The sequence below is a fragment of the Cognatundibacterium aquatile genome, assembly GCF_014699135.1.
Classification (GTDB): Bacteria; Pseudomonadota; Gammaproteobacteria; order Burkholderiales; family Burkholderiaceae_D; genus Undibacterium; species Undibacterium aquatile.
The window spans coordinates 864,254-921,924 of record NZ_JACOFT010000002.1; the positions used below are offsets into that span (position 1 = coordinate 864,254).

Here is a 57,671-nt window from a genome sequence, read left to right on the forward strand (position 1 = left end):
ATAGGCCACCACGCCGAAGCCCAGCCTTTCCAGATCGTCCATCAAACCAGCTTCTTCCAGATACAACGTAACCGCTTTGGAGCCTGGCGCCAGTGATGATTTCACCCACGGTTTGCGGGTCAGCCCGAGTCGGTTAGCGTTACGTGCCAGCAGTGCTGCGGCAATCACATTACGCGGATTGCTGGTGTTGGTGCAGCTGGTAATGGCGGCAATAATCACAGCGCCATCCGGCATTTGTCCTGGCACATCATCCCATTGCGCAGCGATACCTTTGGCAGCCAGATCGGCTGTTGCAACACGTGCATGTGGATTCGAAGGACCAGCCATATTGCGCACCACGCTGGACAAATCGAATGTCAATACACGTTCGTACTCAGCGTTGATCAGACTGTTTGCCCACAGACCGGCGGCTTTCGCATAAGTCTCGACCAGTTTCACCTGCTCATCGCTACGGCCTGTCAGTTTCAGATAATCGATGGTTTGCTGATCGATCGCGAACATCGCTGCTGTCGCACCGTATTCTGGAGCCATATTCGAAATCGTCGCGCGATCACCGAGCGTCAGCGCAGCAGCGCCAGCGCCGTAAAATTCTAGGTAGGCGCCCACCACTTTTTGCTTGCGCAGGAATTCAGTCATTGCCAGCACTACGTCTGTTGCGGTGATGCCTGGCTGTGGACGGCCAGAGAGTTCAACGCCAATGATATCCGGCAAACGCATCCACGATGCGCGGCCCAGCATGACGTTTTCTGCTTCCAGACCGCCAACACCGATCGCGATCACGCCCAGCGCATCGACGTGTGGCGTGTGGCTGTCGGTACCGACCAGCGTATCAGGAAATGCCACGCCATCTTTCGCATGAATCACTGGCGACATCCGTTCCAGATTGATCTGGTGCATGATGCCATTACCCGGTGGGATCACATCGACATTTTTGAAGGCTTTTTTTGTCCAGTTAATGAAGTCAAACCGGTCTTCATTACGACGATCTTCAATCGCACGGTTTTTGGCGAACGCGTCAGGATCAAAACCACCGCATTCCACTGCCAACGAGTGATCGACGATCAGTTGCACAGGTACGACCGGATTGACTTGCGCCGGATCACCGCCCTGCTCTGCAATCGCATCACGCAAACCCGCCAGATCAACCAGCGCAGTCTGACCCAGAATATCGTGACAGACCACACGCGCCGGAAACCACGGAAAATCGAGTTCGCGTTTGCGTTCGATGAACTGTTTCAGAGAGTCAGTCAGGGTTGCCGGGTCGCAACGACGCACCAGATTTTCAGCCAGTACGCGTGAGGTGTAGGGCAGTTTGTCGTAGGCGCCGGGTTGAATCGCTTCGACTGCCGCACGGGCGTCGAAAAAATCCAGTTGGGTGCCGGGGAGTGGTTTGCGGTTTGCAGTGTTCATGGCTTATTCAGGAAGAATGGATGTTCCGGGAGCGAAACGCGTGGCAATCTCTTGCTGCGTCTTTGCCCTCTTTTATGCGCTGATGCTGTTACACATGAGTAAGCAGCATCAGCACCTCAGACAAATGACAGATTATTTACGGCTCTTGATCGGCACAAATTTCAAGTCCTCAGGACCGACATAATTTGCGCTAGGACGAATGATCTTGTTATCGATACGCTGTTCTATGATGTGTGCCGCCCAGCCGGATGTGCGGGCGATCACGAACAATGGTGTGAACATCGCTGTTGGCACGCCCATCATGTGATACGACACAGCAGAGAACCAGTCCAGATTCGGGAACATTTTTTTGATGTCCCACATCACTGTTTCCAGACGTTCAGCAATGTCGTACATCTTCATAGCACCCGCATCTTTCGACAGATTGCGCGCGACTTCTTTGATCACTTTGTTACGTGGATCAGAGATCGTGTAGACAGGGTGACCAAAGCCGATCACGACTTCTTTATTTTCAACGCGTTTTTTGATATCGGCTTCTGCTTCATCCGGATTGTCGTAGCGTTTCTGAATTTCAAACGCGACTTCATTCGCGCCGCCATGCTTAGGACCACGCAATGCGCCGATTGCGCCAGTGATCGCAGAATACATATCGGAACCGGTACCGGCGATGACACGACCGGTAAATGTTGATGCATTGAATTCATGCTCCGCATACAGAATCAGTGAGGTATGCATCGCTTTTTCCCACAGCTTGCTGGGCTTCTGGCCGTGCAGCAGATGCAGGAAATGGCCACCGATCGATTCGTCGTCAGTTTCGGTTTCTATGCGTTTGCCGTTGTGGCTGTAGTGATACCAGTACAGCAGCATGGAGCCCAGCGACGCCATCAGGCGATCAGCGATATCGCGTGCGCCCGGTGTGTTGTGGTCATCTTTTTCCGGCAAAACGCAACCCAGTGCGGAAACACCGGTACGCATCACGTCCATAGGATGCGACGATGCTGGCAGCCATTCGAGCGCTGCTTTCACATTCGCAGGCAAGCCGCGCAATGCTTTCAGTTTCGCTTTGTAGGCGTGCAGTTCGGCGACTGTCGGCAACTTACCGTGCACCAGCAAATGGGCGATTTCTTCAAACTCGCAGGCATCGGCCACGTCGAGAATATCGTAACCACGGTAATGCAGGTCGTTACCGGTTTTACCCACGGTACACAAAGCGGTATTACCCGCAGTCACGCCGGACAAGGCAACGGATTTCTTTGGTTTGAAAGGAACTGCTTCGGTCATGGTGCTCTCCTGAGATAATTAGATACTCCCCCCAGTATTTTTTAACGCCCAATGAGTCTGCTGAGGATAAGGCAATTATTTAAAAAAACAGGGGGGGTATGTGTTTTTATACGGTTTTAAAATGAATGGAATCCGGTAGAAAATAAGGAATTATTTGTTCTTTTGCTGCGCAAACAAGGCATCCAGTTTTTGCTCGAAATCGTGATAGTTGATGCGTTCGTACAATTCCATCCGGGTTTGCATGGTATCGACCACGTTCTTTTGCGAACCGTCGCGGCGAATCGCGGTGTACACGTTTTCTGCCGCTTTGTTCATCGCGCGGAATGCGGACAATGGATACAACACCAGACCGACATCCACTGCGGCCAGTTCTTCGACGGTATATAACGGTGTCGCACCAAATTCTGTGATGTTGGCCAGGATAGGTACTTTGACCGCATTAGCGAATTGTTTGTACATCGCCAGTTCGGTAATCGCTTCCGGGAAAATCATGTCGGCACCGGCTTCAACACAAGCCTGAGCGCGATCAATCGCGGCTTCCAGACCTTCGACGGCGAGCGCATCGGTACGCGCCATAATCACGAAATTTTCATCGGTACGCGCATCGACTGCCGCTTTGATGCGATCAACCATTTCCTGCTTGGTGACAATTTCTTTGTTCGGACGATGGCCGCAACGCTTGGCGCCGACCTGATCTTCAATATGCATCGCCGCAGCGCCGAATTTGATCATCGATTTCACGGTCCGTGCCACGTTGAACGCAGATGAACCGAAACCGGTATCCACATCGACCAACAACGGCAGATCGCACACGTCAGTAATACGGCGCACATCGGTCAGCACGTCATCCAGATTCGAAATACCCAGATCAGGCAAACCCAGAGAACCGGCAGCGACGCCGCCACCGGACAGATAAATAGCCTTGAAGCCAGCGCGCTTGGCCAGCAAAGCGTGGTTCGCGTTGATCGCGCCGACCACTTGTAACGGGGATTCTTCTTGCATCGCCTTACGGAAGGCGGCACCTGCGGAGTAGTTGCTCATATCGTTGATGTCTTTCAGGTTAATGAAGTTGCCAGCGTCTATTGCAATCAACATGCCAGCACCAGCCGGCATCGCAACAGCTTAGACCGGGAATGTTAAAAATCAAGGACTTAAACAGCGCAGATTAAGAATAATCAATTGCACATTCAGTATGAAATGTTTCATAATGATGTTTCATAAAACGAAAAATGAAACACGTTTTTCAGGATTGAAACAAATATGAAACAACCACCATTGCCGTCGCGCGAAACACAAGACAAACCCGTGATCTGGACGGTATCGATTTCCCGCCTATTCGATATGTTCCGCGACATCATGGTGGAATACGATGCGAATGCCGATATCGTTCCGCTCAATATGGGTTTTGAGGAAGCGGTACAACACATCCGCGAACGCCTGCAAATCGAGCGCTGCGATGCGGTCGTTGCCGCCGGTTCGAATGCCGCGTATCTGAAAAGCCGCCTGCCGATTCCTGTTGTCACCGCTAAGGCCAGCGGCTTTGACGTCATGCAGGCGCTGGCGCGGGCCCGCAAGGTATCCAAGGAAATTGGTCTGATCACCTATCAGGAAACCATGCCCGAACTGGCTGATTTTAAAAATACGTTTGGCTTCAAAATAGAACAACGCACCTACGTCACCGAAGAAGATGCCAGAGCGCAAATCAGCGAACTCAAGGCCAGCGGCATTCAGGCGATCGTCGGTGCCGGGCTGATTACCGATCTGGCCGTCGAGGCGGGTCTGACCGGTATTTTTATGTACTCGGCCACCTCAATTCGTCAGGCATTTGACGATGCACTCGAAATCGCCCGGCTGACACGCCTGGAATCACAACGCGGTCGCCATCATCCGGCCGCAGACGCCTTACGCACCAAACACGGGATCAATGACCTGCGCGGTGAGTCGGCAATCATGGAAAATACCCGCCGCGCGATCAGCTTATTTGCACGTTCGCCCGCTACGGTGTTACTGCAGGGCGAAACCGGCACCGGTAAAGAACTGGCCGCACAAGCCATTCATAGTGAAAGCCCACGGGCGCGGCAGCCTTTTGTTGCTGTCAATTGCGGTGCGATTGCGGAATCGCTGCTGGAATCGGAATTATTCGGTTATGACGAAGGCGCATTTACCGGTGCGCGTCGTGGCGGTCATGCGGGCTTATTCGAAGCCGCCAATCGCGGCACCTTATTTCTGGATGAAATCGGCGAAATGCCGCTGAACCTGCAAACCCGTCTGCTGCGCGTTCTGGAAGAGCGCGAAATCGTCAGGGTCGGCGGCGTGCGGCCGGTCGCGGTTGATGTGCGCATCATCAGCGCCACGCATTGCGATCTGGAAGCCAGAATCAGAGAAGGAAAATTCCGCTCAGACCTGTTTTACCGGCTTGCGGTGTTGCGTCTGCAATTGCCACCGCTGCGCGAGCGACACGCCGACATCATGCCTCTGGCCGAATGGAGTCTGAAACATGCACTGGCGGCGATGGGCGCCCGCCCTCATCCGAATCTGCATGCGGAAATCAGCAGTTGCACCAGCTTATTTGAAACTTACCGATGGCCCGGCAACGTCAGAGAAATGCGCAACATGATGGAAAGACTGGCACTATTTCTCGCCGCAGAGCCCTTGCAGGCGCTGAGTCCGGCGTTTGTCAGCAAAATCTTGCCGGAATTATCAGACAGAATCACGACGAACGAAACGACAAAAGTCATCCATCAGATCCCTCAGGTAGAAGAGCAGTTAGCGGGTATGCAGGCTGCCTACCAGGAAACGCTGGAAGAAATCATGCAGCGTTTCGGTTATCAGCGGGACGCCGTTGCCGCCCATCTTGGCATCAGCAGGACAACGCTTTGGCGAAAATTAAAGCAACTACAAATTAACGACAAATCAGGCGATGAAAATCATCAGTCTGTAAGGTAAAATGAGCCCCAATTTCCGATATCCCCCTCACTGCCGAATTGCAACGGTGAAATATGAAAAAATTACTTATTGTTGATGATAGTAAAGTCTCGCGCATGGTTATCCGCGCCCACGTGAAAGCAGTTCAGCCTGACTGGGAATTTATCGAAGCAGCCTCAGGCGAGGAAGCAATCAAAATGGTAGAGCAACACGCGCCGGATTTCTGTACCATGGACATCAATATGCCAGGCATGCTGGGAACCGATGCAGCAGAACAGATATTGCAAGCCCATCCCCACATGCGTATCGCCATTTTCTCGGCGAACGTGCAAGACACTATGCAAACACGGGCGCATGCACTCGGCGCTATTTTTGTAGCAAAACCAGTCACAGAAAAATCCATTGCGATCGTTGTCCATCACTTCATGAGCGAATAATGAACACTCTGAGCGAACTTCATCTCGACGCACTAAGCGAAGTCTTCAATGTCGGCGCCGGCAGAGCAGCGGCCAGCCTGTCTGAAATCGTTGGCGACGAAGTTCTGCTGTCTGTTCCTTCGGTAGAAATCCGCAAATCTTCTGATCTGGATTTATCTGCCATCTCGCTTGAGAGCAATCGCTTTGGCACTGTGCACCAGACCTTCAGCGGTTCGTTTCAGGCTGAAGCCTTGTTGTTATTCACAGAAGAACATGCGCTCGAAATCGTGCGCGATATGATGGGCTCGCAGATCAGTCTGGAAGACCTCGCCGAATTTGAGCAGGAAGCAATGTGCGAACTCGGCAACATCATCCTGAATGCCTGCCTGTCTGCCATGGCGGATATGCTCAACATCCCGCTCGACTGCTCACTGCCTGACTACACCGTCGCCACCACCGAAGAAATATTCCGGCGTGTCAGTGATGACGAAAAACAGCCTTACGTCTTACTGTTGCACATTGATCTGGCGATCGAAAAACGCCGTTCCGAGGGCCACTTGATCTTTTTGTTAAGTTCAACTTCCCTTGAAAGTCTGATCATTCAGATAGAACGATATCTGGGAGAAATTTGATGTCGGATGTATTACCGCTGTCGCCCTCAGCAACAGTGGAAATTTTAAAGACCATCAATTTGGGTTTGATCGTCGTTAATGCAAAACAACACGTTGTTCTCTGGAATGGCTGGGTTGAAAAACACAGCGGCATCAGTGCCGACGAAGCGCAAGGGCTGCATATCAATGCGGCGTTTGAAGACGCGCCGACACGTGCTTTTTTAACTGCACTCGGCAACACGCTGAATTACGGCTTACCGGTCGTGTTATCAAACGCCCTGCACCGTTTCCCGCTAGCCTTGTTCGAGCAAGCCGACGAAGCCGGAGAGAAAAAGCGTCTGCACCAGTCCATCACCCTGACACCGCTCAGCGTCGAAGGTGAGCGCTGGTGTCTGATACAGATTTCTGATTCCAGTGCCTCGATCAAACGCGAAAAAATTCTGCGTACCCATTCTGAGATACTCAAAAAAGAAGCCACTACCGACAGCCTGACCGGCATCTACAACCGTCGTTTTTTTGACGAACATTACAAAATCGCGCTGGCAAATGCGATTCGTCAGAACAACCCGCTGGCCGTCTTCATGATCGATATTGATTTCTTTAAAGATTACAACGATCACTATGGTCATGTCGCAGGTGATAAAGCCTTGGTACAGGTCGCAACCGGACTCAAAAGCCAGTTGGTCAGAGCCAGTGATGCGATTGCGCGCTTTGGCGGTGAAGAATTTATCGTCATCATGCCGGACATGAGCAAAGAAGGCGCCATACAGTTTGCCGAAAAAATCAGAGCCGCCGTGGCCAATCTGGCGATCCGGCATGAGAAATCGCCGATCAGCGAGCACGTCAGTATCAGTATCGGTTACAGCTGCTATTGCAATGCAGATGGCAGCGATCCCGCGCTGTTACTGAAGACAGCCGATGCTGCTCTGTATGCCGCCAAAAACAATGGCCGGAACAAAGCAATTTTTCTGAAACTGCCGCAGTTACCCCAAACGGCTGACAATACGAAACAAGCGCAGAGCAAAAACAGTGCGGCATAAGATTCTTTAGTCCGGCAGTAAGCATCGTCAAGTCATCAAAAAGCTAAACAAGCACTAAATAAGCAACCAGCGGCAAGCGCAATGACAGCCTGGCTATCATCCTTACCATCCTCAAATCAACCGACACAGAGAGAATCATGTTGCCAACTCATTCCTTACATATTTCCCGCCCTTCGCGCCGTCGCAGTACAGCTTTGCTCGCAGCCGGTTTACTGGGACTGCTCGGTTTCAGCGGGGTCAGCATCGCGCAGTCGCAAGCTCAGCAAGTATTGCGTGTGTCGGCGATTCCGGATGAAGCACCAACCGAATTGCAACGTAAATTCAAACCTCTGGGCGCGTATCTGGAAAAGAAAACCGGCATGAAAGTGGAATTCATTCCAGTGACCGATTACGCGGCATCAGTTGAAGGCCTGATCAATAAAAAACTGGATATGGTCTGGTTTGGCGGCTTCACTTTCGTGCAAGCCAAAGTACGCAGTAAAGATCAGGTGATCCCGCTGGTGCAACGTGAAGAGGATGAAAAATTCAAGTCCGTTTTCATCACCACCAACAAAGACATACACAAGCTGGAAGACCTGAAAGGAAAGACTTTCACTTTCGGTTCCGAATCGTCGACTTCCGGTCATCTGATGCCGCGTTCTTATTTGCTGGCGGCAAAAATCAATCCAGATACCGATCTGAAGCGCATTGCGTTTTCGGGTGCGCACGATGCGACTGTCGCCGCGGTTTCCGGCGGCAAGGTTGATGCTGGTGCATTAAATATCTCGGTCTGGGACAAACTGGTAGCGCAGAACAAAGTCGATACCAAACAGGTACGCGTGTTTTACACAACGCCCGGCTACTTCGATTACAACTGGACAGTCCGCGCCGATATGCCAGCCGAACTGCGCAAGAAAATCACGGATGCATTCCTGTCTCTGGATGCCAGCAAAGCTGAAGATAAAGAAATCCTGGAACTGCAACGCGCCAGCCGTTTTATTCCAACCAAAGCAGAAAACTACAAGGCAATTGAAGCAGCCGCTCACAATGCCGGTTTATTGAAATAATGGAGCGTTCTCCGCAACCGCAAGTGCTCGTGCGGAGTTTGTTCGTCAGGCATCCGCAAACTGCTGCGTCCGGTGGCAGGCAGTTATTTCGTCAACAGCCAGCAGCATCGTTTGCTCTGCAGGATATTAACCTGCAGATACAGCAAGGCGAGCAGATTGCCATCATCGGCCCGTCCGGCGCTGGCAAAACCACTTTGCTGCACACCCTTGCCTGCGCCAGTCAGCCAACGCAAGGCGAATTGATTTTTAATGGACGGCCCGTCTGGCAACTGTCGCACTCAGCACGCCATCAACTGCGCAGCCAGTTATTTCTGGCGCCGCAAACACCGCCTCTGCCTGCCCGTCAGCGTGTCGTCACTTCGGTACTGGCGGGGCGTTTGCCGCACTGGTCTTTGCTAAAAGCCATACGTAGCCTGATCAGACCTGCAGATCCCCGCGCGGCATTTGATGCTCTGGCGCGTTTTCATCTGCAACATAAGCTGTATGCGCGTGTCGATCAACTGTCCGGTGGCGAACGCCAACGCTGTGGCCTTGCCCGTTTGCTGCTGTCCGATGCGCAGCTGTTACTGGTGGATGAGCCGCTGTCGGCACTGGACCCGACGCTGGCACAGCAAACGCTGGCAAGCTTGCAGCAAGAGGCGCGTCAACGCAATGCAAGCCTGATCTGTAGCCTGCATCAGGTCGAGCTGGCGCGCAGTCATTTCAGCCGCATTATCGGCTTACGTGATGGCAAAATTCTGTTCGACAGCAAGCATGTCAGCGACCAGATGATCGCGGATTTATACAAGAACGTACAGTCGCTTGCTGATTCTGATGACAAGAATACGGCTACAGATGCAAATGCCCGGAGCACCTCCGTTTCCGGCGAAGTCCATACCGGTCAGGCCCGTTGTTTCTGAACTCATCTGCGGCAATGCACACTAATCCTGCTTCACCTTCCCTCTCTTCTGCAATCACCGCAGAGATGCCGCGTGACCCCGCGTGGCGCAGCCGCATCACGCTGACCGTACTGGCGCTGATCGTGCTCTGGCCGACTTTGCTGCTGACCGAATTCCGCCCCTGGGCGCTGATCGATGCGCAAAGCCTGAGTGCCACCGGACGTTTCCTCGGCAATTTTTTCCCGCCGGCGCATGACAAAGAATTTTTACTGATCGTGCTGGAAGCGACCTGGCAAACCGTCGCGATGGCAACGGCCGGCGTCACTCTGGCAATCGCCGCCGCGATCCCGATGACACTGCTGGTGAATGAACAGTTATCGATTTCCCGTCTCGGCACTGGCCGCATGCATTTCGTTGCGCGCTTGCTGCGACAAAGTGTGCGCTGGCTACTGGTGTTATTGCGCAGTGTTCCCGAGCTGGTCTGGGCTTTGCTGTTCGTACGCATCGTCGGGCTCGGCCCCACCGCTGGCGTACTGGCAATCGCTCTCACCTACTGCGGCATGCTGGGGAAAGTTTATGCTGAAATCATCGAAGCCAGCGAACCACAGGCCACCCGCGTGTTACTCGAAAATGGCAGCTCGCGGTTGGCGGCATTTTTATACGGCACGCTGCCGAATGCGGCCTCAGAATTAGTGTCGTACACCGTCTATCGCTGGGAATGCGCGATTCGCGGCTCGGTCGTGATGGGCTTCGTCGGCGCAGGTGGATTGGGTCAGCGTATGGATGAATCGATGAAAATGCTGGCGGGTGCCGAAGTATCGACGATGCTGATCGTGTTCGTCTTGCTGGTTGCGGCGGCGGATGCGCTCAGTCAGTTTTTCCGCAAAGGTCTGGAATGATGAAACCGTCGTCTATCAACCAGGCAGATCCGCTTGCATTACCGCCAGCACCGGCGCTTATCAGTCGCAATACGGCACTGGTGTTGCTGACGCTATTGCTGCTGGTGGTCGCCAGTTTTTACAGTCTGCAAATCGACTGGCGCGCGCTGCTGAGCGAAGAGGCGATTCGTACTTCGGCAGAATTCTTGCGTGGTTTCACACCGCCGGATACCGGCAGCGGATTGTTGCATAAGGTATTTTTCGCGGCACTGGAAACACTGGCAATGTCCGCCCTCGGCACCTTAATTGCCGCCTTGCTGGGCTTATTGATGGCCTTACCTGCCAGCGGTCGTTTTGGCGGTGTCGCCATGCGAATTGCGCGACTGCTGTTGAATATCCTGCGGGCGATTCCCGAATTGGTGTGGGCGTCTATCATGCTGATCGCCGCCGGGCTGGGGCCCTTTGCCGGTACGGTTGCGCTGGCAGCGCATACCACCGGTGTACTGGGTCGCTTGTTTGCCGAAACTCTGGAAAACCTGCCGCCACATGCTGAAACGAGTCTGCGTACAAACGGCGTCAGCACTGGCAATGCGTTTCTGTATGCGACCTTGCCGCAAGGTTTGCCGCAAATGCTGTCATACACCTTGTATCGTTGGGAAAACAATATCCGCGCCGCCGCCATTCTTGGTGTTGTCGGTGCAGGCGGGCTCGGGCAAATGCTGAAATATCATCTGTCGCTGTTTCAGATGCCGACAGCGGCAACTGTCATTATCGCGATGCTGATACTGGTCGCGCTGGTGGATGCGCTGAGCTTTGCGATACGGCGCTGGCTGATGCGCTGATACTGCCTGAATGATTATCCGCCCGTGCGGACAACCCTGATTTTCTAAAAAATGGGGAGTATGTGCTGAAAACTGCTTATTCTCCTTGTAAATAAAGGGGCTTTAAAAATACTCCCCCCAGTATATTTTAGGGTAAAGAAGCCGGAATCCAGCCGGAATCAGCTCAAATACGCTAAGGACAATAGAAAAGGCTGCACAAGGCAGCCTTTTTGCAGAGGCTAGACAGATCAGGATTTACCCGCCGTAAAACCGCCATCGACCAGTAAATTGGCACCGGTCACAAAACTGGCTTCGTCACTCAGCAAAAACACGACCGCATTCGCCACCTCCTCAGGCCGCCCGAGGCGACCGACAGGATGCAGACTGATTAAAGCTTTGCGCATATTATCGTCAAGCAGCGACAGCAAAGGCGTGTCGATATAACCTGGCGCAACAGCATTTACCCGCACGCCTTTTGCCGCCGATTCCAGCGCCAGCGTGCGGGTCAGGTTAACCACGCCACCTTTCGCCGCAGAATAGGCCGCCGTCATGCTCTGACCGAACACACCGAGTATCGATGCGCAATTAACGATGCTGCCGCTGCCCTGCTGATACATCTGATGCAAGGCAGCGCGGGCAATCCGGAACACGCCCATCAGGTTGATATCGATCACGCGCAGAAACTCTTCATCGGTGTAGATATCCGCCGGGCTCAGGCCACCGATGCCGGCATTATTGAACACACCATCAACACTTCCGAGTGCCGCAACCGCCGCCGCAATCAATGCGTCGGCTTGCGCGGTCGAGCTGACATCCGCCGCGATAAACAGGCAGCGCGCCGTGAAGCGCGCGTCGAGATCACGCGCCAGTTGTTCATGGGCCGCACCCGGAAAATCAGAAATCACCACATTCGCGCCCTCTTGCAGACAACGCTCAGCCGTTGCCAGACCGATGCCGCTGGCACCACCAGTGATGATGATGTTTTTATCTTTCAAACGCATAATAGTTCTCCTGAAAATGCAAGATCACATCCTTGCTGAAGTCGCTGAATGGGCACGGCTGCATCATGTCAGATCGCATGCAACTGACCGCAATCCGATAATAAAACACACGATACCACCATCGCTGCGGTCTGTTTTGACGGGCGATAAATCAGCTGCGTCTGCATGCCTAGTTTTTCGGCTTTTTATTTCTGCTGCATTCGCTCTGCGGTAAAGGTTTGCGCTCCTGTTCAGGATCAAATTGCAGCAACGCAGATTTGGCCAACGCCACATCCTTGCTGAATTCGGTGATGTAGCGGCTGCGCTCTTCGCTGCTCCATTCGGCATCCGAAAACGTCTTCAGCGGATAGGTTTTGCTGACATAGGCGCTGCCTTCCAGACGCGGCATCAGCGCGCGGTCAGGATCGGTATTTTCTTTCAGCAAATACGCGTCAACATCACGCAAAGTCAGCGGCATTGCCGGTTGCTGGTCGCGCAGCAGATTACCAACGACTGTCAGCGAAATATCATTACTGCCCTGCGGCAGCAGGTCGTTAAAAGTCACCAGAGCAAAGGGCTTCCCTTTCGCATCATCGACACGGCCATTGACGATGTAACGCCCCGGCGTGTTAACGTTGGCTTTCAGGATAAATCTGAGTGAGCCACCTTCGGTCGATTCACGGATATTGCCGCTCCAGACAGCTGGTGTTTCCGACGAATAAATCACATCGAAAAACACGAAACCGGTCTGACCATTCACGACATAATTTAATTCTGTACGTATCGTGCCGTTGAAACTGGCGAACCCGGTCTGGGCTGGTGCCAGCATACCGCTGTAAATACCATCACCAGCAATCGCATCGCCCTCGCGGCCACTGTCAGACATAGGCACGGGCACCGGCGACGTCTCGCGACCACCGGCATACACCAGGCCACGGGCGATCGCTTTATCGACACTGAGTGCGAGCGGCTTGCCGCTGGTGTCGGTCGCTTTGATGGTGAATATGGCGGCTTCGCCAGCCGCCAGATAAACACGTGATTGCGTCGTCTGGATTTGAATTTCTTTGTCCGTACCGCCACCTTTTTTTCGCATGGGATGCGATTCTGCGACCGGTTGGTTAGGGTAAACCTGATCCGGATGTTCGCTCAGCGGGCGGGAGCTATTCGGGTAACGGGTTGATTCAACATAATTGCAAAGTACCTGATCGGCCTGTTCCAGTTGCGCGACCAACAGCTGGCGTTGTGCGTCTTTCGGTAAGACCGCTGCTGCTGGTTGTGCGCCAGCAGCAGCGGGCATCGCCAGAAAACGTTCATTCTTTGTTGTCGCTGCGGCGACCTGGCTGGCGGGTGCTTCAGGAAACCAGTTCCAGCCAGCAGCCATCACCACCACTACCAGCAGAGCAATGATGGCGATGAATTTATAGCGACTGAACCCACCAGCACCGGAAGATGAACCACCATCGACTGGTGGCTTACCTCGCCGGTGCTGAGGGCGTTCGGAGGATGCTGGCTTACGTAGCATTATTACGTCGCATTACTTACCATCGCCGCCCGCACGACAGAAATAATGCCTTGCCAGTTACTATTGGCGTAGTGATTGTAGGCTTCCGCATCATCCCTGAAACTGACCGAGTGATAACTCCATTTGACGGAACCGCCCTCATTCGCCGCCGTTCCCAGCGTCAGGTCATTGCATAGCCAGTCACTCGGATTGCATAAGGATTGTCCGGCGGAACCTGCCACACCACCTGTACTGTGATAAGCCACGGCCTCGTCATCCTGTCCGGGCAGAATTCCGGAATACACTGTGCCTTTGGCTCCGGCATACATATAAAACCAGACGTTACGGGTTTCATTATGGTTGTACATCGCTCTGGCGGTCGTCGTTTTCAGATCTTTCACCAATGGTTCTGATACCGCCCAGGAGCCGACATCAGATAGTTCCGAGCCGCCACCGGCGCCAGACGCCGTTCTGACCCACTTGATGTTCCAACCCACCTGTGTCGTGCCATCGCTGTTACCACACTGACCGGAGGAATTGGCCACGGCATTTTTCTTGGTACGTGTCGAGCCGCCATAGTTTGCCAGCGTATAGCCCAGCATCAGATCGCCAGCGCTGTGCGTCGCCACATAACACCAGTTACTGCCGGTACAGAAACAATCCAGCGCGTCGCGTATCTTGCTGTTTTGCGATGAAATACTGTTGTAGCCATCCCAGTTGACCGCTTTTTTATTCACGCCGGCCGCGGTGGAGGAAGGTCCCCAGTAGGTAAAACTGTTGTAGTCGCCAGCCACACCGCCACCGCCGCGACCATTAATCCACAAGGTGTAATTCGTGGCACTGGCGATGCTGGATAGCGCTGCCAGCGACAACAGCATCAGGGTAATCATTATCCGCATTAACTTCATCATTCAACTCCTTGTTGAGTGCTGCCTGGATGAAAAACCATGGAATACAGAGATCAGTAAACAAAAACAATCCAGCCGTCCGCCTCGCATAAATGCATAAGCTAAAGACCAATGATGCAGACAGGAAGATCGCAGCGCAGTATCGAAATCAACGTCGATGATGTCAACTTGCAATGCAACAAAATAACTTCATCTGATCGTACAGATCAAGGCCAGGGACAGCGACAAAACAGATAAAAGCACTATGAGGAAAGGAATTCATTCCGGACATTAGAGACCGGACTCTAAACAACACTTCGCAAAGCAGAAAGCTAAACGGTCAGCGCGAAAAACGTCGGTTACGTACAATAGTAAAATACCGCCGCCTCGCAGCAGATGCCAGTCAGATTCCAGACATTTTCTTTTACCGATCACCAGACCATCACCATGCACAAACCATTAAAACCAGCGAAATCTGCGAAACCATTAAGCGCGTTGATGAAGTACCTGCTTGTCATCACATCGGTCATGGAACTGGCGGCATGTACCAGCGCCTCATATCCACCGCTGCCCGTTGTCAGTGAAGTGAAGCTGCAACGCTATCAGGGAACCTGGTATCAGATCGCCCTGATCCCCAATCGCTTTCAATCCATGTGCGTCAGCGATACCACGGCGGAATATGTTCCACAGGGTGACAGCATTCGCGTGATCAATCGTTGTCGTAAAGCAGACCGCAGTATGGAAGAGGCTATCGGTGTTGCCGAGCCGGTCGCTGGCAGCAATAACGCAAAATTGCGTGTCAGCTTTTTCCGGCCTTTTTACGGCGATTACTGGATACTTGATCTGGACCCCGGATACCAATGGGTACTGGTTGGAGAACCATCCAGAAAATATGGCTGGATACTTGCCCGCACACCGACACTGAATCAGGAAACACTACAGCAGTTATGGAAAAAAGCCGAATCACTTGGCTACCGCCGACAAGATTTTCAGGTCAGCCCGCAGCAATCTGAAAAGTAAATACAACATTTCCTTCATGCTTTTTTTGGAGATCAGTACGCCTGATCAGAACACGACTGCGGCGGCGATACCAATAGACAAAAGTAAGCCATGTAAAGCTGCCGCGGCGATGGTCTGCTGTATTGCCGGTGTCAGCGACGACGGCGTCGCGGAATGTTGAATCAGGGTTCTGGCCGCCTGTAACGATAACGCTGTGGAAGCCAACGCCAGCAACGCAAGTCGCGGTAAAGCACCGACCCACACCGCTGCCGCGAGCCAGAGATATGCAGCCGCCGCGATGACAGCATATAGCCAGCGAGCCTTGTGATGCCCCAAACGTACAACCCAGTGACGTTTACCGGCAATGCCATCGGCCTTTTCATCCGGAAACTGATTGATGAACAAAAGATCTGTGACCAACAATGCGTAACTGGCAACCGCAATCAACGGCTTGACGGAGAATGTACCGCGCTGGACAACATCGCTCCCGATCGCAATCAGTGCAAACCCAGCCCAGACGCCGATTTCCCCCAGCCCTCGGCTATTCAGTTTGAACGGCGGTGCTGAATATGCCCAGCCTATGAATAAACCGGCAGCCCCTATCCATAGTAGCGCAGCGTCAGAAACCAACATCAGCCAGAGTCCGGCAACGACAACAAGCAACATCAGTATGCCGCCGAAGATTGCGGTTTCACGACGAGATAAGACGCCGTTCTGAATAAAGCGACTACCGCCGGTAAACGGGAAAATACGCTCATTGTTCGCGTCATCAGTGCCGTTCAGGGCATCGTAATAATCATTGAGGACGTTAATACCGGCATGAGCCACCAGACCAAACAACAAGCTCATTCCCGCCGTCAGCAAATCGATCGGCACGCGATCGGCATAAGCGCTGGCGAGGCCAATGAAACCTGCAAACAAGGTGACTGTCAGAAATGCTGGCCGCGTTGCCATCAGATAGCGCAGCACAGGATTGGCCATATTATTCAGATTGGGTTCAACAGCGGGCATAAGTCCTCAGAATAAACACGGTGCAGCCTGCGTTTTCCTACAAGCGCCAGGCTGAAACGAAAGCAGTAAAAACAATCAACGCGAAACAATGATTTTGCACTGCATCCGAGGCAAACAACGACAACAATGATTGTTATACATCAGCACTAAGCGCCTTAAAGAGTCGCCGTCGCCAACTTCAGGCCAAAACCGATAAACATCGCACCGACCCCGCACGACATGAGCGCAGAAAGCCGCCGGCGCTGACGGAAAGACTCCGCGAGTCTGGCACCGGCAAAAATAATCAACGTCAGATACGTAAAACTGGTCAACTGACAAATCAGCCCCAGAAGGCAATATGACAACAGTGGCGCATGAAATTCAGGATCAACAAACTGTATGAAAAAAGAGATGAAAAATAGTATCGCCTTAGGATTCATCAGGCTGATGATCAAAGCTTTTGCAAACGGGTCACCAGCCTGAATGGGAAGCACCTTTGCTGCGACCACCACCTGCCTCGTTTTCAGCATTTTCAGGCATTGCAGCAACATCTGAATACCTATCCAGCCGAGGTAAGCCGCGCCAACATATTTCACGGCATAAAACAAACCCGCATTACTTTTCAGCAGCGCCGCCATCCCTCCGGCAGACAGCACCATCAACACCAGATCACCGACAAATATTCCACAAGCACCGCGATACCCTGCACGCACGCCACGTTGCGCTGCGACGCTCAGTACATAAAGGGAATTGGGCCCCGGAAGCAAAACAATGAAGATTGTCCCTAACAGAAAAGTCCAGAAATCAGAAACGCCAAAGCTGGCGTGAATCAATGCATTCATTTGAAATGTCAAAGTGAAGAACGGTGAACGGTCGTCATCATAGCAGCGCCGGATCAAAGTACGTCGCCAGACAAGAAAAAATGAAAATAATCAGCGCGAACAAATCAGGGAGAAATAAAACACCTGTATCCGGATCAAATTTGCAGGACATAGCAAGCGACAACGTGCATTTAAGCAACACATTTTTATATAAAAGACTCACTTTTCCACGATCTGAACAGATAAAAACCAGCCCCACATTCAGGCTGCGCTTCATTGTTACGCGTTTCTACCAGACATTTAAAAATATCAACAAAAATGTTTTTCTTTTCACTATTGAAATTAACAATAAAAATATAGATAATCACGCAACGTTTACTAAAAAACAATTCAAACTAAGTCGAATAAGAATAATAAAAAGTTAGCAGTGTCCGCGTGAACTCAGAGAAAAAACACAATCATGTTACGAATTTTGTTCCGTTTAACATTTGTTTATTTCTCTGTTATCTGCTGCGGAGTCGCAGATGATTAACGCCGCATTAAGTCACCTCGCTGGACAACTGAATCAACAGTTCAAAAATAATTTTCAACTGATAGAAGATATTGCTGTTGTATCAAATCTCTTTGAAACAGATGGAACCGCAGCAGCGCAAGCCAATAATAAACTGGTACTGACACTGGTTAATATTGAAAAAGACACCCTGCCTTATCGCGCGAACCAGATAACGCGCACGCAAGATGAACGCCAGGTAGTACAAAGCAGCCCTTTATATCTGAACTTATATGTGATGATGGCGGCAAATTTCGGCGCAGGCAATTACGCTGAAGCACTTAAATCTATTTCTCAGGCAATCAGCTTTTTCCAGCAACAAGCCTCATTCGATCATAAAAACAGCCCGGGTCTCGATCCGCGTATCGAAAAGCTGATACTGGATATAGAAAATTTAAAAATTCCTGATTTGAATAATTTGTGGAGTCTGCTAGGCGGGCGCTACCTGCCGTCGGTTTTTTACAAAGTCCGCATGATTACCGTCGAGAGCGAGGCCATCATCGGTCAGGTACCGGTCATTACAAAAACGCAGCACTCATTTGAAGTGGGCATGCAATCGTGAGCGAATATCAACGCTTATTTACGATTTACGTACAGCATGATTTTTTCGATCAGGGAGCTGGTACACATATCCGTTTTGAGCCAACGAAGGAATGCGCCCTTTTCATGCAACGGGAAAATATCTTGCTGCGGAAAAGCCCTGATAGCGTAGAGATCTGGCTCGAAACCAGCGACATTGAAAATCAAGTCACAAGCTCTGAAAAATGGAACTTCTGCTTTGCCGTCTTTTCTGACGACCCATTAATGAATTTCTACACGCGCTGGCCAATGCCGCTACCGCTCTGCTTCAAAAATTCCGCAGCAACGGCTGACAGTGTGAACGAACTGCTGCATGCAGAAGAAATGGTCAACGAAAATGCCGCAAAAAAGAGCGCTTATGTCAGCACGAAAGAACCTCTGTTTCTAGCTTCGATAACGGATGACTTTCCGGTAAATACGAAAAAAATTGCTGCAAGAGAGTTCGGGATTCAGCTGGAAGCGCGCCCCATATATTGGAAATATTTTTTTTCCGGCGCTCTGGCATCGCGCAAATTAAAAATCATTGATTTAAACAGTAGCAATGAAGACGAAGGTATACGCTTCATCCCTTCGTCTCAGGTAGTTAGCAAGACCAGTGTTGCCTTCGTTTCTGAAGCGGCACTGCCGATGAGAAGCATTCCGTCACAACGTTTTCAACTGTGTGAAGAGGGTGTCACAGGAAAAGTATTAATGAAGCGATTACCAAATGCCAACGTGCAGCATATTGGCAAAGAAAGACGTCCCGACGGGCATTCATTCGTCGTTGCGGAAATTTATATTCATCAATAATTTTCAAAGGAATACATATGGCTGGCGCGTATAAAACCCCTGGTGTCTATATCGTAGAAAAAAATGCTTTTCCTAACTCAGTTGTCGAAGTTGCGACTGCAGTTCCTGCATTTATCGGATACACCGAAATAGCAAGTAACAAAGGAGCGTCGCTTAAAAATAAGCCCTGGCGCATTTCCTCCATGTCTGAATTCGTCAATTTCTTTGGTGGCGCTCCGAACGATAAGTTCGCCATCGATACATTCCCGAGTGAAGACGCCAATGTAAAAAATGCGCCTAACAGCGATTTCAGAATTGGCGACGACGAATATCAGTTACTTAACACCAAAAGTCGCAACTATCTCTACTACGGTATGAAGTTGTTTTTTCAGAACGGTGGTGGCGCATGTTACGTCGTTTCTGTTGGTGACTATCAGGCAAAAATCGAAAAAGCCGCTCTTGAAAGTGCATTTGACGAACTGCTCAAGGAACAGGAACCGACAATGATCGTCATTCCTGATGCGATGTCCCTCAGCATGGATGACTGCATTTCACTGCAACAGGCAAGTCTGATGCACTGCGGCGGAAAAATGAAGAATCGCTTCTCCATTCTTGATATTTATGACGGCTACAAAGATCGTCGTGACGATGGTGACTGCATCGCAAAATTCCGCAATGCTTTAGGCACCAGCTTTCTCGACTTTGGTTCTGCTTACTATCCCTGGGCAAACACATCCATCGTACAACTCTCTGATTTAGGTTTTTCCAATATCGCTGATCTCAAAAAATTGAGCGAATGCCTTAAAGCAGAAGTGAATATCAGCACCCTGCATCAGGATAAGAAGGATGCTTATAACGAGCAAATCGACAGCATAGAGTCAGTGCTGGCAGCAGCTGAAAAGCTGAAAGCCGATAAAAAAGCAACAGCAGAATCCGACTCGAAAAAAACCGCCGAAGACAGAGCGAAAGAAAGAGCCGCGTTAGAAGCAATGTCGGACGAAGATAAGAAAAAAGCGAAAGAAGACGCTGATAAAAAGACGAAAGCGGAGGCAGAAATCAGTTCAGCGCCTGCTGAATTGCACAAGACATTATTCACGATCAGCCCTTTGTACGTGAAAATTTTAAGTGCCATTCAGGTCAAGCTGAATCTGTTGCCACCATCAGCTGCCATGGCAGGCGTTTACACACTGGTCGATAATTCACGCGGTGTATGGAAAGCTCCAGCCAATGTCAGCCTGGCCTCGGTTGTTTCTCCTTCAGTCAATATCACCCACGACGAACAAGAAGATCTGAATGTCACTACCGCAGGTAAATCGATCAATGCGATCCGTAGCTTCATCGGCGAAGGAACGCTGGTCTGGGGTGCCAGAACCTTGGATGGCAATAGTCTTGACTGGCGCTATATCAACGTGCGTCGGACGATGATCATGCTGGAAGAATCCCTGCGTCTGGCAACGAAAGCTTATGTTTTCGAACCGAACGTCAGCGGCACCTGGGTGACGATCAAAAGCATGGCAAGCAATTTCCTGACAGGCATCTGGAAGCGCGGCGGCCTGGCCGGAGCAAGCCCGGAAGATGCATTCAGCGTGCATGTCGGCCTGGGAGAGACGATGACTGCTGAAGATATTCTGGAAGGCATTTTGCGCGTCACTATTCTGGTTGCACTGAGCCGCCCGGCCGAGTTCATTGAAATTACGTTCCAACAGCAGATGCAGAAATCTTAAAAATGCTTTTATAACGCAATACCGCGTCATTAATCAGCGTATTTTTTAAAGTTACTTTCTTAAAGAGGTTTGTTATGGCAGATGATGGATCTAAACAATCAGCGAATGTATGGCCTTTGCCAAAATTCTATTTCCGCGTGAAATGGGACTCCAATGAAATGTCATTCCAGGAGGTATCTGGCCTAGATGTTCAGTCAGAAGAAATTAAATACCGTCACGGAAACAGCCCTGTTTTCTCAGTGATTAAAATGCCCGGAATGAAAAAATACGGCAACATCACGATGAAAAAAGGCGTGTTTAAAGGTGATAACAAGTTCTGGGACTGGCTCAACAAAATTAAGATGAACACCATCAAACGTGTTCCGGTCACGATCAGTCTGCTTGATGAAGAAGGTAATGACACGATGGTATGGACTTTGACTAATGCGTGGCCAACGAAGATTTCAAGTACCGACTTGAAATCAGAAGGCAATGAAGTGGCGATCGAATCTATCGAGATTGTCCACGAAGGTCTGACTATCGCTAATAAATAAGCATTGATATGACTGGTGAATATTTCGAGGAAGGCTACCCTCCTGCCGCGTTTTATTTCACGGTTACCTTTGGTAACGGCGTACAGGTTCCTGATGCTTCCTTCAGCGAAGTATCAGGAATCAGTCTGGAGATGGAAACGGAAGCTGTTGTGGAAGGTGGAGAAAACCGCTTTGTGCATCAGCTTCCAAAGAGTATCAAACATCCTAACCTTGAATTGAAGCGCGGCATTTCCATGCTCAACTCGCCGTTGGTCAAATGGTGCAAAGATACATTGGAAGGTGCCTTTATCAAGTTGATCGTTCCTCAAACGATTATCGTTAAACTCAATGGCGCAGATGGACAAGTACTACGGGCATGGGCTTTCATTGATGCTTATCCCGTTAAGTGGGATGTCGAAGGATTTAACGCGACAAAAAATGAAGTGGCAATCGAGAAGATGACTTTTGCCTATACCTATTCGAAACGTAGTAAATGATCTGGCGAAATCATGTCGATAGAAATTAAAGAGCTGATTATCAAAACGACGATACTGAATCATCCTCAGAATAAGGAGGATGAAGTTATTGTGGATAAACAACTCATCAAAGACGAAATTCTGACGGAGCTCCGGCAGATGGTACAAAGTCTTCTACGTGAACCGAGGGAGCGCTGATCGTGTCCGGGCAAAAAACACTGCTCAAAATTTCAGGTTGCACCGTCGCTGAAAACGGATCTATCAGCGTTGATAGCAGCCGCCCATTTTTTGAGGCTCTGATTAACCCCTCAGGATACGGACATGATTTTTCTATCAAATATGCAAAAAACCAGACCTTGGGTCAAGCTGGAAATGAGGCAAAATTTCATGCCAGCCAGCCACAAAAACTCAATCTCAAAGAACTGATTTTGGATGGGACGGGTGTCATTCCCGGCACAAAAAAAACGGTAAAAGAACAAGTTCAGACTTTACGAAACACGATCTACAGCTATGTAGGAGTAAAGCATGAAACCCCTATTGTACAAATCGTGTGGGGCAGTCTGATTTTCTACGGGCGTGCAGAAGGAATGAAATTTGATTACACACTTTTCAAACCGAACGGTGAACCTCTGCGCGCAAAAATCACACTCAACTTTGTGGAGTACATCAGCCCAGGGGAAATGGGGAAAAAGAAGGCTGCAAGTTCGCCAGACCTGACTCATCTGATCACGGTCAAAGCTGGCGACACGCTGCCGCTTTTATGCGACAGGATTTACCGCGACAGTAGCTACTATATGGAAGTCGCTCGCATCAATGGTCTTAGTTCTTTTCGCAATTTAACACCCGGAACAACGCTTAAGTTTCCGCCATTGGCGAACTAAAGATATCCGACGATGCTGTTACTAATTTGAAATAAACAACCATGGCTAATTCTCCATTGAACGACAGTACAGGGGTTCTGAGTTTTCTGATTACCTGCGACGGTCAGAGCATGCCAGACCTGGTCAAAGTGGTCGCTATAGAAACCCGGCATAGTTTTAACCGGATTCCCTCTGCGACAATCACCATTCTGGATGGCGATATGCCAAACGGACACTTTCCTGTTGCCGATGCGGGGAATTTCAAACCCGGAACAAAAATCGTTATCAGTGCAGGCTATGACTCGAAAACTCAGGTGATCTTTGAAGGCATCGTTATTAAGCATGCCGTAAAAATTAATGGCGAAAATTATTCTCGACTCATTATCGAGTGTCGTGATAAGGCGTTAGCCATGACGGTTGGCCGCAAAAATGCCAGCTACGTCAACAAAACGGACAATCAAATCATTTCAACGCTGATCAGTAATCATGCGGATTTAAGCGCCACAGTCGATAGCACCAGTGTCACCTATAAAGAACTTGTTCAGTATTACGTGACGGATTGGGATTACATGATGGCGCGCGCTGAAGTGAATGGCTTGCTTGTCAATGTTGACGCAGGAAAAGTGAGTGTCGCAGCGCCTGCAACCAGCGGAAGCCCTGTTCTCACTCTGACTTACGGTGTCGATCTGCAGGAATTCCAGGCGGAACTCGACTCCTGCTGGCAATTGAGTAGCGTCACCAGCACCAGCTGGGATCTGGCAAAGCTAGCCATCGTGCAGCAAACCGCACAACCGGAAAAACTAACTGGTCAGGGGGATCTTGATTCAAAGACGCTTGCAACAGTACTGAATGCCGGTGATTTTGGTTTGCAAACCGCGGCACCGTTGGAAAGCGACGCCTTAACAGCCTGGAGTAAAGCGCAGCAAACCAAAGCAGCACTCTCACGGATCCGTGGCCGGATGCAGTTTCAGGGAAGCGCGCTGGCAAAACCGGGCGTGTTACTGGAACTGAAAAGCGTAGGAAAACATTTCAATGGAAATGTCATCGCGAGCAATGTCATTCACAGTATCAGTGACGGCAACTGGGTCACCGAAGTTGAATTCGGTATGCCGACATATTGGTTTACCGAAGAACATCAGATACAAGCGCCAGAGGCGGCGGCATGGACCGCTGGCATTAGCGGATTACACATAGGTATCGTGCTGAAACTCGATGCCGACCCTGAAGGTCAATACAAAATACAAGTTTCGATCCCATTAATGAATGCGGCTACCGTTGGTGTCTGGGCGCGGTTTTCGAGCTTTTACGGCTCATCGGGTTTTGGCGCATTCATTATTCCGGAAATTGGTGATGAAGTCATTCTGGGGTTCTTTAATAATGATCCATCCTGCCCCGTTATTCTCGGTAGTCTGTACAGCAGCAAACATGTACCACCATATGAGCTGGCAGCAGAAAATAATTTTAAAGCGATCGTCACACGCAGCAAACTGAAACTCGAGTTTGACGAGGAAAAGAAAATTATTACCTTGATTACACCGGGTAAAAATAAAGTCGTCATCAGTGACGAAGATAAATCCATCCTGCTTCAGGATCAGAACAATAACAAGGTCGAGCTGAGCCCGAGCGGCATTTTGTTGGATAGTCCCAAAGACATCACCATCAATGCCAAAGGAAAAGTAGCAATTTCAGCTGTACAAAATGTCGAAATTACCGCGCAAATGGATGTCAAAACCACAGGTCTCAATATCAATAGCACAGCCAACGTCAGCTTAGTCGCCAAAGGAACCGCCAGCGCAGAGCTGTCTGCTGCTGGTCAGACTACGGTAAAAGGCGCCATGGTCATGATTAACTAAACTGAAGAAAGTCACAACCATGCCTCCTGCCGCAAGAATAACCGACATGCATGTTTGTCCCATGGTGACTCCGGGTCTGCCACCGATCCCGCATGTCGGAGGACCAATTTCCGGACCTTGTGTACCGAATGTGCTTATAGGCGGCTTACCGGCAGCCGTGGTCGGAGACCTATGCGTCTGCGTTGGTCCTCCAGACAGCATAGTTAAAGGTAGCGCAACAGTCATGATCAGCAGCCGCCCGGCAGCGAGAATCGGCGATACGACCGCGCACGGTGGAAATATCGCGCTTGGTTTTCCGACAGTCATGATCGGTGGCTGATTTTATTCGGGAGATAAAATGAATCAAAACATATCATTTCTTGGCACAGGCTGGAATTTCCCTCCCGAATTCTCAAAGCGTGGCAACGTGATCATGGTCAGTGCAGAAGAAGATATCAGGCAAAGCTTGTTCATATTGCTGTCAACCTCACCTGGCGAACGTGTAATGCAACCCAATTTTGGTTGCGGACTGAAAAATCAGGTCTATGAAAATATCAATGAAAGCACTGTAACGATCCTGAAAGACATGATCGGGCGCGCGATACTGTTTTATGAACCGCGTGTGATTCTTGAAAATATTGTGACCGATGCGGCTGAGACTTACGAAGGTAAGTTGAACTTCACGATTTTCTATACGATCATCAGCACCAACACCCGTCACAATATTGTCTACCCCTTCTACTTGCGTGAAGGCACCGATGTGCAACTCTAAGCCCGCATCAGGATCGGTATGAAGTCACATTTAATGATCAGCGATGGCCGCAGTCAGTCGCAGCGCCAGTTACCGGCATTAAGTGGAGATTACTTCCATATCAACGAGATGCGCTTTGAACAACTCCTCGCTATCGCAAGTGAATATGCACGCCTGATGCATTTTTATCAGCCTGATCTCAATACCGATGGCGACTGGTACCAGTTCTTCGCTGCGGATGAAACGGTGTTGATAGCGACTATATTGGCTGTTGACACACAATTTCTCTCAAAGCAGTTTGAACATCGATTGCAAAGCGAACCGGATTATAGCGACTGGTTCCGTACCGACATCGCAACAAAGTTGGACGCATCGTATCGGGATCTGATTAACTCGCCATTACTGGTTCTCCGTTTACTGAATCAGTGGCTGACCGCATTCAGCCTTTTACCAAATAATCTCACCAGCCAAGCCAAAACCTTATTGGAAGGGATATTGCGTGGTCTGAAATGGGAAATTCAAAGCCTGATCAACAGTACTCCCGCAGAACTGAAAGTCTATGTGAATGCTTTGTTCAGCAAACAATTTAAAGAACTCGTTGAATGGCCAGCAAACTCAGTAACCGTAAATTCACCGGTAGAAAAACTAACTGTTTCAACGACGCAGATTCGTCATAATTTCCATACGCTGAATCTGGCAATCAACATGTTGCAAAACGGGGTAAAGAAACTATTACCAACGTCCATTACTAGCGGTAATCACGATCCGGCTATCAGCTTATTAATCAGTTTCATACGTCTTTTTGAAAAACTAAAAAAGCGGATTAATCGGTTCAGCGATAAGCATATCGATTTTTATTATGGCCAGGTTCTCGGTATGGAGCCGCAACGGCAACAACCAGACAGCGCGCATATCGTCGTCAAAACCAATACAGCCGTACGCCAGATTTTCATCGAAAAAGGAACAGAGTTCATCGCCGGAAACGATACTGCGCAACGCGACATTGTTTACAAAGCGGATAGCAGCGCTCAGCTCAGCGATGCAAAAATTGCGGCGATACACACACTTTTTTTCGATAAGCATGCGTCGGCATCTCAATTACTGAGCACGCAATCAGCCTATTTGCGCACGATAGCGCCGCCACCGCCGGATGGAGAACAATCCCTGCATGAAAGTCTGCCGCCCCTTCCTCTGATGGGTGCGCCGAAACCCGGGGAACACGTATCAGGAGGAGGCGCAGCTCGTTTTGGTTTTGCGATTGCAAGCCATACGTTGCTGATGCACGAGGGCGAGCGTACCGTATGCCTCACATTCCAGTTCCGTAATAACAGCAAATATACCCTTGAGTCCAGTCTGAAAGAAATTGCCAATCAGATTTTGAAACAGGAAAAACATACACAACATGGGCAGACGTCACGGCTAAGGAATGTCGACGTGTTTGTGAAGCTCGTCCGCAGTATGTTTCGTCTCTCACTGACCAGCGCCACTGGCTGGCACCAGATCACTGAATATCGTCCTGAATACCAGGGATTAAATGCTGAATTAAGCGCCAACTGCCTGACCATTACATTCACCCTGCCCGCCAGCGCTCCGGCGATCACAGAATACCAGGAGAGTATTCACGGAGCTGGGTTCCAGACAGCCCTTCCTGTTCTGTGGGGAGAAATGACACAGAATGAATATGCCTATCCCTACGATATTTTAAGTCAGTGGTTTCTTGACGAGATTCATATCGACGTGCACGTCAATGGATGCCGTCAGCTTGTATTGCATAATCACATAGGACAGGTCAGTACACTCGCACCTTTTTTACCATTTGGCCCCCTTCCCGATATCGGCTCTTACTTAGTTCTGGGTTGCGAAGAAATATTGAGTAAACAACTACGTGATCTTTCAGTTGAAGTTGAGTGGGCCGGATTACCAAGCTCTCCCGGGGGATTCGTCAGCTATTACAGTGCTTATGATTCACCGCTCCAATCCGGCGCAGTGCAGATAAAAATGTCGGTATTGGTCGATGGCAAGTGGATCAGCGCAAGCGTCAATGACAATCTGTTCCAGCATCAAACGAATGACGATGGAACGCATAGCAATCAAGTGCGTACTGAAAACCGTCTCAGTTTTCGTTCAGTTATTCCATTCTATAAACAGAGCTTACCAACACCTCAGGCAACAGCAAGTACGGCGTTCAGCTATACGTCAGCAACCATGAACGGTATGTTCAAAATCAGTCTGAATGCTCCCGATGGTGCTTTTGGCCATCAGGAATATCCACATTTGCTATCGCAAACGCTGACAAGTAATGCGCAAACCAAAAAAATAAATCTGAGAAAAGCCTTACCTAATCCACCCTACACGCCACAAATCAGCCGTATTGTTTTGAACTACGAGGCCTGTTCGAAAATAAGCTTCGAACACAATAAATCAGAAATACATTCTTTTTTTTCTGAACAATTTATTCATCTCCACCCCATCGGTTACGAGGCGATTCAGATTCACGATAACAAAGATGTTGCCTTGATTCCTGACTACGATGCAACAGGAAATTTATTGATTGGTTTAACTGCACAACGTCTTTCCGGTCCGTTGAGTCTCTATTTCTATTTACGTGAAGACTCGCTGCCAATGACAAAGATTGCAGATGCCAATCTGACCTGGTCGTATTTATCATCCAATCGCTGGAAAAAATTACAGCAGGCACAAATTCTGGATGACTCCACGCAAGGATTCATGACCAGTGGCATCGTGCAATTGCAGTTACCCGATGATATCGACAGCGATCATACGGTGATGCCAAATGATATGTTCTGGCTGAAAGTCACGGCGCAGCGCGGGCTGGAACGGTTTTGCAGCCTGTACGGTATCTATACTCAGGCAATCAAAGTCACGTGGGATGCAGATCAGGGGCAAAAACTGACCTCCGTATTACCAGCATTCAGCATCAACAAAAGCCGCAAGAATATTGCCGGTATCGACCAGATACTACAAATCAGATGCAGTTTTGATGGGAAATCAGAAGAAAGCGTTTCACAATTCAGAACACGGGCGAGCGAACGTCTGCGCCATAAAAATCGCAGCCTGACTGCATCGGATTATGAATCGCTGATTCTGGAAAAATTCCCTCAGGTCTATAAGGTAAAGTGTTTTTCCAACCTGTGTACAGATCATGGCTCACGCAGACAGATACGGCCAGGGCATATTCTCATCGTCCCTATTCCCCACTTAAATCAGGGCGGGCATAGCAATCAGAAACCTAATCTGAGCGGACATCTGATACATGAAATTCAGAGCTTCATCAAAACTTACGCCCCGGCTGACGCGACCATCAGTGTAGAAAATCCGGTGTACGAAGAAATACAAGTGCGTTGCACTATCAAACTGAAAACAGAGTTCAATAACAGCCGTTTTGGCGGACGTTATATCGAGCAGATTAATCAGGCTATTTGCGACTACCTCTCACCATGGAATGTACACGGCCAGCATCGGCATTTCGGGTGGTCGATACAGCAGCATAACGTCGTTTCATTTCTGCATGATCTTGAATATGTCGATGAAGTCAGCGGCGTATCCATGTTGCAAATTTGCCCGGTCGGCAGCTCTGCAGAACTATTGTACGCATTAAAAGATAACGCCAATTTTTTACATCAGGAGAAAGACCTGCAGCCAAGTTATCCATGGAGTATCGCGGTACCAATTAACGATCACTGGATAGTCATTGCCGACAAACCCGGACAACACTCCGCGAAAGCCATTGGCATCAATGAGCTCAAAGTAGGTTCCACATTCATTATTCCAGCGAGAACAGAGACATGACCCGAAGAACGCGTCAAATGCTACAAGAGCAGTTTAAATATGGAAAAATGCCGACTGAGGAAGATTTTTCCGACTTAATCGAATCCATGCTGAACATGCTGGATGAAGGTTTCGATAAAACACCAGAAGCAGGATTCAAAGTCGCGCAACTACGCGATGGAAAACTGGTCAGTTTTTACAAGGACATTAATATCGGGAATGCGCTCTGGTCTCTTGGGCTGGAAAAATCCAGCGATAATCTGAGTATTCAGGATGCCCGCAATCAGGCACTTCTGACCTTATCCAGCACAACCGGCGCCGATGGCGTACATCGCACGGCAGTAGGCATTCGTAAAACCCAACCGCAGCACGAGCTGGATGTTGCTGGCTGTATTGCATCTCACGGCCGCATCGGGCGCGAGGGAGAATTAGCTGTGCCAGCCGATGGTCGCTGGTATGACATTACGGAAATGATGACAGGCTGCCAGGCATGGGAAGTGATCGCAGGAGCAGGAGCAAAAGACAGCGATGGCCGTTATGCGCTGACCCATGCATTTGCATTAAATGCGTTTAATGCAAACGGCAGCATCACTTATCATCAGACACATTTCGGCAACAAATGCAGCCGGATCGAACTTCGATGGATCAATGACAATCCAGAGAAACCATTTGAATTTAAATTACAGATGCGTGTTGGTTGCAGCTACGGTGATGATGTATGGATTAAATATCATCTGACCCAACTCTGGCTGGATACCTTGATGTTAGAAAGCGATCAGAAGCCATTACGTCAGCCGGTTCCTCAGTACGATGACAAAGGTAAGGTTAAAAATTAATCTATGAAAGATTTAATTTCATTCTCTTTGAGTCTTGCACAGGGCAATCTGATACTGGAAGCACTGGTTGAACGGCCATTTAAAGAAGTTTTTGAAACGATAGGACATCTGAACCAGCAGGCGGCAGCAAGCTTTCCCGAAGGATCGGATGAAGACGATATCGGTACCATCAACGTCAGCGCCAGTCAGTTGCGTCTGATTCTGAGTGTGCTGGGGGAAATGCCCTACAAGCGTGTCAGTGCCCTGTTACACAGCATGCACCAGCAAATGCAGGAGGCAAAGGAAAGTGATCAGTAAAGATCACATTAATCGTCTGCAAGCAGATCCTGACGGCCTCGACTTCGATGGTCTCAGGATGCAGGGTCTCGAGCTTTTGCAAAGTTTGTCCAAAGAAAAATGGACAGATTACAATTTGCACGACCCTGGCGTCACTCTGCTGGAATTACTTTGTTATGGCCTGACCGATCTGGTCTACCGCACCGATTTTGACGTCAGCGACTTTTTATGCGGACAGGACGGCGGTATCGATTACAAAACCTTAGCGCTCTATGCACCGCAAGAGATTTTCGTCAATCAAGCGCTGACTGATCTTGATTTTTGTAAATTAATTTACGACAGCTTGCCAGAAGTAGAGGACGTGTGGATATTGTCAGCAAATGATGATCACCCGATACCGGGTATGTTTTCCGTCTTCATCAAACCCCACGAATCCTTATTCCTTCCAAGTAAAAAAGATACTCGTCAGGTGCAGCAAACCTTACGCAATGATGTCATCCGCTTGTTATCAGAACATCGCAACCTCTGCCGCGACATTGATGAGATCCACGTCGTCACTCCGCAAGCCTATACATTAGCTGGTGAAATCGAAATTGATGATAGCCGTCCGCGTGCTGAAATTTACGCCGATATTTACTTCCGCTGCGCAAAACTGATAACCGCAGGCAGCCAGATTTTACGTTTTGAAGACGCCATACATCAGGGGCTGCGATGGGAGGAAATTCTGTGCGGGCCTTTGACAACCCATGGATATATCAACGAAAGAGATTTTTCCCAGGAAAATTATGACATTGATGTCATGAAGCTGATTACTTTAGTGCGTCATATTCCAGGCGTAAAAAATGTCAAATCGCTGTTTCTGGTCGATGAAAACGGGACTAACCTGGAACTGGTGCATATCGGCCACAAAGATATCAACTGTCCGGCATTGCACTTCGTTGAACAAAGCGAAAAAATACATGCCCTGCGTCTGGTGCATGGAAGAACCACGTCGCTGGACGCGAGTCATGATGATGAAAAAACCGTTCAGAAAAGCACTCTGCAAAACAAATATGAAACCCGGGAGTTCGGCGAACAAATCGCTTTGTATTTAAAAAAATATGAATTTGAGCACAATGCATTTCGCCGCAACAAAGGAAAAATCGATCACATCATACAACTGCCTCAAGGGCAGCACCGCGACTTCGCACAATACAGTTCGCTTGGTGAAAATACTCCTGCAATCTATGGTATCAATCACTACGGCGTACCAAAGTCAGAGCCACCAGAGGTTCATGCCAGAGCACGACAATTAAAGGCCTACCTTTATCCGTTCGAACAAATGATGGCGAATTACTTTGCCTCATTAGAAAACATACGTAGTCTTTATTCCATCGATAAAATGCTGGATCGCAGTTATTTTTCGCAGTTTCTTACGAATGCAGAAATTCCTGACATCAAGCATTTATATACATTAAAAGCAAACGAGTCAGAAGTCGCAAAAATTATTGCTGGACAAGATAACATCTATGACAGACGCAGCCGTGTACTGGACTCATTGCTCGCCATCTACGGCGAAGAATTTCCCACGGAAGACCTGCGACGCTATAACTACTATCAAAACGAAAAGCTGGAACAGGATCTGATTAACAACAAAATACATTTTTTAAAACACCTGTGTGAACTCAGCAGCCGACGCGGTAGTGCGATCAATGTTCAGAAAGAATGGAGTGTTGAAAGCCTTACTCCTTTACAGAAACGTCTGCAAATTCTGACCGGTTCAGTTAATGACAAAAAAGTAAATTCATTAACGGAAGCACTCCGGGGAAAAATTAAATTCATCAGCAATAGCCGTTATAAAGACGGACGTCTAAAGCAAGTCAACGCCCCCAACACAATTGCCTACGAAAATACCAAAGCGCTTGCTAAACCTGCTGACTACGTGTCTGATCCGGCATTTGCCCTTCCTGGCATGGAAGTATGCGAATACTTGCTGCGTGCCGGAGTCGATTGGGCTAGCTTCCGATCCCTGTCCGCTGGACGTACGCATGCATGGTTATGCCTGACTGTGCAGACGGAAGAAATCTGGCCTCTTCTTCTTTTGCCGACCGAAAAAATCAGTCTGTATGCGCAACACATGCAACATGCCTTAATCCAGCTAAGTATGGATTGTGAAGGATTTCATGTTGTCGAGCACATCTTACTGCGCCCGCGCGGTGAGAACACTCATCGTAAGATTTCACATGATTTTTATGCCCATCGCGTCAGCATTATCCTGCCGGGATTTACCGCAAGATATGCTGATCAAAAATGTCGCAACTGGATAGAAAATCTGATTGCGCAACATCTTCCCGCACACATCATGCCGGAATTTTTCTGGTTAGAATTTGCCTTTCTGGCGCAATTTGAACTGCGTTATAAAAATTGGATGAGCGCACTAAAAACTTTTGCGCTGGCGGGCTATAAAGCTGACGCTCAAGAGCTGGATAATAAAGCGGGCGATCTGATTGAGTTTTTGAAAAAAAATCGTCATCAGCAACCCAGACATTTCTGGATATAAGCAAAATGCGAACATCCAATCTCATCCATGATTTAGTGTTTGATCTGTCATTTTCTGACATGCAAACGGATGGCGCTACCTCAGCTGATTGGATTAAATCGTCTCTGCTGCCGGTCATAGATCAGGTATTGGATAACATATGTATCGAATTGGGAATAGGAAAAAAGGAAGTTAAACGAATAGAAAAACTGGAAATCGACTTGGGAAGTATTCTGCAGGCTGAATCAGAATCCGAATTAGCACGCCGCCTGCACGCTCAATTGCGTAACGCCTTATATTTCCAAATAAGCGATTCTTCTCATGAAATTTCCCCACCGGAAGCCACCAGCGAAGCACATCAACATCTGCTGGACTTTCTGCAAACAGGACAAATCAGTTGGAAGTATTTAAGCGACCGGACAAACGCACATAAAAAACTTTTGAAAGCCGTACTCGACGAAGGAACGCCCGATGAATTATTGCGCAATGTAGTGTCGAATCAGCGCCGCTTACTGCGCCTGATCCGTCAATTTGATACCGGCACGTTGTTCGCCATATTGCGTCAGGAGTTACGCGAGTGGCCGGAAGACAATCAGGATTTATTGTTTGACTGGCTGAGTCTGGAACTGATCACCCTTCATGGTAAGCGTCCGTTAATTGAACAATTCTGGTTGTCGGTACTACCGCTTCTTGATTCTGCTGACAAGAATTTCGACTCAGTGATACAAGCGTGGTTGTCTACCCAGCAAAAAAATAAAAACCAGGTATTCAACATCTACCAAAATTTTCTTGAAAAAAATTCATATTTGTCACGGCAATCACGTGTTGCGATGAATGAGGCTATACAAAAACTTCGCTCAGCCACGGCTACTTCTGTCTCATCAGAAAAATTACCGATAAACAGCATATCGGACAAGCTTGTACGTTCATATCGCTTCAAGATAATGGCGTCGAGAAGATCGCTTGCCAATGCAGAATATTTATCCTCAGAAGAAAAATCCAGGACTGGAAAAATCTCGTCCCCGTCAACATCAAATACAAGCATTACGGAAAATGCAGACGACAGGAATATAAGCCGGCAATCGACGACCGCACTATCCTATTCCGACAAAGGAAATCCAACCTCTGCCGCCTCGTTGAATCAACTATACAATAGCAGCGTCGAATCCATAAGGGCACAACACAGTGATTGCTGGCAGCAGTGGTTAAGCGAATTTCCGGTAACAAGTTGCCTTGAACTGATCGCTGTCCTGCAAAAAAATTGTAGTGAGTACATCTACGGACAATTAAAGAATAATCTGCACACTCTCAGTAAAGAGTGTCTGGATCAGCTTGTTACGTATGCGCTATCTGCGCGGGTCAATAGCCTTGAAGTCGCAGACCTGGAGCGTATGTTGGCAGGGAACAGGATATTGGCTACGCCATCTCCCAAACAGGTACACGGGTCAGAGCCACGAAAAAGTGTTGGCATAGAAAAAAATGAAGCTACACCTGAAGTTACAAAAAAAATTCCCCAAAGCCAGATATTAAGTGCATTAAAAAATGCCGACATCCCGCGTTTATCAGGTCTATGGAATCTGTTGATCAGCAAGCATCCGACACTGATTCTCAAGTTATTACCGGATTACAAAATACAATGGCTGGACCATTTTCCGCTGCACTTCCTGAGCGACATCGGCAGAATTGTACAAACAGAAGCCAGTCGCGTATGGCAACCCAAAATCCAGTTGGGTTATCACGGTCAGATTGATGCAGCGACCCGCGCCGGCTTTGACATTTTATTTACTGCAAAGACTCAGACTTTATCAGTACAAAGTTTTATCGCTAAAATAAAATCACTGATTCAGGAGCAACCGTCGTTGGCTGTCATCTTGCAGTCGATCGTCGAAAATGCGACTGCACCATTCCCCTTGACGCATCATGCACCAGTCACTACCGCTACTAAGCTTGCTACTACAGTTGTTGATAACGAGACGGATAACTACACAACAATATCTACGTTGCAATCAGCACTTTGCAGCAACGATGTAAGCACGCTTTCCAATGCAATTGAATACGCGTTGGCAAACGATATGCCTCTGCTGATTCGCATCCGGCGTCAGCATTGGCGCAGGTGGTGGAAAAACCTGCCGAAACATCTGCTTCACCTGCTCATTCTTCAATTGCATGCGTCGATACGCCCTGAACTTCAGGCAATATTGCAGGCAAAAAATGGCGTTTCTTTCTCTACCATAGAGAGACTTATTCCCTTGCTGTTAGCCAGCCCGGAAAATTCTTTCAGCAGAGAACAACTCAACGCGATTATTGATTTGGATGAAAAACCGCTTGAGAGCAGCGACGCTGACAACGCCACGCTGGTGACCAACACTCCCATCAGAAATAGCGGAAACACTAACGCTGTTCCTGATGAGTTGAATGAATTAACTATTACTTTTCAGCGCGCAGACATACGTCGGATAACCGCAATCTGGCCAGTACTGATTGCGAGTCACACCAGACAATTACAAAGTACGTGGTTCTCACTCACCAATGCTCAGAGAAATACATTAATTGTCCAGTTGCCGATCGAAAAACAGCTTGTCTTGATACAGATTTTGCATCCGAACTTTGCGCACTATGTAAAAGAAATGAGTGTTTACGCCACTGCACTGGCAAACATTATCTCGGATAACAGAGCAACAATTTCGTTAGCAGCAGAAAAAATTTCCGCCAACGTCATCTTGAACAAGGTATGCACATTTTGTTTGCAGGCAGAGCCATCGTCGGAAAAAATGACGATTAAAAATATTTTTATGGTGGCTTTCGCAGACAAATCGAACATTGACGAAAATAGCTTGCGGCGCATCTGTAACGACGCCCGCTTAGCTGATACAAAGTATCTGCGTCATATTTTTCCTTCTGAAAACGTATCTTTGAAAAACGAGAGCACGCCCTTGGCAGATAGTTTCAGGGCGTGGCACCAAGACAGGATACAACTGCAGAATTTAGGTCTCAACAGAAATGAATTGCTTCGCTATTTACATTGGCTGATGTGGCATCAAAACGCTAACGAAGGAAAAGATTTCAGTCTGATGTTAGCCAGTATCAAAGAAGCAGAAAAGCATTCCAGCGCACCAGAGCTTTTCCTGCAATACGTACTTGAAGCGATCAGAAATGGCGAAAACGTTGACATAGAGTCGTTACAAAAAAAAGCAGAAAATCAGCTAACGACCTCGCGCGAGCAAGCTCAAGCTTTCGGATCAACGACTGATGATCCTGCTGAAAACCGTCCCAAAAATCTAAACGAAGCATACTTCGCCTCTGCTAACCACGAGACAAGTGCAACCCAACCCACACTCATGGAAAATATTGAGTTACTTAATCAAGTTGATCAGGCTTTATTATCAGAGACAGGCTGGAGTGACGTCGTTGCACTGCTGAAGCGGCAGCCGGAAGTATTGACGATATTGCGCAGTGCCCAATTACATCGGCTCATTTCAACATGGGTGAATCAGGCTGCGAGTAAGGGCATTTCATCTGTATTTTTAGATGAAATGGAAAATCTGGCGTTGACGACAAAATCCATTCGTCTTTTTTATATCAACATCATCCGGCAACTCCTGAATGAAAAAAATGGCAATCTGCCGAACCTGGAAACACTGCGTGGAAAACTAACTGAAATAAGCACATATGCCATTGACGATCTGCGTCAGCCACAGTTGAGCGGTCTTACTGGAGCAGAGTATATCCCCACGACTAAACCGGATGCCACAACGAAAGATAAAGCGTCATTCAACTCACAATTGCTGCAGTTATTATCAGCGATCTCGTCGATAAATAGCCCCCAAGCATCTGTTATCAATAGTATCGGTATCACCGGAGAAAATTGGCACGCGAAGCAGGTATCTGATACGACGAATTACTCAACAGAGCTTTTACCAACTCTGAATAAACTGGTGTTTCGTCAGTGGGTTTATCAATGGCTGAACTTAACCGCATCCTCAGTTCTTGACGAAAACCCGTCAGATGATTTGCAACTCGAAATTAATTTTTCAAATACATCCACAGAAATTTTTACGAACTTACTGCAAGCAATCAACAACACGGCGCCAGCATCTATCGTAAAAACGTTTCAGGAAATTGCCGATGCCAGCTTCCATCTGGATAAACAATTCTGGTCACTCATAAACAAGCGTGGCCGGAATAATTCGGCAGATGAGATAGCTTATCAGCAATGTGTCGAGCTCATTCATCAGGTCCCCTGGAACAGAATCACGCCTGACGAGTTTTCGTCAACGCGGGACAATACCCCCGATAACGTCACAGCGAGCCATCAGTCGCCTCTGCCGATGAGCACGCAAACAACACTGACCGGGCAGCTTGCCCATGCTTTGTTGCATAGTCAGTTAAACAAGCTGAGCCATATCTGGCCTGAACTGATTCAATATCATGGTGATCTGTTAGCGCAAGCGCAGTGGCGTTATTTACGTCGTATCGATCTGCGCAACAAACTGATCGCAGATCACGATCCGGCGATACTGAAGGACTTGATCGCTGCGCTGTCTGAGACGGCAGCCCATCTTCTCGAAGAATTATGGCGTCAATGGGAAATTTATCGACCAGTGTTACGAAACGACATGTCATTAATGACGTGCCAACAAAAGAGTCTGGCGTCCGTGTTTAATGCTCTTCTTGAGCAAAAGACAGATTCAGAAGATGTCTCTGCTGTCGCCGCCACAATTCTGACGACACTGACGGAAAAGCCTTTGTCTCATCCCCTTACGCAAGAAATCGCCATTTACTGGAAAGCGGCGAGCCAACACGGACAGGCACCGCATTGGCTTACTGCCCTTCAGGTTCTATTTCCTGAGACAGACTGGCACAAGCAAGAGTGGCAACAACAGTTACGTCGCCGTTTAAAGCAAAGCGATCCGACAGCTACCAGAGAATTCTGGAAAAGCCTTGCCCGACATCTGGAAAGGAATACTGTTCAGCTTGCGCCAGCCAATGTATTGCATGAAGAAACCAGCAGAAAAGCCAATACTGCCAGGGCTCATGTCACAGACAACGCTACAGGCGCCCTGATCAATACCCAGCAAACGGCATCTGTTCAGACAACAGCAAACTCTGACTATATCTACCAGGCGATGGTGATGGCTGCGTTGAAATTGACGAAGCCATCTTTGCTATCGTCTGATGGCGATGTAAGTAAGACCGCGAATGGTACGCAGGCGAAACAAGCAACACTGGAAAACTGGATTTCGCAATGTGTATTGCTGCTGCAAAAGCATGCACCTCTATCGATGCGTGATGAGCAATTTCTGAACTTTATCTTAGATAAAATCTTTGAGATGCCATCTTCCGCCCGTGAAGAAATATCACTTGCCTTGCATTCAAAAGTCGCGATCGCCCGGCTGGTTGAAGCAGCTTCCTGCGCAACCCTGCAAAGACTATGTCATTGTCTTACGCCAGAACTGGATATGCGATTACCTGAGTTAGTGACACAGATAGAAAATGCGCTGGGAATCAGCCTGAAGCTAACTCAAGCCATTTTTTTAAAGCAGACGTGGTTAGCAATTTATCGAGCTCAGTTTGCCAAGTCACGCCCGTTGACAATACAGGAATTTGTCACTCGCTTCCTGCGCGAGCTGTGCCGTGTATATCCGTTGCCAGACATTGATATCTGCCTGCAGTTACTCAAGGAATATCGCGAACATACTGAAATTGAAAAAGTAGTGCAGCCCCACCCTCAAAGCACCGAAACATCGGCACAGATTCCGGCGGAACAGGCTATGTTCAATAGAGATTCATATGTCATGAATGCTGGCTTGGTTATCGTCGCACCATACATTCAACGGCTGTTTGCTATCTTAGAACTGACAAAAAATTCAGCCTTTATCGACGACGCTGCCGCGCAACGAGCAATACATCTTTTACAGTACATCGTCACAGGCGAAGAACAAACACCAGAATATCAACTGAGCCTGAACAAACTATTATGCGGCGTACACGGAGGCGTCCCCATCGTTGCAGGAATACAGATGACGGATCATGAAAAGGAAGTAATCCAGCAAATGCTGGTGGGCGTGATTACACACTGGAGCGCGATCGGAAAAACGTCGATCCAGGGCCTGCGTGAAACGTTTCTGCAAAGAGAAGGACATTTATTCAAGCAAGAAGAAAGCTGGCAATTACGTATTCCATCCGCAACGTTCGACATGCTGTTAGATCGTCTTCCCTGGAGCTTTTCCATGATTAAGTTCCCATGGATGCCAGAACCCTTGCACGTTACCTGGCGTTAATCACTGATCATGGCTCTTATGATGATGACAAATACTATTGCCGATTGTCTGGAACAAGAAATTACCTGGTTCAGCCGTGTCTGTGAGACCCGCATGAACGCGTATTTCCAGCAGAGCGAAAAAAAGATCAATCTGGAAGCAAGCTGTCCTGCGCCAGATATCTCGCAGTCCCCCAGCCCCTATGCGAGTCTGGTACGTGAACACAACATGAGTTTTTATGAGCGTGTCGTACTGATGCTCGCATTCATTCCTCATTTACGACCACAGGTGCTCGATATTTTTTCTATGCAGAATGCCGTATTGGGACGCCCTTATAGCGAAATTGGCGGCTGGCATGGAAAGAGTCACATTGGTTTTTTACCTACCTGCGAAACTGCTTCGTTTATTCTGGCAGGAACTGACCTTGCAAAACGTTTTGCTGTTGCCCGCCTGTTCAGAGATGAGCATTTTTTTCACAAGCATGGAATACTCAAACTGGAACAGAAAGACAGTGGTGAACCCTTCTTTAACTCCGCCCTGTCGCTCAGCAATGAATACCTGCAACGTCTGGCAGATGGAGAAATTCACAAGCCTGATTTCAGCGCCAGCTTTCCAGCCAAGCTGATGCAATCGCAACTGACCTGGTCTGATCTGGTCTTAAATGCCGATGTCATGGAAGAAGTGGAAAACATCGTCACCTGGCTGCAACAGCCAACCCAGATTCTACAGACATGGGGATTAGAAAAATCGCTGAAGCCTGGTTATCGCACATTATTTTACGGCCCGCCCGGAACCGGTAAAACACTCACTGCCAGCTTAATCGGCAAAGCCGTGAATGCCGATGTTTACCGGATTGACTTGTCGATGCTGGTATCAAAGTACATCGGTGAAACTGAAAAAAATCTGGCCAGCGTTTTTGATCAGGCGCAGAACAAACGCTGGATATTGTTTTTCGACGAAGCTGACTCTCTTTTTGGAAAGCGCACACAGACGAGCAATTCCAATGACCGGCATGCGAATCAGGAAATCTCTTATCTGCTGCAACGGGTCGAAGATTTCCCCGGGGTCATCATCCTCGCAACCAATCTGAAAGCCAACATTGACGCCGCATTCTCGCGTCGTTTTCAGAGTGAAGTCTATTTCGCCATGCCGGATGCAAAACAGCGGGAGCGGCTCTGGCAAGGTCTTTTCGGAACCACAGGAAAGCTGGCACCAGATGTGAATTTCGGAGAGATTGCGGAGCGCTATGAACTTGCCGGTGGCGCGCTACTGAATGTGGCTCGTTATGCTGCGATCCGGGCAGTCAGAAATCATCGGGATGTAATCATACAAGACGACCTGCTGGCGGGTATCAGCAGAGAATTGATGAAGGATGGGAAAACATTGTGAAACCGCTATTCCATATTACACAAGTAAAAGAAGATCGCCGGACAGATGCGTTTTTTCATTTACGAATGAATCCTGGCGTAATACTGAGAAATCTCACCCTAATCACCAGTCTGCTGTTGCTGACTGCCGGTGTCAGTCACGCCCAGAGCACATCTGCCAGCGCCCCCGTCGCGTCAGCAGAAACGCCAACTTCAAGCAAAGGCGCAGAAAACAATAAACCTGCTGAGATACAGAAAACGACAGCGGCTACAAATACACAAGTGGTAGCCGTCACGGGTTACAACCGTAATATCCGGCAAGAACACTTTAAAGGTATGAGTAAAACTAGTGTTCTTCAGATGCAAAAACAACTGGGTTTGATCTATCAGGATCTGGCTGAATGGAAGCGGGACTTTGCACTCAAACAGGCCCCCTTAAGTGACGGCGTCGTCGGCCCCATCACGCTTTCATGGCTGCAACGATTCGGATTTAATTTCAAGGTCAATACGGAAGGTGATTATGCGAATGCCTTCGCCGACAATATTAACCGCATCGCCGCATTCGGCGAAAAACACAAAAGCGAACTGCAAATTTTAGTAAGCCCGGAATTTGAAAGCTGGGATTCATCTCAGTCAGAGAAAATCAAAGCAAAAGACTATCAGATCCGCCGCCAGGGAAATGACAGCGAACTGATAGATCTCGTTAATCGCTTTCGCGGTAGCAGAAAAACGGCGCCACGAATCGCCCAAAACAGAAACATCGATGAAAGTGCTTACTTTACTTATAGCCTGAGCCAGGCAGATCTTGAAGTTCTTGGCAGTAAAGATCAGGTAATTCAGATTCTGAGCACATTAAAGGATAAAGAATTCAATTCAACCGAAGCACTCAGGGTTGCAGTATCTCAGGCAATGGGTGGGCGCGATTATTTCATCCGGCAGCTCTGGCCTTTAATCGAAAGAAATGCAGGTGTATTTGATGGCTATCTGATCAATGAAGCTGCACTGACGAAGTTAAAACAGACGAGCGAATTCCCTGCCGCCGTCATCGATGAATTGCGTCTGCAAGGAACACAATACTTCAAGGAAAAGGATGATTTCGACAAGTTTCTTAAAGAACTCAGTGAAAAAGTCATACTGCTCTCTGACGATGAACGCAATAATATTGCCGATGCAGCATTGGTGTTCGACAACGTGCACCTGACGGAACAGTCGATCAATATCATTAAAAGCGAGCTGAAAGGCAACATACAAAATACCGGACTGCCCGCAGTCATCGTTCGAGCATTACAACAAATCAAAGATATCAATTATCCGGAAGTAAGCCTTTTCAGGACTGCTGCGATTTCTAAAATCGCGATGAGCATCGGTGCCTGCAAGCTGAATTCGCCATCCAACAACAGCTTTGTCGGCACGCTCAGAATGAGCGATGAAGAATTTTCTCTTCTAAAAAAAGAGCTGAGCAGTTTGCAAGCACAAGCGATTGATGGAAAAAACACGATAGGAAGCAGCATCGATAACGCGTTCAGCGAGCTGGAAAAACTGCGTGCCCAGCTCAGCGTCTGCGATAGCGATACTCTGCGAAATTCCAGAGCTCTGGTGCAAAGCATTTATCAGACTTATCTGGGAGTTGCGATTGAAAACATCGCAAAAAAACGCATCCCCGACGAAATTTCTCCGATACAGATAAAAGGCAGCGACTGCGGTTGCGCTTTAGATGAGTTTGGCGGAACAGTCTATGGATTTTATCCTTACTGGAACAATCAGAAAACGCCGCAGACCATCAACTTCCAGGTACTCAACCGGGTTGCTTACTATGGTTTAACGGTAGACAACGTTGGCGAACTGCATCTTGGGTCAGACAATTTTGATATCAGAAATGGCAGCGCCAAAGAGAATCAGTTCTTGAATACTGCACGTCAATACAATTCAAAAGTAGATTGGGTGATACAAAAAAATGACTGGAATGGTGATTGGCGCAAACAATCCAGGGCAAACAAACAAGCTGTATTTAAAAAACTGGTGAGTAATATTGCCTTGTTATTGCATACCAGACTGACCGATACCACTTCTAAATTAAGACCCTACACCAGTTTCGGTCTGGCAAAAACACCGACGCGAGGGGATGGCGTCACCATATATTTTCAAAACTATCCGCAAGATGCCGACGCTGCACTACTCTTCAATGAGTTTTATGCTGACCTGCGTAAAGAGTTGGCGCAGGATAAAGTCTGGCTCAATATTCTGGTATCACAAGACACCTTTACCAATAGTCAGGAAAATAGACGCAGCGCTTTAAGCCTGTCCAATCTGGTGAACTTGCAGAAAAAGGCGGATCTGCAATTAAGCGGTTCCGGCGGTAATAAACCTGTCGTCGAGGAATACATCCTGGTTTTGTTAGAAGAACCCAGTTCCGATGCAAAGAAACGTCTGCAAGGTGATATCGAAAATGAAGCGGGCTTACATGGGGAAAGACGTGCGAGGTTTTTACGTCGGGTGATTCCGGTTGTGCAGTTTGACAATCACAACTGGCAGCAACTGGAAGACGATATCGTGTATGCAAGCGATAATTTTGGCGGAATTGGTTTCTGGGCACCTGATTTCAATAATCTGGCAACGCCCATCACTGATATGACGCAGTCATGCAATAACGGTAAAAGCATCGCTTTGTGCGTGTTGAAAAATAATCGGGAACAAGATCAGGTAGAAAACCAGCCTTCCGTTATCGAAAAATTCACCTGCGTCTATCGCGGCTATCTGCAATTAATGCTGACACTGCTGGTGTTACTGGCAATTACTTTAGCCATACTCTATTTCAAGTATTGTGAAGTGCAGAATCTGGTGAAGAAATACTTTTTATGGGTATTAGCGCTGATGCTGATTCCCATCTTCCTGCTTTTTACTTTACTGCTTTTTTATGATCCCTATATGGTCAATTTATCGAAAGGAAAATTGCCGTTCATTATTTCCTTGCTGATTATTATCTCTGGCATTTTCTTTGGTTATCTTTATCTGCGTTCCAAACGTGACGTGCCATTACGACAAAATGCCCTGCCACAGCGCCAAGGACTAGGATTTCCTATCATTATGTGGTCACTGCAAGACGATGATAAAGGGTTCCGCTGGGTTATCAGAAATCAGGGAACTGGCTATGCCATCATCAAGAAAGTCGAAATACTGCTGGATGGACAGGCAATTGCCGATGCCAAGACCGCACTGGAGGCGGTGTTAGGCCCCGATAATAATCTGCAATGGAACAGCATGCCCCTGATCGGACAGAAAATCATGCCCGGTGAGACTGTGATTGGTCTGGCTATCAGCGACCCCGAAGCAGCGACCGCCTTTGATGTGAAATTACAGGCGCACCAGTTAAAGGTGAACATCACCTACTGCTCGGCCAATAACGAGCACTGGCTCAGCAATGGAAAAGAAATATCATCACTGAGCACAGGAGGCTACTGAAATGAAACCAGACTACTTTTCTGGCCACCTGAGCTTCGTAATATGCACCTCATAGAAAAAGCCACGGTGCAGGCATTTCACCGCAGCAGGCTGAACGGCAGCACCATACAGGCGCTTGGGTATCGTAGTCAGGAAAGCCAGACCCGGCGCTTTCAGGCCTTACTGCAACAGGGAGATTTTTCACACTGTTCGGTATTAGATTTAGGCTGCGGCTTTGGTGATCTGAAAGCATTTCTGGATCAGCATTACAAAGATTTTGTATACCTCGGCGTCGATTTTTTAAAAGAGTTCATCGATGGTGCTCAGTTGCGTTACGGCGAATTAGCTAATACCCAGTTTTTTCAGGCAGACTTTCTGACAGTAGGCTTACCCGAGGTAGATATCGTTATCGCCTCAGGCAGTCTGAACTATCGCTCTGAGAATGCCCTGCATCCGTGGCAAAGCATCAGCCGTATGTGGGAAGCCGCAAACAAGGGCTTAGTGTTTAATTTACTCGATGCGGCACAGTTTGAAAGCGATGAGGTTTTACGCGCTTACGATCAGAATGAAGTCCTGAATTTCTGTCGTCAACTTGACCCGGATACTGAGATTATTTCCGGCTATTTACCGGATGATTTTACGGTGCTGATGCGGAAGTAGAGAACAAAACCGCATGACAAGTTTTGATGCAAGTTTTTGCTTTACATGAAAATAATTTGAGTAAAAAATTTCTGCGGTTCAGGAAAATAAATGTGAAAAAGGCTGGTGTTTGCACCAGCCTTTTTTTACTTACGGACTCAATACAGATTACTGATAATCCGCCAGCGGTACGCAAGAGCAGAACAGATTGCGGTCGCCATACACATTATCAGCACGACCGACCGGCGCCCAGTATTTCTGATGACGCAGGCTGGCCACCGGATAAGCCGCGACTTCACGGCTGTACGCATGATTCCATTCCGCAGACAGCAAGGTTTGGATGGTATGTGGCGCATGTTTCAGCGGATTATCTTTCGCATCAAACTCACCACTGGCCACTTTGGCGATTTCTTCACGAATCGTGATCATCGCATCGATGAAGCGATCCAGTTCTGCCAGAGATTCACTTTCTGTTGGTTCTATCATCAACGTGCCAGGAACCGGGAAGCTCATGGTCGGCGCATGGAAGCCAAAGTCGATCAGACGCTTTGCCACGTCTTCATTCGAAATGCCTGTTGCATCGGTCAATGGGCGCAGATCGAGAATACATTCATGCGCTACCAGACCATCATGACCTGCATACAGCACAGGGTAATGCGGTGCCAGGCGCTTAGCGATGTAATTCGCCGCCAGGATTGCTGTTTCCGTAGCCGCCTTCAGACCCTCGGCCCCCATCATAGCGATATACATCCATGAGATAGGCAAAATCGATGCAGAGCCAAACGCAGCAGCGCTGACAGCAGAGATTCCCTGTTCGCCACGAACATAACCGGTCGATGTCTGATTCGGCAGGAATTGCGCCAGATGCGCACCGACTGCAACAGGGCCGACACCAGGTCCGCCGCCGCCATGTGGAATACAGAATGTTTTATGCAGATTCAGATGGCTGACGTCACCACCGAATTTGCCCGGTGCGGCCACGCCGACCAGCGCATTCATGTTCGCGCCATCGACATACACCTGACCGCCATGCTGATGGACGATCTCGCATAATTGCTGGATGCCTTCTTCAAACACGCCATGTGTGGATGGATAAGTCACCATCACTGCCGCCAGATTGGCGCTATGTTTTTCGGCTTTCGCCTGCAAGTCTGCGAGATCAACGTTGCCGCGTTCATCACATGCCACCACCACGACTTCCATACCGGCCATCGCAGCCGACGCCGGATTAGTGCCATGAGCGGACGAAGGAATCAGGCAGATATTGCGGTGATGATCGCCACGCGATTCATGGTATTTTTTGATGACCAGCAAACCGGCGTATTCACCTTGCGAACCGGCATTCGGTTGCAAGGAAACTGCGGCGTAACCCGTTGCTGCACACAACATCGCTTCTAACTGAGCTATCATTTCACGATAACCAACGGTCTGATCATCCGGTGCAAACGGATGGATATTGGAAAACTCCGGCCAGGTCACAGGAATCATTTCGGATGTTGCATTCAGCTTCATCGTGCAGGAACCCAGCGGGATCATGCTGCGGTCCAGCGCCAGATCTTTATCCGCCAGACTGCGCAGATAACGCAGCATCTCATGTTCAGCGTGATAACGGCTGAAAGTAGGATGCGTCAGGAACGCACTGCTGCGCACCAGTGTTGACGGTACGGTTTCTGTCGCAGCAGTTTCGAGCGCGGCAAAATCAGGCACATTTTTACCTTGCGCCAATACCGTCAGCAAACTGACGATATCTTCACGTACCACGGTTTCGTCGAGCGAAACGCCGACTTGCGTAGCGCTGATCTGACGCAAATTAATACCGGCCGCCGTTGCTGCCGCATGCACTGCACCGGCATCACTTACATTAATTGTCAGTGTATCGAAGTAAGTGCTGTTCGCCAGACTCAGACCTAACTGCTGCACACCTGCCGCCAGGATTGCCGTGAAACGCTGTACGCGCTGGGCGATGCGGCGCAGACCGTCTGGGCCGTGATACACCGCATACATCGACGCCATCACCGCCAGCAAGACCTGCGCTGTACAGATATTGGATGTCGCTTTTTCGCGGCGGATATGTTGTTCGCGCGTTTGCAATGCCAGACGATAGGCTTGCTGACCTTGCGCATCCACGGTCACACCAACCAGACGCCCAGGCATGCTGCGCTTGAACGCATCGCGTGTCGACATGTAGCCCGCATGGGGGCCACCAAAACCCAGCGGCACACCAAAACGCTGGCTGTTACCGACGACTACATCGGCGCCCCACTCGCCCGGTGGCGTGATCAAGGTCAGCGCCAGCAAATCAGCGGCAGCAATCACCATGCCGCCTTTTGCATGGATCGCGGCGGCGTATTCACGGTAATCGCGCACATCGCCATTCACGCCAGGGTATTGCAGCAGAACGCCGAAACACTCGTTTTCTATTGCTTCCGTACCATTACAAATACGGACTTCTATGCCCAGCGGCTTGGCGCGGGTGTGAATAATTTCCAGGGTTTGCGGCAACACGTCTGCGGCTACATAAAACACGTTGGAATTGGATTTGCCGACACGTTGAATCAGCGTCATCGCTTCAGCAGCGGCAGTACCTTCATCCAGCATGGAGGCATTCGCTATATCCATGCCAGTCAGATCGGTGATCATGGTCTGGAAATTCAACATCGCCTCCAGACGCCCCTGAGAAATTTCAGGTTGATACGGCGTATAAGCGGTGTACCAGGCTGGATTTTCAAAGATGTTACGCAGAATCACGCCCGGTGTATGCGTGTTGTAATAGCCTTGTCCAATGAAAGACTTGAGCACTCTATTTTTACCGGCAAGCGCTTTCAATTGCGCCAGCGCAGCCTGCTCCGTTTTCGGTTCAGTGAAGTCAGCCAGCGGCAAGACATCGTGACGACGGATGTTGGCAGGCACAATCGCATCAATCAGCGCGGTACGGTCAGCATAGCCAAGCACTGCCAGCATCTTCGCTTGTTCAGCGTCAGATGGAGCAATATGGCGGGAAATGAAAGCGTCAGTGGCTTCCAGTTGAGACAAAGATGGACGGGTCATGGTAGATGAACGGCAGGAAGTGTTCTGGAGAAAATCCGCCAGCGCTGACATCGTTGCCAGCGCTGGTCAGAAAAATAGTTGCGTCAGGATCAGCCGATATTCTTAGCGTAAGCTTCAGCGCTCAGCAAAGCGTCAACGTCTGCTGCATTCGCTGGTTTCAGCTTGAACAGCCATGCACCGAAGGCATCGGTATTCACTGATTCTGGCGCATCAGCCAATGCTTCGTTCACGCCAACCACTTCACCGCTGACTGGTGAATAAATATCGCCAGCGGCTTTAACGGATTCAACCACGGCGCATTCTTTTCCTGCGGTCTGCGTTGAGCCAACTTTTGGCAATTCCACATACACGATATCGCCCAGTGCATCTTGTGCGAAGTCGGTGATGCCGACTGTCAACGTGCCATCGGCTTCAACGCGTACCCATTCGTGGGAGGAAGTGTATTTCAGATCTGCTGGTACATTCATGGTGGACTCCGGAGTGTTAATTATTCAAAAAGGAAATGCTAAAAAATATTATTTAAAAATCAGACAGCGAGAATTTTACCGTTGCGTACAAACGGTAATTTCACCACCGTTGCCGCGAGTTGTTTATCGCGGATCACCACATGCACGGTGTCACCGATGGCAACCCCCATAGGCAAACGCGCCAGCGCAATCGCTTGTTGCATTGTCGGACTGAAAGTACCACTGGTGATTTCGCCATTGCCTTGTGCTGTCACGACTTGTTGATGTGCACGCAGGATGCCGCCTTTTTCACGCAGAATCAGACCGAGGAACTGGGCTTTCTGACCTTGTTCCAGCAAAGCTTGCTTACCGGTGAAATCACGTTCACTGACCAGATCTATCGTCCATGCGAGACCGGCATCGAGTGGATTGATGGATTCATCCATATCCTGACCGTAGAGATTCATCCCGGCTTCCAGACGCAAGGTATCGCGCGCGCCCAGACCAGCAGGTTTGACGCCGACTGCAGTCAGCGCATTCCACAAATCATTCACGCGGTCTGCCACCACCGCAATTTCAAAACCGTCTTCGCCGGTATAACCAGTGCGCGCTACCATCACTTCACCGTATGCAGTGCCTTCAACGATGACGGCATTGAATGGTTTGATATCGGCGCTGGCAGCTTTGGTTTCCGGCAGCACTTCCCATGCTTTGGCACGCGCATTCGGGCCTTGTACTGCGACCAGTGCAAACGCATTCGCGCCGTCGCGACGCTGAGTGATCGTGATGCCGCTGTTTGTCGCAGCGTTACGGGCATTCATCCATGCCACATCTTTTTCTGCTGTGCCAGCATTGACGACGAGACGGAACCAGTTTTCACTGAAGAAGTAAATGATCAGATCGTCGATGACGGTGCCTTCTGGTTTCAGCATGCAGGAATACAGTGCTTTGCCCGGCACTTGCAATTTATCGACGTTATTGGCAACCAGGCCGCGCAGGAAAGAACGCACATTCTCGCCACGCAGATCGACCACGCACATGTGCGACACATCGAACATACCGCAATCAGTACGCACCGCATGATGTTCTTCGATTTGGGAACCATAGTTGACAGGCATATCCCAGCCGCCGAAATCAACCATTTTTGCACCAGCCGCACGATGGGCTGCATTGAGGGGAGTTACTTTGAGTGATGTCGCTGCTTGCGTCATGAGTGCCTCGTTACCAGATTAGAAGGGACGAACAAACGCACGCTGACGAACATGGCTCGCCGCATGCGAAAAATCGCATACCCCTCTGTCCTGATACCTGAGAGATTACGAGTGCAAAATCATTTGCTGTCTCGTGCGCACCTTCGGTGGGTAGTACGGCGAATATTTATAAACATAAACATATCTGCCGCTACCGCTCTCCAGAGTGTGAAGCATCTGCATGCCCCGCTGACCGGTCCTTTTGCCTGAGAGTTTTTGGGTTGTAGCCCCTTCGGCGGCTGTGCATGCGATCAATCAGATCAATGTCACGGCGCTCTCCCGATCAAGTCGCACGATTATATAAGGCTTAGTTCGGCTTGGATAGCTTTGCCGCCAGCAGAAGCCAATTATTTCAGCGAAACGCGACAAACCCCGCCTGACTTACGCGCTGTAGAAGAAATGCCTGAAATGCATGCCGGGGCTGATTTTAGGGTCAAAATATACTCCCCCCAGTATATTTTGAAGCCCTTTGTTTATAAGGACATGAGGGCAAAAACATAAAATAATGGGGGGAGTATATGAATATCCGCACAAAAAAGAGCGCAACGGGGCAGCAGGATCACAAACGCAGATCGCGTTTTATTTGTTGTAATTGCTGTTCATAGCGAAATTCACGGCTGCGCATATCGTCGATACGGCGGCGTAGCGACTGTAACTGGTCACGCAGTTCATTGCGCTCGCGTTCATTTCTGCGATCAGTATTCACGTTATCCTGATTATTCGGACGATTTTTATCATCCTGATTACGACGTATTTCAGCTTCAATACGATTCAACCTTTGCTCGGTGTCTCGGTATTTATCCTGTTGCTCACCGATCTCGCGATGCAAAGATCGCGAGCGGTGGCTGATATCTTCGTAATCGCGCCCGCTCATCTGCGCCTGTTGCAGACGGAACTGCAAAGACACCGGGCAGACTTCTATCGCCATGCGCTGATTCTGGCGCGCCCAGTTAAACGCATTATCGACCGCACAGTAAGCGGCATTCTGACGATTCCACGCTTGCGTGTAGATGTCACGCGTCTGCGGAATGACGAACACCTGATCGTTGCGCGCATTGTTCATACGTTGCTCCAGCTGAAAAGGCTGGCCGTAACCGTCCGCCGTTCCCACCTCTTCCCAGTATTGCATCAGGCGGCGCTGCCACTGCTGCTGGTATTCTGCTTCCATGATTTTCAGACCACGACGCTTGGCGTCATCGCGACGCAGCTGAATATCGCGTCCGCTGACGGCATCATTCCAGCCCAATTGCTTCCAGTATTCAATAATCTCACGGTTCCAGCCATTGCGATACGCATCCTCACGCACAAGCAGCTCACGACTTTTCGCCGCAGCAGCATGGCTTGTCAACGTCGTATCGGGTATGCCGACGTGGGCATCCTGATATCCAAGGTTTTCCCAGTAACTGTAATTCCCTTCGCTCCAGCCCTGACGATATGCATCCGCGCGAAAACCCACGCTGCCCGCATTGGCAGCATTGGTCGCATGTACTTTTTCTTCACTGGCGTTGCGCCCGGCCTTGCCATCGTTGATGCCGGTATTAAACCAGTAGTCATTGATGCCCTGCTGCCATCCCTGTTCGTAAGAAGGCTGATTCAGGGGCGTGTGCAGATCGCGAATACGCGCAGAAGTGCTTTGCACCAGATATTGCGTCACCGGAAAAGCCTTGCGCCCATCGTCCCGTCCGAGTTGATACCAGAATTGCTGGTTACCGGTGACCCAGCCAGTCTCATACAAACCGGCTGATTCGGTGCGAATTTTATCGGCATCGACCGACGCGCAAAAACGCCGGCGTTCTTCAAAATTTCTGTCCAGTCCATCCTTACCGTCTTTATTACCTATCAGTTGCCAGTCGCCGCTGCGACAATCGTTCATGCGATTGATGGTGCTCTGACATGCGCTCAGCAACAGCACGCCAGTCATGGCGCAGCAAGTCAATAATGTACGTAATCCATAATCAGAAAGGCGCATGATGAAAAAGAGAGAAGTCCGGAAGAACTGCTACAACGGCTGCCACGGCAACATTGTTGACAGCAAGATAAAACAAACACGCGTACCTCACGAGCCGAAAGCGCAAAACATATTCAAAGCATATTCGCCAGCATAGACCGCAGCAGCCTGTTACATTTCTATACCAGCTTCCCCATTCCACGCGCTTGATTTCCTGCTGAAGGTCTTCATGTAGCTGTTTCGCTATTTCACATACACTCAAACGGTCAATATCCACTATGAGCACTGACATCCCCAAGGAACGCAGCAGCCTGAGCACGCTGAAAGGTTTACTCCCTTTCCTGCTCCCCTATCGCCGCCAGTTCATTCTTGCCGGTATCGCTTTACTGGTCGCCGCCTGTGCGACGCTGGCGATTCCGGCAGCCTTCCGGCAGATGATCGATCTGGGCTTTGGTCACAACGGGCAGCGCAACATTCAACATGTGGATCTGACTTTCCTCGCGCTGTTTGCTGTTGCCTGCGTTCTTGGCATCGCGACGGCGGCCCGCTTTTACATGGTGTCGTGGCTGGGTGAACGTGTCACCGCCGATATCCGCAACGCAGTGTATTCGCATGTGGTTACGCAGAGTCCGCAGTTTTTTGAAACAACGCAAACCGGCGAAGTGTTGTCGCGCCTGACCACCGATACCACGCTGATACAGACGGTGGTGGGCACCAGCATTTCGATGGCACTGCGTAATATCTTGCTGTTTATCGGCGGTCTGGTGATGCTGTTTATCACCAGCATCAAACTCTCGTCCATCATCATCGTGATGCTGGCACTGGTGGTGTTGCCGATTATTTTGTTTGGTCGCCGTGTGCGCAAACTGTCGCGCGATTCGCAAGACAAAATCGCTGATGCGTCTGCGATTGCCGGTGAAATTCTGAATGCGATGCCGACGGTACAGGCATTTACACATGAACACATCGAAGCACAACGCTTTGCGCATTCCGTGGAAAATGCATTCGGCACTGCCATGCGCCGCATACGCGCACGCTCGCTGTTGACGATGATGGCGATTTTGCTGGTGTTCGGTGCCATCGTCTTCGTGCTGTGGCTGGGCGCACGAGCGGTCATGGACGGCACGATGAGCGGCGGCGAACTCGGGCAATTCATTCTGTATGCCTCTATCGTCGCCGGTGCCCTCGGCGCGTTATCAGAAGTCATGGGCGACGCACAACGCGCTGCCGGTGCGACTGAACGCTTGTTGGAATTAATGGAAGTACAGTCACCGATACAAAATCCGGCACGTCCGCTTGCTTTGCCGCAACGTACGGCGAAGCAAGCGGGCGGCGCCAGTTTATCGATACGCGACATCCGTTTTCATTATCCATCCCGCCCGGATACCGCCTCGATTGCCGGTGTCACGCTGGATATTCCCGCCGGACAAACAATCGCTGTCGTCGGTTCTTCCGGCGCAGGGAAAACTACCTTATTTCAATTGCTGCTGCGCTTTTATGATCCGCAAAGCGGAGAAATTCAACTCGACGGTGTGAACATCCGCGATCTCGATTTACACACCCTGCGCAATGCAATTGGCGTCGTGCCGCAAGAAACCATCATCTTTTCGGCCAATGCGATGGACAACATTCGCTATGGCCGCGCTGATGCCAGCGACGCCGAAGTGATCGCCGCCGCAAAAATGGCGGCAGCACATGAATTCATAGAAAAGCTGCCGGAAGGCTATCAATCATTTCTCGGTGAACGCGGCGTGCGCCTGTCGGGTGGACAAAGGCAGCGGATCGCGATCGCCCGCGCCTTGCTGAAAAATCCGCCATTACTATTGCTCGACGAAGCCACCAGCGCACTGGATGCTGAATCAGAACGTCTGGTGCAAGGTGCGCTGGAAGTCGCGATGCAAGACCGCACCACGCTGATTATTGCGCACCGCCTGGCGACGGTGCAGCGGGCCGATAAAATCATCGTGATGGAACATGGTCGTATCGTTGAAACCGGTACCCATGCCAGTCTGGTAGCGCAAGGGGGAGTCTATGCCAAACTGGCTGCATTGCAATTTAATCTGGCGTCAGAACATGCCTGAGCCAACAATTCTGTATTTTTACTGGCACAATGATGATGCAATAAAAACATGCGCAACTGCGCCTGACATGACACCAAAGGAGAACATATGATCGGCTACATCACACTGGGAACAAACGACTTTGAACGCGCAGCTCATTTCTACGACAATTTGCTGGCAGTAATCGGCGCCAAACGCGCGATGGAATCACCGGAATTTATCGCCTGGGGCAATAGCCCGAATCAGGCCAGACTGAGCATTATCAAACCCTACGACGGGCAAGCAGCAACGGTCGGCAACGGTGTGATGGTCGCACTGATCGTCGATTCAAAAGAAAAAGTGGATGCGGTGTACAACAAAGCCATTGAACTCGGCGGCAAAGATGAAGGCGCTGCGGGGCCGCGTGGAGACAGTGGATTTTACGCTGGATATTTCCGTGACCTCGATGGCAATAAACTGAACGTATTCTGCATGAGTGCCTGATCAAGGACGCCTGCATTCCTGCCGCATAACCCGGCGAGAATGCAGGCACATTTATTCAACATGCGATTCATATAGCAACTGATCTGACGAAGCGTTTATTTCAGAGAAGGCGCTTCATTCTGATAAACCACTTTCCCCGCAAGCCAGGTCTGCACTACCTGAATCTGATGTATCTGCTGAGCCGGAATCGTGAACATATCGCGATCAACAACGATAAAGTCTGCCCATTTTCCCTTCTCCAGACTGCCGATGATATTTTCCTGATGGGCAGCATACGCGGCATCCAGCGTGAAGCAGCGGAAAGCTTCGGTCAGCGTCATTGCCTGATCGGCATACCAGCCATGCAAAGGCTCACCATCGCGGCTACGACGCGTTACTGCCGCGTGTATCCCCCAGAACGGATTGGCTGACTCAACCGGAAAATCGGAACCACAGGCGATCCTCGATCCTTGTTTTAAATAGCGGCGCCATGCGTACGCCCCCTTGATGCGTTCATGCCCTACCCTTTGCTCTGCCATCGTCATATCCGAAGTCGCATGCAAAGGCTGCATAGAGGGAATAATATTGAGCGACTTAAAACGAGGAATATCCTCAACAGCAAGGACTTGCGCATGTTCTATCCTGTGCCGCGCGGCCGTCCTTTCAGCTGCAGGCAAAGCCGCAAAACCATCCAGTATCTGGCGATTGGCCGCGTCACCAATCGCATGCACATTCACCTGATAGCCTTTGTCAGCCGCTTTTTTTATCATCGCTGCCATGGCCGACTTCGTTTGAAACAACAAGCCCGAAGTGTCGGGCGCATCAGAATATGGTGCCGCCAGCGCAGCGCCACGACTACCGAGCGCACCGTCCGCAAACAATTTGACCGCACGCAGAGCATAGCGATCCTGTCCATCGCTGAGTAAAGGCCCCTCTCTGGAAATACGCTCAAAAAAATCATCGGCGCCACTGATCATGCCGTAAATACGAACACTGAGTTTGGCGTTTGCAGCGTATTCACGGAACAAACGATCAGCTTCGGCAGACACACCGGCGTCATGCACGCTGGTCAGGCCAGACTGCGCAAGTGTGAGTAAAGCTGCATCCAGCGCCATACGGTTACCAGCATCGCTGGCGGGAGGGATGACCGCTTGAATCAGATCCATCGCATTGTCGATCAACATACCGGTAGGATTACCCTGCGCATCTCTCTCTATTTTGCCGCCAACGGGATCAGGCGTATCACGGCCAATACCGGCCAGTTGCATCGCGCGACTGTTTGCCCACGCTGCATGACCATCCACCCGGCTCAGCCAGACCGGACGGTCGCTGACAACGGCGTCAATATCGTGTGCGGTTGGAAAGCGACCCGAATCCCAGTTAACCTGATTCCATTCACCGCCAAGTATCCATAGCTGTGACGGAAAGCGTTGTGCATGATCGCTGATGCGCCCCTGCGCCTCAGCCAACGTCCGCGTGTCGCGCAAACTTAACTGCGCCTGATGGTGCCCCAACGCCAGCACATGTCCGTGTGCGTCAATCAGTCCGGGCAACAAGGTTTTGCCGTGAAGATTAATACGCTGCGCCAGAGGAAATTGCCGGATCAGTTTTTTACTACGTCCGACTGCGGTGATTTTTCCACTATCATCAAAAACAATCGCATCAAAGCGGATCAACTTTTGCTGACGATTTAATGTGTAACCATTCGCATTTTCAATCATCGTATCAGCCGTGGCGTACGCTGATATCGACATCAAAACCGTCACGGCGATCAAAGACAAACCTGTTTTAATTAAAATCATAAAGAGCCAGTCGGAAAATTACAGGCTGACATTGTAGGATAAATGGCGGAATAGACATCGAGGATTCTGCATCCGTGCGCAACCTATCCGCACATCGTAAAAAGAGCTAAAAAAGAAGCACTAAAACAGTCACAAACAATTACAAAAGCCGCATCTTTACCCAAGTCACACCTAACATAGTGACATTGAGTCGCTAACTCCACGCATCTCCTTTATGAGGCCGATTAAAATGTCAGCGCAATGACATTTCCCTTGACGCACCCGCCTGCCCTTGCGTACACTCTTACGATTCTCCTATCAAAGTCGACCATGGTCGATGAGCACCTCATCCCGCCTATGAAACGATTACGACACCAAACCCGCCCTCTGATTGCTTTTACGGCCTCTGCCTTACTATTCTGGGCACTTCCTAATATCAGTCACGCAGATTCATCTTCACTCGCTGTTCTGAGTAATGCACCAGAAGCCAGCATCAGCCGCAACACTTCCCCCTCTGTAGTTAGTTCTCCGGCCGAAATCACGCCTTTCGTTTACACAAATCAGGAAGCCGATTTGTGGGAGCGTATACGCGCTGGTTATGCGATACCGGATCTGAGCAACAAGCTGGTGGATAATCAACTGACCTGGTATAGCACGCGAACCGACTACATTTTGCGCACGGTCCAGCGCGGATCGCGCTATCTGTATCATGTCGTTGAAGAGCTGGAAAAGCGCGGCATGCCATCTGAACTGGCGTTGCTGCCATTTATCGAGTCAGCCTTTAATCCGCAGGCGATTTCAACCGCAAAAGCCAGCGGCATGTGGCAATTTATGGCTGCCACCGGGAAAGATTTCAATCTTAAACAAAACATGTTTAAGGATGACAGACGCGGTGTCCTCGACTCAACAGACGCAGCATTGAATTATCTTGAACGTCTGTACGGCATGTTCGGAGACTGGCAACTCGCTCTTGCCGCATATAACTGGGGCGAAGGCTCGGTTCAACGCGCGATCAAAAAACAGCAGGCGCTGGGCTTACCTGTGGACTTCGACAGCATGTCCGCGCTGATGCCAGCGGAAACAAGAAATTATCTACCGAAGTTACAAGCAGTCAAAAACATCATCGGCCACCCTGAGCAATTTAATATTGCACTACCTAAGCTAGAGAATCAGCCCTACTTTGTCACCGTTGAAAAAACCCGGGATATTGATGTTCGCGTCGCTGCGCAGTTGGCAGAACTGCCAATGGATGAGTTCACCGCACTCAACCCGCAATTCAACCGCCCGGTCATTACCGGCAACAGCGACACCAAGATTTTATTACCGACAGACAATGCTGCCCTGTTTAAGGAAAACCTCAGTAAATGGCAAGGCCCGCTTTCAAGCTGGTCCACTTATACAGTAGCAAAAACTGAAAAAATTGAGTCACTCGCACATAAACTTGGGCACAAACCGGAATTTATCCGTGAAGTGAACATGATTCCGGCAAGCATGCTGGTCAAAGCAGGCTCAACTATTCTGGTTCCAAAGTCGGAAAAAACACCCGATCAGGATATATCGCCCGAGATTGCTGACAAAGCTCAGTTAGTCATAGAAAAAGGAATCGCAACGCGCCAACTACATTATCGCGTTGGAAAAAAAGACAATCTGAATAGCATCGCCCAGCGCTACAAGGTCAGCGTTGCCGATTTAAAGAGCTGGAATAATCTGAAGCGTGATAACGTCAACGCAGGACAAAATTTGCAAATCCAGGTCCCTGTTCTCGCAAAATCCCGCCACATCACAGTTGCCTCTCACTCTAAGCCAGCACATCGCAATAAGCTTGTGGCCTCAAGCGGAAAAACATTAGTCGCGAATGCAAAAAGCGGCAGGAAGCCTCATGGTTAACTGCGGTTTTCATTACCGCATGGTGAACCTGTAAGGCTGAGTTAATAAAAAAAGGGTGCTGTGATCAGCACCCTTTTTTACAATTAAAAATGCGTTATTTCTGATTCGCGTAAATTGTCCAGTAACGCGC

At 49.3% G+C, this 57,671-nt stretch carries 44 protein-coding genes and 2 riboswitches (2 of these 46 running past the window's edge); of the genes, 30 read left to right on the plus strand and 14 right to left on the minus strand.

The window, feature by feature from the left end; all coding sequences use genetic code 11:
• The 3 genes from acnD to prpB all read right to left on the minus strand — a co-directional run.
• Positions 1-1,410, minus strand: the 5' portion of a protein-coding gene (gene acnD, locus H8K26_RS08365) for a Fe/S-dependent 2-methylisocitrate dehydratase AcnD (RefSeq protein WP_190478706.1). It extends 1,182 nt beyond the left edge of the window; only the first 1,410 of its 2,592 coding nucleotides appear in the window; it begins with the start codon at positions 1,408-1,410; the stop codon falls past the left edge of the window.
• A 132-nt stretch (positions 1,411-1,542) separates the two neighbouring features.
• A complete protein-coding gene (gene prpC, locus H8K26_RS08370; RefSeq protein ID WP_186883723.1) occupies positions 1,543-2,691 on the minus strand; it encodes a bifunctional 2-methylcitrate synthase/citrate synthase in 1,149 nt (382 codons plus the stop codon).
• Between the two features lie 150 nt (positions 2,692-2,841).
• On the minus strand, positions 2,842-3,732 hold the full coding sequence (gene prpB, locus H8K26_RS08375; RefSeq protein WP_186883795.1) for a methylisocitrate lyase: 891 nt from the start codon (positions 3,730-3,732) through the stop codon (positions 2,842-2,844).
• Positions 3,733-3,951: 219 nt separating this feature from the next.
• Between prpB and prpR the strand changes: the two genes are divergently transcribed.
• The 8 genes from prpR to phnE all read left to right on the plus strand — a co-directional run bounded on the left by prpR (position 3,952) and on the right by phnE (position 11,327).
• Positions 3,952-5,637 carry a propionate catabolism operon regulatory protein PrpR gene (gene prpR, locus H8K26_RS08380; protein ID WP_190478708.1) on the plus strand — a complete coding sequence of 562 codons (1,686 nt, stop codon included), beginning with the start codon at positions 3,952-3,954 and terminating at the stop codon, positions 5,635-5,637.
• A gap of 53 nt (positions 5,638-5,690) precedes the next feature.
• Positions 5,691-6,053 (plus strand): response regulator transcription factor, encoded by a 363-nt coding sequence (locus H8K26_RS08385; protein WP_186883725.1) that lies wholly within the window; start codon positions 5,691-5,693, stop codon positions 6,051-6,053.
• Entirely contained in the window at positions 6,053-6,664 is a 612-nt protein-coding gene (locus H8K26_RS08390) for a chemotaxis protein CheX (protein ID WP_186898459.1), read from the plus strand. Before H8K26_RS08385 ends, H8K26_RS08390 begins: the two co-directional genes overlap by 1 nt.
• Positions 6,664-7,683: a GGDEF domain-containing protein gene (locus H8K26_RS08395; protein WP_190478710.1), complete on the plus strand. Its 1,020-nt coding sequence runs from the start codon at positions 6,664-6,666 to the stop codon at positions 7,681-7,683. Before H8K26_RS08390 ends, H8K26_RS08395 begins: the two co-directional genes overlap by 1 nt.
• Positions 7,684-7,820: 137 nt before the next feature.
• Positions 7,821-8,729 carry a putative selenate ABC transporter substrate-binding protein gene (locus H8K26_RS08400; RefSeq protein WP_190478712.1) on the plus strand — a complete coding sequence of 303 codons (909 nt, stop codon included), beginning with the start codon at positions 7,821-7,823 and terminating at the stop codon, positions 8,727-8,729.
• Complete coding sequence (locus tag H8K26_RS08405) at positions 8,729-9,628, plus strand: phosphonate ABC transporter ATP-binding protein (RefSeq protein WP_190478714.1); 900 nt, start codon at positions 8,729-8,731, stop codon at positions 9,626-9,628. The genes H8K26_RS08400 and H8K26_RS08405 overlap by 1 nt, the downstream gene beginning before the upstream one ends.
• A gap of 14 nt (positions 9,629-9,642) precedes the next feature.
• Positions 9,643-10,506 (plus strand): PhnE/PtxC family ABC transporter permease, encoded by an 864-nt coding sequence (locus H8K26_RS08410; protein WP_223826896.1) that lies wholly within the window; start codon positions 9,643-9,645, stop codon positions 10,504-10,506.
• Positions 10,506-11,327: a phosphonate ABC transporter, permease protein PhnE gene (phnE, locus tag H8K26_RS08415; protein WP_190478864.1), complete on the plus strand. Its 822-nt coding sequence runs from the start codon at positions 10,506-10,508 to the stop codon at positions 11,325-11,327. Before H8K26_RS08410 ends, phnE begins: the two co-directional genes overlap by 1 nt.
• Positions 11,328-11,554: 227 nt before the next feature.
• On the opposite strand, the gene H8K26_RS08420 is transcribed toward phnE, so the two are convergent.
• From H8K26_RS08420 to H8K26_RS08430, 3 genes are all read right to left on the minus strand, one after another.
• Positions 11,555-12,307 carry an SDR family NAD(P)-dependent oxidoreductase gene (locus tag H8K26_RS08420; protein ID WP_190478716.1) on the minus strand — a complete coding sequence of 251 codons (753 nt, stop codon included), beginning with the start codon at positions 12,305-12,307 and terminating at the stop codon, positions 11,555-11,557.
• Between the two features lie 169 nt (positions 12,308-12,476).
• Positions 12,477-13,808 carry a choice-of-anchor X domain-containing protein gene (locus H8K26_RS08425; RefSeq protein ID WP_190478718.1) on the minus strand — a complete coding sequence of 444 codons (1,332 nt, stop codon included), beginning with the start codon at positions 13,806-13,808 and terminating at the stop codon, positions 12,477-12,479.
• 2 nt (positions 13,809-13,810) lie between these two features.
• Complete coding sequence (locus H8K26_RS08430; protein WP_223826897.1) at positions 13,811-14,698, minus strand: hypothetical protein; 888 nt, start codon at positions 14,696-14,698, stop codon at positions 13,811-13,813.
• 372 nt (positions 14,699-15,070) lie between these two features.
• On the opposite strand from H8K26_RS08430, the gene H8K26_RS08435 reads away from it, so the two are divergent.
• Positions 15,071-15,694 carry a lipocalin family protein gene (locus tag H8K26_RS08435; RefSeq protein ID WP_223826898.1) on the plus strand — a complete coding sequence of 208 codons (624 nt, stop codon included), beginning with the start codon at positions 15,071-15,073 and terminating at the stop codon, positions 15,692-15,694.
• A gap of 45 nt (positions 15,695-15,739) precedes the next feature.
• Here H8K26_RS08435 and H8K26_RS08440 read toward each other — a convergent pair whose 3' ends face one another.
• Entirely contained in the window at positions 15,740-16,684 is a 945-nt protein-coding gene (locus H8K26_RS08440) for a prenyltransferase (RefSeq protein WP_190478720.1), read from the minus strand.
• 155 nt (positions 16,685-16,839) lie between these two features.
• Entirely contained in the window at positions 16,840-17,505 is a 666-nt protein-coding gene (leuE, locus tag H8K26_RS08445) for a leucine efflux protein LeuE (protein ID WP_190478722.1), read from the minus strand.
• Positions 17,506-18,008: 503 nt separating this feature from the next.
• Between leuE and H8K26_RS08450 the strand changes: the two genes are divergently transcribed.
• From H8K26_RS08450 to H8K26_RS08535, 18 genes are all read left to right on the plus strand, one after another.
• The gene (locus tag H8K26_RS08450) at positions 18,009-18,596 is read left to right on the plus strand and encodes a Pvc16 family protein (protein ID WP_186883734.1); all 588 of its coding nucleotides are present in this window, start codon (positions 18,009-18,011) and stop codon (positions 18,594-18,596) included.
• Positions 18,593-19,402, plus strand: a complete 810-nt coding sequence (locus tag H8K26_RS08455) for a hypothetical protein (RefSeq protein WP_190478723.1) — start codon at positions 18,593-18,595, stop codon at positions 19,400-19,402. Before H8K26_RS08450 ends, H8K26_RS08455 begins: the two co-directional genes overlap by 4 nt.
• Positions 19,403-19,419: 17 nt before the next feature.
• Entirely contained in the window at positions 19,420-21,105 is a 1,686-nt protein-coding gene (locus H8K26_RS08460) for a phage tail sheath family protein (protein ID WP_190478725.1), read from the plus strand.
• 74 nt (positions 21,106-21,179) lie between these two features.
• Complete coding sequence (locus tag H8K26_RS08465; protein WP_186883737.1) at positions 21,180-21,638, plus strand: phage tail protein; 459 nt, start codon at positions 21,180-21,182, stop codon at positions 21,636-21,638.
• Positions 21,639-21,646: 8 nt separating this feature from the next.
• Positions 21,647-22,114 (plus strand): phage tail protein, encoded by a 468-nt coding sequence (locus H8K26_RS08470; RefSeq protein WP_186883738.1) that lies wholly within the window; start codon positions 21,647-21,649, stop codon positions 22,112-22,114.
• A gap of 12 nt (positions 22,115-22,126) precedes the next feature.
• Complete coding sequence (locus tag H8K26_RS08475) at positions 22,127-22,291, plus strand: DUF5908 family protein (RefSeq protein WP_186883739.1); 165 nt, start codon at positions 22,127-22,129, stop codon at positions 22,289-22,291.
• Positions 22,292-22,293: 2 nt separating this feature from the next.
• On the plus strand, positions 22,294-22,974 hold the full coding sequence (locus H8K26_RS08480) for a CIS tube protein (RefSeq protein ID WP_317889261.1): 681 nt from the start codon (positions 22,294-22,296) through the stop codon (positions 22,972-22,974).
• A 41-nt stretch (positions 22,975-23,015) separates the two neighbouring features.
• The gene (gene vgrG, locus H8K26_RS08485) at positions 23,016-24,806 is read left to right on the plus strand and encodes a type VI secretion system tip protein VgrG (protein ID WP_190478727.1); all 1,791 of its coding nucleotides are present in this window, start codon (positions 23,016-23,018) and stop codon (positions 24,804-24,806) included.
• Between the two features lie 46 nt (positions 24,807-24,852).
• On the plus strand, positions 24,853-25,125 hold the full coding sequence (locus tag H8K26_RS08490; RefSeq protein WP_223826899.1) for a PAAR domain-containing protein: 273 nt from the start codon (positions 24,853-24,855) through the stop codon (positions 25,123-25,125).
• 18 nt (positions 25,126-25,143) lie between these two features.
• Complete coding sequence (locus H8K26_RS08495; protein WP_190478729.1) at positions 25,144-25,557, plus strand: GPW/gp25 family protein; 414 nt, start codon at positions 25,144-25,146, stop codon at positions 25,555-25,557.
• A gap of 18 nt (positions 25,558-25,575) precedes the next feature.
• The gene (locus tag H8K26_RS08500) at positions 25,576-29,346 is read left to right on the plus strand and encodes a baseplate J/gp47 family protein (RefSeq protein ID WP_190478731.1); all 3,771 of its coding nucleotides are present in this window, start codon (positions 25,576-25,578) and stop codon (positions 29,344-29,346) included.
• Positions 29,343-30,161 (plus strand): hypothetical protein, encoded by an 819-nt coding sequence (locus tag H8K26_RS08505; protein WP_186898446.1) that lies wholly within the window; start codon positions 29,343-29,345, stop codon positions 30,159-30,161. The genes H8K26_RS08500 and H8K26_RS08505 overlap by 4 nt, the downstream gene beginning before the upstream one ends.
• A gap of 3 nt (positions 30,162-30,164) precedes the next feature.
• Positions 30,165-30,458: a hypothetical protein gene (locus tag H8K26_RS08510; protein WP_190478733.1), complete on the plus strand. Its 294-nt coding sequence runs from the start codon at positions 30,165-30,167 to the stop codon at positions 30,456-30,458.
• Entirely contained in the window at positions 30,448-32,976 is a 2,529-nt protein-coding gene (locus tag H8K26_RS08515; RefSeq protein WP_190478735.1) for a hypothetical protein, read from the plus strand. Before H8K26_RS08510 ends, H8K26_RS08515 begins: the two co-directional genes overlap by 11 nt.
• Before the next feature lie 5 nt (positions 32,977-32,981).
• Positions 32,982-39,236 carry a contractile injection system tape measure protein gene (locus tag H8K26_RS08520; RefSeq protein WP_223826900.1) on the plus strand — a complete coding sequence of 2,085 codons (6,255 nt, stop codon included), beginning with the start codon at positions 32,982-32,984 and terminating at the stop codon, positions 39,234-39,236.
• Between the two features lie 18 nt (positions 39,237-39,254).
• Positions 39,255-40,604, plus strand: coding sequence for an ATP-binding protein (locus H8K26_RS08525; protein ID WP_223826901.1), 1,350 nt, complete (start codon positions 39,255-39,257; stop codon positions 40,602-40,604).
• Entirely contained in the window at positions 40,601-44,041 is a 3,441-nt protein-coding gene (locus H8K26_RS08530; RefSeq protein ID WP_190478739.1) for a hypothetical protein, read from the plus strand. The genes H8K26_RS08525 and H8K26_RS08530 overlap by 4 nt, the downstream gene beginning before the upstream one ends.
• Positions 44,042-44,083: 42 nt before the next feature.
• The gene (locus H8K26_RS08535) at positions 44,084-44,680 is read left to right on the plus strand and encodes a class I SAM-dependent methyltransferase (protein WP_190478741.1); all 597 of its coding nucleotides are present in this window, start codon (positions 44,084-44,086) and stop codon (positions 44,678-44,680) included.
• Between the two features lie 147 nt (positions 44,681-44,827).
• Here H8K26_RS08535 and gcvP read toward each other — a convergent pair whose 3' ends face one another.
• The 4 genes from gcvP to H8K26_RS08555 form a co-directional block, all read right to left on the minus strand.
• Complete coding sequence (gene gcvP, locus H8K26_RS08540; RefSeq protein WP_190478743.1) at positions 44,828-47,707, minus strand: aminomethyl-transferring glycine dehydrogenase; 2,880 nt, start codon at positions 47,705-47,707, stop codon at positions 44,828-44,830.
• 89 nt (positions 47,708-47,796) lie between these two features.
• On the minus strand, positions 47,797-48,174 hold the full coding sequence (gcvH, locus tag H8K26_RS08545; RefSeq protein WP_186883752.1) for a glycine cleavage system protein GcvH: 378 nt from the start codon (positions 48,172-48,174) through the stop codon (positions 47,797-47,799).
• A 59-nt stretch (positions 48,175-48,233) separates the two neighbouring features.
• The gene (gene gcvT / locus H8K26_RS08550) at positions 48,234-49,364 is read right to left on the minus strand and encodes a glycine cleavage system aminomethyltransferase GcvT (protein ID WP_190478746.1); all 1,131 of its coding nucleotides are present in this window, start codon (positions 49,362-49,364) and stop codon (positions 48,234-48,236) included.
• Positions 49,365-49,439: 75 nt separating this feature from the next.
• A riboswitch (glycine riboswitch) is annotated at positions 49,440-49,578 on the minus strand.
• Positions 49,579-49,587: 9 nt separating this feature from the next.
• Positions 49,588-49,695, minus strand: a riboswitch (glycine riboswitch).
• A gap of 267 nt (positions 49,696-49,962) precedes the next feature.
• Positions 49,963-51,324, minus strand: coding sequence for a DUF2799 domain-containing protein (locus tag H8K26_RS08555; protein WP_190478748.1), 1,362 nt, complete (start codon positions 51,322-51,324; stop codon positions 49,963-49,965).
• Between the two features lie 305 nt (positions 51,325-51,629).
• Between H8K26_RS08555 and H8K26_RS08560 the strand changes: the two genes are divergently transcribed.
• On the plus strand, positions 51,630-53,432 hold the full coding sequence (locus tag H8K26_RS08560) for an ABC transporter transmembrane domain-containing protein (protein WP_190478750.1): 1,803 nt from the start codon (positions 51,630-51,632) through the stop codon (positions 53,430-53,432).
• An 87-nt stretch (positions 53,433-53,519) separates the two neighbouring features.
• Entirely contained in the window at positions 53,520-53,894 is a 375-nt protein-coding gene (locus H8K26_RS08565) for a VOC family protein (RefSeq protein WP_190478752.1), read from the plus strand.
• Positions 53,895-53,989: 95 nt separating this feature from the next.
• Here H8K26_RS08565 and H8K26_RS08570 read toward each other — a convergent pair whose 3' ends face one another.
• Positions 53,990-55,675: an amidohydrolase gene (locus tag H8K26_RS08570; protein ID WP_190478754.1), complete on the minus strand. Its 1,686-nt coding sequence runs from the start codon at positions 55,673-55,675 to the stop codon at positions 53,990-53,992.
• Between the two features lie 336 nt (positions 55,676-56,011).
• Between H8K26_RS08570 and H8K26_RS08575 the strand changes: the two genes are divergently transcribed.
• On the plus strand, positions 56,012-57,541 hold the full coding sequence (locus H8K26_RS08575) for a transglycosylase SLT domain-containing protein (RefSeq protein ID WP_190478756.1): 1,530 nt from the start codon (positions 56,012-56,014) through the stop codon (positions 57,539-57,541).
• Positions 57,542-57,635: 94 nt separating this feature from the next.
• Here H8K26_RS08575 and H8K26_RS08580 read toward each other — a convergent pair whose 3' ends face one another.
• Positions 57,636-57,671, minus strand: partial view of a tetratricopeptide repeat protein gene (locus H8K26_RS08580; protein WP_190478758.1) — the 3' end only. It continues 1,212 nt past the right edge of the window; 36 of the gene's 1,248 nt are visible here — the last part of the coding sequence; the start codon falls outside the window, past its right edge; it ends in the stop codon at positions 57,636-57,638.

Coding starts and splice junctions, on each gene's coding strand:
- prpC (WP_186883723.1), bottom strand. CDS start 2,691: ATGACCGAAGCAGTTCCTTTCAAACCAAAGAAATCCGTTGCCTTGTCC.
- prpB (WP_186883795.1), bottom strand. CDS start 3,732: ATGAGCAACTACTCCGCAGGTGCCGCCTTCCGTAAGGCGATGCAAGAA.
- prpR (WP_190478708.1), top strand. CDS start 3,952: ATGAAACAACCACCATTGCCGTCGCGCGAAACACAAGACAAACCCGTG.
- H8K26_RS08385 (WP_186883725.1), top strand. CDS start 5,691: ATGAAAAAATTACTTATTGTTGATGATAGTAAAGTCTCGCGCATGGTT.
- H8K26_RS08390 (WP_186898459.1), top strand. CDS start 6,053: ATGAACACTCTGAGCGAACTTCATCTCGACGCACTAAGCGAAGTCTTC.
- H8K26_RS08395 (WP_190478710.1), top strand. CDS start 6,664: ATGTCGGATGTATTACCGCTGTCGCCCTCAGCAACAGTGGAAATTTTA.
- H8K26_RS08400 (WP_190478712.1), top strand. CDS start 7,821: ATGTTGCCAACTCATTCCTTACATATTTCCCGCCCTTCGCGCCGTCGC.
- H8K26_RS08405 (WP_190478714.1), top strand. CDS start 8,729: ATGGAGCGTTCTCCGCAACCGCAAGTGCTCGTGCGGAGTTTGTTCGTC.
- H8K26_RS08410 (WP_223826896.1), top strand. CDS start 9,643: ATGCACACTAATCCTGCTTCACCTTCCCTCTCTTCTGCAATCACCGCA.
- phnE (WP_190478864.1), top strand. CDS start 10,506: ATGAAACCGTCGTCTATCAACCAGGCAGATCCGCTTGCATTACCGCCA.
- H8K26_RS08420 (WP_190478716.1), bottom strand. CDS start 12,307: ATGCGTTTGAAAGATAAAAACATCATCATCACTGGTGGTGCCAGCGGC.
- H8K26_RS08425 (WP_190478718.1), bottom strand. CDS start 13,808: ATGCTACGTAAGCCAGCATCCTCCGAACGCCCTCAGCACCGGCGAGGT.
- H8K26_RS08430 (WP_223826897.1), bottom strand. CDS start 14,698: ATGATGAAGTTAATGCGGATAATGATTACCCTGATGCTGTTGTCGCTG.
- H8K26_RS08435 (WP_223826898.1), top strand. CDS start 15,071: ATGCCAGTCAGATTCCAGACATTTTCTTTTACCGATCACCAGACCATC.
- H8K26_RS08440 (WP_190478720.1), bottom strand. CDS start 16,684: ATGCCCGCTGTTGAACCCAATCTGAATAATATGGCCAATCCTGTGCTG.
- leuE (WP_190478722.1), bottom strand. CDS start 17,505: ATGAATGCATTGATTCACGCCAGCTTTGGCGTTTCTGATTTCTGGACT.
- H8K26_RS08450 (WP_186883734.1), top strand. CDS start 18,009: ATGATTAACGCCGCATTAAGTCACCTCGCTGGACAACTGAATCAACAG.
- H8K26_RS08460 (WP_190478725.1), top strand. CDS start 19,420: ATGGCTGGCGCGTATAAAACCCCTGGTGTCTATATCGTAGAAAAAAAT.
- H8K26_RS08465 (WP_186883737.1), top strand. CDS start 21,180: ATGGCAGATGATGGATCTAAACAATCAGCGAATGTATGGCCTTTGCCA.
- H8K26_RS08470 (WP_186883738.1), top strand. CDS start 21,647: ATGACTGGTGAATATTTCGAGGAAGGCTACCCTCCTGCCGCGTTTTAT.
- H8K26_RS08475 (WP_186883739.1), top strand. CDS start 22,127: ATGTCGATAGAAATTAAAGAGCTGATTATCAAAACGACGATACTGAAT.
- vgrG (WP_190478727.1), top strand. CDS start 23,016: ATGGCTAATTCTCCATTGAACGACAGTACAGGGGTTCTGAGTTTTCTG.
- H8K26_RS08490 (WP_223826899.1), top strand. CDS start 24,853: ATGCATGTTTGTCCCATGGTGACTCCGGGTCTGCCACCGATCCCGCAT.
- H8K26_RS08495 (WP_190478729.1), top strand. CDS start 25,144: ATGAATCAAAACATATCATTTCTTGGCACAGGCTGGAATTTCCCTCCC.
- H8K26_RS08500 (WP_190478731.1), top strand. CDS start 25,576: ATGAAGTCACATTTAATGATCAGCGATGGCCGCAGTCAGTCGCAGCGC.
- H8K26_RS08505 (WP_186898446.1), top strand. CDS start 29,343: ATGACCCGAAGAACGCGTCAAATGCTACAAGAGCAGTTTAAATATGGA.
- H8K26_RS08510 (WP_190478733.1), top strand. CDS start 30,165: ATGAAAGATTTAATTTCATTCTCTTTGAGTCTTGCACAGGGCAATCTG.
- H8K26_RS08520 (WP_223826900.1), top strand. CDS start 32,982: ATGCGAACATCCAATCTCATCCATGATTTAGTGTTTGATCTGTCATTT.
- H8K26_RS08525 (WP_223826901.1), top strand. CDS start 39,255: ATGATGATGACAAATACTATTGCCGATTGTCTGGAACAAGAAATTACC.
- H8K26_RS08535 (WP_190478741.1), top strand. CDS start 44,084: ATGCACCTCATAGAAAAAGCCACGGTGCAGGCATTTCACCGCAGCAGG.
- gcvP (WP_190478743.1), bottom strand. CDS start 47,707: ATGACCCGTCCATCTTTGTCTCAACTGGAAGCCACTGACGCTTTCATT.
- gcvH (WP_186883752.1), bottom strand. CDS start 48,174: ATGAATGTACCAGCAGATCTGAAATACACTTCCTCCCACGAATGGGTA.
- gcvT (WP_190478746.1), bottom strand. CDS start 49,364: ATGACGCAAGCAGCGACATCACTCAAAGTAACTCCCCTCAATGCAGCC.
- H8K26_RS08555 (WP_190478748.1), bottom strand. CDS start 51,324: ATGACTGGCGTGCTGTTGCTGAGCGCATGTCAGAGCACCATCAATCGC.
- H8K26_RS08560 (WP_190478750.1), top strand. CDS start 51,630: ATGAGCACTGACATCCCCAAGGAACGCAGCAGCCTGAGCACGCTGAAA.
- H8K26_RS08565 (WP_190478752.1), top strand. CDS start 53,520: ATGATCGGCTACATCACACTGGGAACAAACGACTTTGAACGCGCAGCT.
- H8K26_RS08570 (WP_190478754.1), bottom strand. CDS start 55,675: ATGATTTTAATTAAAACAGGTTTGTCTTTGATCGCCGTGACGGTTTTG.
- H8K26_RS08575 (WP_190478756.1), top strand. CDS start 56,012: ATGAAACGATTACGACACCAAACCCGCCCTCTGATTGCTTTTACGGCC.